At 70.2% G+C, this 57,671-nt stretch carries 48 protein-coding genes; 16 read left to right on the forward strand and 32 right to left on the reverse strand.

Annotated elements, in window-relative coordinates; translation table 11 throughout:
• Positions 1 to 418: 418 nt before the first annotated feature.
• The 3 genes from ACFW9O_RS28290 to thyX all read right to left on the reverse strand — a co-directional run bounded on the left by ACFW9O_RS28290 (position 419) and on the right by thyX (position 4,024).
• Positions 419 to 2,104, reverse strand: coding sequence for a ribonuclease J (locus ACFW9O_RS28290; protein ID WP_384613258.1), 1,686 nt, complete (start codon positions 2,102 to 2,104; stop codon positions 419 to 421).
• 130 nt (positions 2,105 to 2,234) lie between these two features.
• Complete coding sequence (gene dapA / locus ACFW9O_RS28295) at positions 2,235 to 3,134, reverse strand: 4-hydroxy-tetrahydrodipicolinate synthase (RefSeq protein WP_351171218.1); 900 nt, start codon at positions 3,132 to 3,134, stop codon at positions 2,235 to 2,237.
• A 152-nt stretch (positions 3,135 to 3,286) separates the two neighbouring features.
• Positions 3,287 to 4,024, reverse strand: a complete 738-nt coding sequence (gene thyX / locus ACFW9O_RS28300; protein WP_384613261.1) for an FAD-dependent thymidylate synthase — start codon at positions 4,022 to 4,024, stop codon at positions 3,287 to 3,289.
• Between the two features lie 235 nt (positions 4,025 to 4,259).
• Between thyX and ACFW9O_RS28305 the strand changes: the two genes are divergently transcribed.
• Both ACFW9O_RS28305 and ACFW9O_RS28310 read left to right on the forward strand, forming a co-directional pair.
• On the forward strand, positions 4,260 to 4,499 hold the full coding sequence (locus ACFW9O_RS28305) for a hypothetical protein (protein ID WP_351171212.1): 240 nt from the start codon (positions 4,260 to 4,262) through the stop codon (positions 4,497 to 4,499).
• A gap of 93 nt (positions 4,500 to 4,592) precedes the next feature.
• A complete protein-coding gene (locus ACFW9O_RS28310) occupies positions 4,593 to 5,144 on the forward strand; it encodes a hypothetical protein (RefSeq protein ID WP_351171209.1) in 552 nt (183 codons plus the stop codon).
• A 55-nt stretch (positions 5,145 to 5,199) separates the two neighbouring features.
• On the opposite strand, the gene ACFW9O_RS28315 is transcribed toward ACFW9O_RS28310, so the two are convergent.
• The 6 genes from ACFW9O_RS28315 to eccD all read right to left on the reverse strand — a co-directional run bounded on the left by ACFW9O_RS28315 (position 5,200) and on the right by eccD (position 12,284).
• Positions 5,200 to 5,652, reverse strand: a complete 453-nt coding sequence (locus tag ACFW9O_RS28315; protein ID WP_329206801.1) for a hypothetical protein — start codon at positions 5,650 to 5,652, stop codon at positions 5,200 to 5,202.
• Between the two features lie 14 nt (positions 5,653 to 5,666).
• Positions 5,667 to 6,419: a 4-hydroxy-tetrahydrodipicolinate reductase gene (gene dapB / locus ACFW9O_RS28320; RefSeq protein ID WP_351171206.1), complete on the reverse strand. Its 753-nt coding sequence runs from the start codon at positions 6,417 to 6,419 to the stop codon at positions 5,667 to 5,669.
• 38 nt (positions 6,420 to 6,457) lie between these two features.
• A complete protein-coding gene (locus tag ACFW9O_RS28325; protein WP_384613263.1) occupies positions 6,458 to 7,837 on the reverse strand; it encodes a M16 family metallopeptidase in 1,380 nt (459 codons plus the stop codon).
• Entirely contained in the window at positions 7,834 to 10,047 is a 2,214-nt protein-coding gene (locus ACFW9O_RS28330) for a polyribonucleotide nucleotidyltransferase (protein ID WP_351171224.1), read from the reverse strand. Before ACFW9O_RS28330 ends, ACFW9O_RS28325 begins: the two co-directional genes overlap by 4 nt.
• A 266-nt stretch (positions 10,048 to 10,313) precedes the next feature.
• Complete coding sequence (rpsO, locus tag ACFW9O_RS28335) at positions 10,314 to 10,604, reverse strand: 30S ribosomal protein S15 (protein WP_003965855.1); 291 nt, start codon at positions 10,602 to 10,604, stop codon at positions 10,314 to 10,316.
• 177 nt (positions 10,605 to 10,781) lie between these two features.
• Entirely contained in the window at positions 10,782 to 12,284 is a 1,503-nt protein-coding gene (gene eccD, locus ACFW9O_RS28340) for a type VII secretion integral membrane protein EccD (protein WP_384613266.1), read from the reverse strand.
• A gap of 245 nt (positions 12,285 to 12,529) precedes the next feature.
• Here eccD and eccCa point away from each other — a divergent pair, with 245 nt between their 5' ends.
• A complete protein-coding gene (eccCa, locus tag ACFW9O_RS28345; RefSeq protein WP_384613267.1) occupies positions 12,530 to 16,498 on the forward strand; it encodes a type VII secretion protein EccCa in 3,969 nt (1,322 codons plus the stop codon).
• Positions 16,499 to 16,597: 99 nt separating this feature from the next.
• Here the strand turns inward: eccCa and ACFW9O_RS28350 are convergent, their stop codons facing one another.
• Both ACFW9O_RS28350 and ACFW9O_RS28355 read right to left on the reverse strand, forming a co-directional pair.
• Positions 16,598 to 17,026 carry a nucleoside deaminase gene (locus ACFW9O_RS28350; RefSeq protein WP_384613268.1) on the reverse strand — a complete coding sequence of 143 codons (429 nt, stop codon included), beginning with the start codon at positions 17,024 to 17,026 and terminating at the stop codon, positions 16,598 to 16,600.
• Complete coding sequence (locus ACFW9O_RS28355) at positions 17,023 to 17,886, reverse strand: TIGR03619 family F420-dependent LLM class oxidoreductase (RefSeq protein WP_384613270.1); 864 nt, start codon at positions 17,884 to 17,886, stop codon at positions 17,023 to 17,025. The genes ACFW9O_RS28350 and ACFW9O_RS28355 overlap by 4 nt, the downstream gene beginning before the upstream one ends.
• 94 nt (positions 17,887 to 17,980) lie before the next feature.
• Between ACFW9O_RS28355 and ACFW9O_RS28360 the strand changes: the two genes are divergently transcribed.
• Entirely contained in the window at positions 17,981 to 18,451 is a 471-nt protein-coding gene (locus ACFW9O_RS28360) for an Lrp/AsnC family transcriptional regulator (RefSeq protein ID WP_384613271.1), read from the forward strand.
• A 100-nt stretch (positions 18,452 to 18,551) separates the two neighbouring features.
• On the opposite strand, the gene ACFW9O_RS28365 is transcribed toward ACFW9O_RS28360, so the two are convergent.
• The 7 genes from ACFW9O_RS28365 to eccB all read right to left on the reverse strand — a co-directional run bounded on the left by ACFW9O_RS28365 (position 18,552) and on the right by eccB (position 25,770).
• Complete coding sequence (locus tag ACFW9O_RS28365; protein WP_351171188.1) at positions 18,552 to 18,851, reverse strand: WXG100 family type VII secretion target; 300 nt, start codon at positions 18,849 to 18,851, stop codon at positions 18,552 to 18,554.
• A 63-nt stretch (positions 18,852 to 18,914) separates the two neighbouring features.
• Positions 18,915 to 19,268 (reverse strand): WXG100 family type VII secretion target, encoded by a 354-nt coding sequence (locus ACFW9O_RS28370; RefSeq protein ID WP_384613273.1) that lies wholly within the window; start codon positions 19,266 to 19,268, stop codon positions 18,915 to 18,917.
• A 77-nt stretch (positions 19,269 to 19,345) separates the two neighbouring features.
• Positions 19,346 to 20,599 (reverse strand): S8 family serine peptidase, encoded by a 1,254-nt coding sequence (locus ACFW9O_RS28375; RefSeq protein ID WP_384613275.1) that lies wholly within the window; start codon positions 20,597 to 20,599, stop codon positions 19,346 to 19,348.
• Between the two features lie 25 nt (positions 20,600 to 20,624).
• Entirely contained in the window at positions 20,625 to 22,379 is a 1,755-nt protein-coding gene (locus tag ACFW9O_RS28380; protein WP_384613277.1) for a hypothetical protein, read from the reverse strand.
• A complete protein-coding gene (locus tag ACFW9O_RS28385) occupies positions 22,376 to 22,816 on the reverse strand; it encodes a hypothetical protein (RefSeq protein WP_351171176.1) in 441 nt (146 codons plus the stop codon). Before ACFW9O_RS28385 ends, ACFW9O_RS28380 begins: the two co-directional genes overlap by 4 nt.
• Positions 22,817 to 22,981: 165 nt before the next feature.
• Positions 22,982 to 24,229 carry a type VII secretion-associated serine protease mycosin gene (gene mycP / locus ACFW9O_RS28390; protein WP_384613278.1) on the reverse strand — a complete coding sequence of 416 codons (1,248 nt, stop codon included), beginning with the start codon at positions 24,227 to 24,229 and terminating at the stop codon, positions 22,982 to 22,984.
• Positions 24,230 to 24,240: 11 nt separating this feature from the next.
• Positions 24,241 to 25,770, reverse strand: coding sequence for a type VII secretion protein EccB (gene eccB / locus ACFW9O_RS28395; protein WP_384613280.1), 1,530 nt, complete (start codon positions 25,768 to 25,770; stop codon positions 24,241 to 24,243).
• Between the two features lie 183 nt (positions 25,771 to 25,953).
• On the opposite strand from eccB, the gene eccE reads away from it, so the two are divergent.
• The 9 genes from eccE to ACFW9O_RS28440 all read left to right on the forward strand — a co-directional run bounded on the left by eccE (position 25,954) and on the right by ACFW9O_RS28440 (position 37,818).
• Positions 25,954 to 27,294, forward strand: coding sequence for a type VII secretion protein EccE (gene eccE, locus ACFW9O_RS28400; RefSeq protein WP_384613282.1), 1,341 nt, complete (start codon positions 25,954 to 25,956; stop codon positions 27,292 to 27,294).
• The gene (locus ACFW9O_RS28405) at positions 27,291 to 28,001 is read left to right on the forward strand and encodes a hypothetical protein (RefSeq protein WP_351171164.1); all 711 of its coding nucleotides are present in this window, start codon (positions 27,291 to 27,293) and stop codon (positions 27,999 to 28,001) included. Before eccE ends, ACFW9O_RS28405 begins: the two co-directional genes overlap by 4 nt.
• Before the next feature lie 84 nt (positions 28,002 to 28,085).
• A complete protein-coding gene (locus ACFW9O_RS28410; RefSeq protein WP_351171161.1) occupies positions 28,086 to 28,319 on the forward strand; it encodes a DUF397 domain-containing protein in 234 nt (77 codons plus the stop codon).
• Between the two features lie 339 nt (positions 28,320 to 28,658).
• Entirely contained in the window at positions 28,659 to 31,673 is a 3,015-nt protein-coding gene (locus ACFW9O_RS28415; protein ID WP_384613284.1) for an SCO5717 family growth-regulating ATPase, read from the forward strand.
• A 196-nt stretch (positions 31,674 to 31,869) separates the two neighbouring features.
• Positions 31,870 to 33,744, forward strand: coding sequence for an ABC transporter substrate-binding protein (locus tag ACFW9O_RS28420; RefSeq protein WP_384613286.1), 1,875 nt, complete (start codon positions 31,870 to 31,872; stop codon positions 33,742 to 33,744).
• Positions 33,745 to 33,747: 3 nt separating this feature from the next.
• Entirely contained in the window at positions 33,748 to 34,839 is a 1,092-nt protein-coding gene (locus ACFW9O_RS28425) for an ABC transporter permease (RefSeq protein WP_351171152.1), read from the forward strand.
• Positions 34,836 to 35,756 carry an ABC transporter permease gene (locus ACFW9O_RS28430; protein ID WP_351171150.1) on the forward strand — a complete coding sequence of 307 codons (921 nt, stop codon included), beginning with the start codon at positions 34,836 to 34,838 and terminating at the stop codon, positions 35,754 to 35,756. Before ACFW9O_RS28425 ends, ACFW9O_RS28430 begins: the two co-directional genes overlap by 4 nt.
• A complete protein-coding gene (locus ACFW9O_RS28435; RefSeq protein WP_384613288.1) occupies positions 35,753 to 36,814 on the forward strand; it encodes an ABC transporter ATP-binding protein in 1,062 nt (353 codons plus the stop codon). The genes ACFW9O_RS28430 and ACFW9O_RS28435 overlap by 4 nt, the downstream gene beginning before the upstream one ends.
• A complete protein-coding gene (locus tag ACFW9O_RS28440; RefSeq protein WP_384613290.1) occupies positions 36,811 to 37,818 on the forward strand; it encodes an oligopeptide/dipeptide ABC transporter ATP-binding protein in 1,008 nt (335 codons plus the stop codon). The genes ACFW9O_RS28435 and ACFW9O_RS28440 overlap by 4 nt, the downstream gene beginning before the upstream one ends.
• Before the next feature lie 18 nt (positions 37,819 to 37,836).
• Here the strand turns inward: ACFW9O_RS28440 and ACFW9O_RS28445 are convergent, their stop codons facing one another.
• From ACFW9O_RS28445 to rimP, 10 genes are all read right to left on the reverse strand, one after another.
• Complete coding sequence (locus ACFW9O_RS28445) at positions 37,837 to 38,943, reverse strand: XdhC family protein (RefSeq protein WP_384613292.1); 1,107 nt, start codon at positions 38,941 to 38,943, stop codon at positions 37,837 to 37,839.
• Positions 38,944 to 39,025: 82 nt separating this feature from the next.
• Positions 39,026 to 39,979 carry a bifunctional riboflavin kinase/FAD synthetase gene (locus ACFW9O_RS28450; protein WP_384613294.1) on the reverse strand — a complete coding sequence of 318 codons (954 nt, stop codon included), beginning with the start codon at positions 39,977 to 39,979 and terminating at the stop codon, positions 39,026 to 39,028.
• 43 nt (positions 39,980 to 40,022) lie between these two features.
• Positions 40,023 to 43,592: a trypsin-like peptidase domain-containing protein gene (locus ACFW9O_RS28455; protein WP_384613296.1), complete on the reverse strand. Its 3,570-nt coding sequence runs from the start codon at positions 43,590 to 43,592 to the stop codon at positions 40,023 to 40,025.
• A 208-nt stretch (positions 43,593 to 43,800) separates the two neighbouring features.
• The gene (gene truB / locus ACFW9O_RS28460; protein WP_329206841.1) at positions 43,801 to 44,697 is read right to left on the reverse strand and encodes a tRNA pseudouridine(55) synthase TruB; all 897 of its coding nucleotides are present in this window, start codon (positions 44,695 to 44,697) and stop codon (positions 43,801 to 43,803) included.
• A complete protein-coding gene (rbfA, locus tag ACFW9O_RS28465) occupies positions 44,694 to 45,164 on the reverse strand; it encodes a 30S ribosome-binding factor RbfA (protein WP_351171132.1) in 471 nt (156 codons plus the stop codon). The genes truB and rbfA overlap by 4 nt, the downstream gene beginning before the upstream one ends.
• Positions 45,165 to 45,189: 25 nt before the next feature.
• A complete protein-coding gene (locus ACFW9O_RS28470) occupies positions 45,190 to 45,486 on the reverse strand; it encodes a DUF503 domain-containing protein (protein ID WP_384613299.1) in 297 nt (98 codons plus the stop codon).
• Between the two features lie 167 nt (positions 45,487 to 45,653).
• A complete protein-coding gene (gene infB / locus ACFW9O_RS28475; protein WP_384613301.1) occupies positions 45,654 to 48,773 on the reverse strand; it encodes a translation initiation factor IF-2 in 3,120 nt (1,039 codons plus the stop codon).
• Positions 48,774 to 48,922: 149 nt separating this feature from the next.
• Positions 48,923 to 49,201: a YlxR family protein gene (locus tag ACFW9O_RS28480; protein WP_329206847.1), complete on the reverse strand. Its 279-nt coding sequence runs from the start codon at positions 49,199 to 49,201 to the stop codon at positions 48,923 to 48,925.
• A 130-nt stretch (positions 49,202 to 49,331) separates the two neighbouring features.
• Entirely contained in the window at positions 49,332 to 50,372 is a 1,041-nt protein-coding gene (nusA, locus tag ACFW9O_RS28485; protein ID WP_384613304.1) for a transcription termination factor NusA, read from the reverse strand.
• Positions 50,373 to 50,374: 2 nt separating this feature from the next.
• Positions 50,375 to 50,872: a ribosome maturation factor RimP gene (rimP, locus tag ACFW9O_RS28490; protein WP_351181140.1), complete on the reverse strand. Its 498-nt coding sequence runs from the start codon at positions 50,870 to 50,872 to the stop codon at positions 50,375 to 50,377.
• 172 nt (positions 50,873 to 51,044) lie between these two features.
• Here rimP and ACFW9O_RS28495 point away from each other — a divergent pair, with 172 nt between their 5' ends.
• The 3 genes from ACFW9O_RS28495 to ACFW9O_RS28505 are packed head-to-tail and all read left to right on the forward strand — an operon-like array spanning position 51,045 to position 53,039.
• Positions 51,045 to 51,566, forward strand: a complete 522-nt coding sequence (locus ACFW9O_RS28495; protein WP_384613306.1) for a hypothetical protein — start codon at positions 51,045 to 51,047, stop codon at positions 51,564 to 51,566.
• A complete protein-coding gene (locus ACFW9O_RS28500; RefSeq protein ID WP_384613308.1) occupies positions 51,563 to 52,090 on the forward strand; it encodes a ferritin-like domain-containing protein in 528 nt (175 codons plus the stop codon). Before ACFW9O_RS28495 ends, ACFW9O_RS28500 begins: the two co-directional genes overlap by 4 nt.
• A 28-nt stretch (positions 52,091 to 52,118) precedes the next feature.
• Positions 52,119 to 53,039 carry an aminoglycoside phosphotransferase family protein gene (locus tag ACFW9O_RS28505; RefSeq protein WP_384613310.1) on the forward strand — a complete coding sequence of 307 codons (921 nt, stop codon included), beginning with the start codon at positions 52,119 to 52,121 and terminating at the stop codon, positions 53,037 to 53,039.
• 71 nt (positions 53,040 to 53,110) lie between these two features.
• Here ACFW9O_RS28505 and ACFW9O_RS28510 read toward each other — a convergent pair whose 3' ends face one another.
• From ACFW9O_RS28510 to ispG, 4 genes are all read right to left on the reverse strand, one after another.
• On the reverse strand, positions 53,111 to 54,811 hold the full coding sequence (locus ACFW9O_RS28510) for a proline--tRNA ligase (protein WP_384613311.1): 1,701 nt from the start codon (positions 54,809 to 54,811) through the stop codon (positions 53,111 to 53,113).
• Positions 54,812 to 54,883: 72 nt separating this feature from the next.
• Positions 54,884 to 55,459 carry a GNAT family N-acetyltransferase gene (locus tag ACFW9O_RS28515; protein WP_351181128.1) on the reverse strand — a complete coding sequence of 192 codons (576 nt, stop codon included), beginning with the start codon at positions 55,457 to 55,459 and terminating at the stop codon, positions 54,884 to 54,886.
• Positions 55,460 to 55,488: 29 nt separating this feature from the next.
• Positions 55,489 to 56,349 carry a GNAT family N-acetyltransferase gene (locus ACFW9O_RS28520; RefSeq protein WP_351181125.1) on the reverse strand — a complete coding sequence of 287 codons (861 nt, stop codon included), beginning with the start codon at positions 56,347 to 56,349 and terminating at the stop codon, positions 55,489 to 55,491.
• Between the two features lie 162 nt (positions 56,350 to 56,511).
• Positions 56,512 to 57,669, reverse strand: a complete 1,158-nt coding sequence (gene ispG, locus ACFW9O_RS28525; protein ID WP_384613313.1) for a flavodoxin-dependent (E)-4-hydroxy-3-methylbut-2-enyl-diphosphate synthase — start codon at positions 57,667 to 57,669, stop codon at positions 56,512 to 56,514.
• Positions 57,670 to 57,671: the final 2 nt, after the last annotated feature.

The raw sequence follows: 57,671 nt of genomic DNA on the forward strand, positions 1-57,671 counted from the left end.
GTCCCGTTTCACCGGGGCCCTCCGGGCGCTTCCCTTCGTTCTTGCGTTTCCGACTCTATCAGACTCTTTCGTGTCCGATTCCCGGTCGAAGCGGGCCCCCTGCGAAGCAGGAGAATTGTTACTGCGCTTTCCAGTTCTTCGCTTTCGCGTTTCCCTTTCCAGCGATTCCAACTTTACCAGACTCTTTTCCGTTCCGTTTCCGGTCCGAATTTGATTCCAGTGGCCTGTGGACTGGCCTTTGCCTTTCGGCGGATCCGACTTTATCAGAGATTCTGAGTCGGAATTCCCGCCCCGTACGGTGCGCTCCCCGCGCATGGCTGCGCGCGGTGCTTCCCGGTCAGGCGGAGCCGTAAACGTACTGGAGCGGGGCGCCCCGATGCAAATCGAGGCGCCCCGCTCCTGGTTGGTGCCCTTGAGGTCAGACCTCGACGACGACCGGAAGGATCATCGGGCGCCGGCGGTAGGTGTCGGAGACCCACTTGCCCACCGTGCGGCGGACCAGCTGCTGGAGCTGGTGCGGCTCCATCACTCCGTCCTGGGCCGACTTGTTGAGCGCTTCCTCGACCTTGGGCACCACGGCGGTGAACGCACCGTCGTCGATACCCGAGCCGCGGGCCTGGATGTGGGGGCCTCCCACGATCTTGCCCGAGGAGCTGTCGACCACGATGAAGACCGAGATGATCCCCTCGTCACCGAGGATGCGGCGGTCCTTGAGGGACGTCTCCGTGACATCGCCGACCGAGAGGCCGTCGACGTACACATAGCCCGCCTGGACCTTGCCGACGATCTTGGCCTTGCCGTCGATGAGGTCGACGACGACGCCGTCCTCGGCGATGACGATGTGGTCCTTGGGTACGCCCGTCAACGCGCCGAGTTCCGCATTGGCCCTGAGGTGGCGCCATTCGCCGTGGACCGGCATGAGGTTCTTCGGCTTGCAGATGTTGTAGAAGTACAGCAGCTCGCCGGCCGAGGCGTGGCCGGAGACGTGCACCTTGGCGTTGCCCTTGTGGACGACGTTGGCGCCCCAGCGGGTCAGACCGTTGATCACGCGGTAGACCGCGTTCTCGTTGCCCGGGATCAGGGACGACGCGAGGATCACCGTGTCGCCCGGGACGATCCGGATCTGGTGGTCGCGGTTGGCCATCCGGGACAGGGCCGCCATCGGCTCGCCCTGCGAACCCGTGCAGACCAGCACGACCTCGTCGTCGGGCAGGTCGTCCAGCGTCTTGACGTCGACGACCAGGCCCGCGGGGACCTTCAGATAGCCCAGATCACGGGCGATGCCCATGTTGCGGACCATCGAGCGTCCGACGAAGGCGACGCGGCGGCCGTACTCGTGGGCGGCGTCCAGGATCTGCTGGATGCGGTGGACGTGGCTGGCGAAGCTGGCCACGATGATGCGCTTCTGGGCGTTCGCGAACACCGTGCGCAGGACGTTCGAGATGTCCCGCTCCGGCGGCACGAAGCCGGGGACCTCGGCGTTCGTCGAGTCGGAGAGAAGGAGGTCGATGCCCTCCTCGCTCAGCCGGGCGAAGGCGTGCAGGTCGGTGAGACGGCCGTCCAGCGGCAGCTGGTCCATCTTGAAGTCGCCGGTCACGACGGCCATGCCCGCAGGGGTGCGGATGGCCACCGCGAGGGCGTCCGGGATGGAGTGGTTGACCGCGATGAACTCGCAGTCGAAGACGCCGATGCGCTCACGCTGTCCCTCGGCCACCTCAAGGGTGTAGGGACGGATCCGGTGCTCCTGGAGCTTGGCCTCGATGAGCGCGAGGGTCAGCTTGGAACCGATGAGCGGGATGTCCGCCTTCAGCCGGAGCAGATAGGGGACGGCACCGATGTGGTCCTCGTGGCCGTGCGTGAGGACGATGCCCTCGATGTCGTCCAGGCGGTCCCTGATGGTGGTGAAGTCCGGCAGGATCAGGTCGATGCCGGGCTGCTCCTCCTCGGGGAAGAGGACACCGCAGTCGACGATGAGCAGGCGTCCGCCGTACTCGAACACCGTCATGTTGCGGCCGATCTCGCCCAGGCCGCCGAGCGGGGTGACCCGCAGGGCGCCCTTCGGGAGCTTCGGCGGGGTACCGAGTTCAGGATGCGGATGACTCAAAAGACTCTCCTTACCACGCGCGCCACGTACCGCTGAGGGCACGTGGCGCGCATGTCATTCGTGCACTTGCTGTTGTCAGGTGGTGTTTCTGTTGCGAGTTGCCTCGCGTATTCAGTTGTGAAGTCCGTGGTTACAGCTGTACCCCGCCGGCAGCCAGATCGATCTTGAGCTGGGCCGTCTCCTGTGCGGTGAGTTCCACCAGAGGGAGGCGCAGCGGGCCGGCGGGCAGGCCCTGCAGGGTGAGTGCGGCCTTGCTGGTGATCACACCTTGGGTGCGGAACATCCCGGTGAAGACCGGGAGCAGCTTCTGGTGGATCTCGGTGGCCTTCTGTACGTCGCCGCCGAGGTAGGCCTCGATGAGCGCGCGCAGGTCAGGGGTGACGACGTGGCCGACGACGGAGACGATGCCGACGGCACCGACCGAGAGCAGCGGGAGGTTCAGCATGTCGTCACCTGAGTACCAGGCGAGTCCGGACTCGGAAATCGCCCAGCTGGCGCGGCCCAGGTCTCCCTTGGCGTCCTTGTTGGCGACGATACGGGGGTGCTCGGCCAGCCGTACCAGCGTCTCTGTGTCGATCGGCACACCGCTGCGGCCGGGAATGTCGTAGAGCATCACCGGCAGTCCGGTGGAGTCCGCGATGGCGGTGAAGTGACGCAGGAGACCTTCCTGCGGCGGCTTGTTGTAGTACGGCGTGACGGCGAGGAGGCCGTGGGCGCCGGAGCGCTCCGCGGTGCGGGCCAGCTCGATGCTGTGGCGGGTGTCGTTGGTGCCGATGCCGGCGACGACGTGGGCCCGGTCACCCACGGCTTCGAGTACAGCCCTGACGAGCTGGTCTTTCTCCGCGTCGCTGGTGGTCGGGGACTCGCCGGTGGTGCCGTTGACGACCAGGCCGTCATTGCCTGCGTCCACCAGATGGGCGGCGAGCCGCTGGGCACCGTCGAGGTCGAGTGCGCCGTCCGCCGTGAAGGGCGTGACCATAGCGGTGAGGACCCGCCCGAAGGGGGTCTGCGGAGTGGAGATCGGAGCCATGGGTAACACGCTACTCGTTGCTCGGAGCGCCGTGGTCCCTCGGGGGGACGGGGAAGTGGAGCCCGGCACTGCCTGCTCGGGGGTTCAGGCAGTACCGGGTCCGTTTGATCAGCCTAGATGAACTTCACGAAACGCCGCAATACGGACACCGCCTACGGGGCTACCCGTCCGTTTTTGTTGAAGGCGGCATGAGTGAGCGGCATGAGCTGCTGCCAGTGCTGCTCCATCTGTTCGCCGACCATTTCGATCTCGCGCTGCGGGAAGGACGGGACCTTCGCCAGTTCGTGCTGGGTGCGCAGGCCGAGGAAGTGCATCAGCGAGCGGGCGTTGCACGTGGCGTACATCGTGGAGAAGAGCCCGACCGGGAGTACCGCACGGGCGACCTCGCGGGCGACTCCTGCGGCGAGCATCTCCTGGTAGGCGTCGTACGCCTGCCGGTAGGAGTTCTCCATGGCGCGGCTCGTGAGCTCGTGCTGCTCCGGGGTGCCCTCGACGAATTCGTACTTGCCGGGGCGGCCCTGCTGGATGAGCTTGCGGGACTCCCCCGGGACGTAGAAGACCGGCTCGAGCTCCCTGTAGCGGCCCGATTCCTCGTTGTACGACCAGCCCACGCGGTGCCGCATGAACTCGCGGAACACGAAGATCGGGGCGCTGATGAAGAAGGTCATCGAGTTGTGCTCGAACGGGCTTCCGTGCCGGTCCCGCATCAGGTAATTGATGAGCCCTTTGGAGCGCTCGGGGTCCTTGGTGACCTCCTCCAGGGACTGCTCACCGGCCGTGGACACACGGGCCGCGAACAGCACGTCGGAGTCGCTGGCGGCAGATTTCACCAGGTCAACGGTGACATCGCTGCGGAAGTGAGCTTTCGTGGGCTCGGGGGTGTCGGTCACCGGCGGGGGTCCTTCCAATGGCGTCGCTCGGGCGGCGTCCACTCTACGGGCCCGGCCGGGGGCGCATTATCCGGCCACTGCCGGGAAGGCGCCCGTCCGAGCGCATCCGTTCGGGGGACGCGCATCCGTCCGCAGGAATTCTTGGACCCGTTCGGCGATTCGGGGCACCGATCGCCTCTCCCGTACGTCTGACTCATTAGCAGCACCCGCTACAGAGTTCAAGGAGAGTTACCTCATGTTCCGCCGGCGTGAATCCGTCCCGTTCTCGTTCGTTGCCGAGGCCGACAGGTTCCGCAGCAATGTCACTCCGCCGCCCCGGGAGCCTGCCAGCGTGTCCCAGTGGGTCGGCCGTTCCCTCGTCGGGCTGACGGTGGTCGCGGGCCTCGCGGGATCGCTGCTGTTCGGCGTCCCCGCCCTCAGCACCGACCAGACGCCGACGCACGGTCAGAAGTCCGAGGCGTCCCGGCACCGCTGAGCCGTACGGGCCCCCTGGGGTGGTCGGCCGGTGGGGTGCTCGGTAGCCTCACCGGGCACAGCAATCGAGCGTGCTTGTGAGTGAGGATCAGTCGTGCCCCTGCCCTTTCTGACGGCCGACCGCGCATTCGACGCGGGCGCAGAGGACATCGCGCTGCCGTTCGACGACCACGACAGCTGGCGGCGGCCCTACCGTCCCGGCCCGTGGCGGGTCGCAGCCGCGGCCACCGTGCTGCTGCTCGCGTCCTTCGTGCTGCTCGCGGCCATGATCATCTCGTTGGCCGGATCGATCTCCGCCGCCGGCGCGTGTTTCGTGCTCGCCGGGCTGTTGATCACCTGCGCGCTGCGGCTGCTGCGGGTCGGTGCCTGGGTCAGCCGGCACGGTGTGCGGCGGGTGGGCTTCTTCCTGACGACGACGGTGCCGTGGGACCAGGCCGCGTCGGTCCGCACGGTCCAGCAGCCGGTGCGGTGGCTGGGATTCCCGCGGACCGTCCAGGGCCAGGCCCTTGTCGTGGTGCGCAAGGGCGGCGAGGCGCTGCCGCCGCTGGTCACGGACCACAACGCGGACTTCCTGGCCCGTGGCGAGGCGTTCGAGCGTGCCACCGACACGATCGAGGCCTGGGGCGACGAGTACCGCACGGACTGATCCTGACCGCACAGCCGGGGCCGCAGACCCCGCCGACAAGCCGGTACGGCGCCGCTCAGGCGCGTACCGGCTTGTTCGCGTGCAGGGCGATGGCGCGCTGCATCGCCTTGCGGGCCCGTGGGGTGTCCCTGGCGTCCTGGTAGGCGACGGCCAGCCGGAACCAGCAGCGCCAGTCGTCCGGGCTGTCCTCGGTCTCCTCGCGGCGCTGTGTGAACACGGCGTCGGCGGAGTCCCGGTCGATACGCCCGGACGGGGTGCGCAGCAGCTCGTCGACGGGGAGGCCGCCCTCCGCGTCCAGCTCCGCCGCGAGGGCGTTGGCCCTGCGGACGAACTGGGTGTTCTTCCAGAGGAACCAGATCCCGATCACCGGCAGGATCAGCACCGCCACGCCGAAGGTGACCGTGAGCAGCGTGCCGTGCCGGATGAGGAGGACGCCGCGGCTGCCGGCCAGGACGAAGTAGAAGACCAGGACGGCAGCGGTGACGGCGTACGTGAGCTTTGCGCGCATGGGGTTGGGCCCAGTCAGTTCAGGTCGAGGAAGTGTTCCAGGCCGAAGGTGAGGCCGGGAGTGGTCACCACGCGGCGGGTGCCGAGCAGAATGCCCGGCATGAAGCTGCTGTGGTGCAGCGAGTCGTGGCGGAGGGTGAGGGTCTCACCCTCGCCGCCCAGCAGGACCTCCTGGTGGGCGAGGAGGCCGCGGAGCCGGACCGAGTGGACCGGGACTCCGTCGACGTCCGCGCCGCGGGCGCCGTCCAGTGCCGTGGCGGTGGCGTCCGGCTGCGGGGCGCAGCCGGCCGTCCGCCGGGCCTCGGCGATGAGCTGGGCGGTGCGGGTGGCGGTGCCGGAGGGGGCGTCGGCCTTGTTGGGGTGGTGGAGCTCGATGACCTCGACCGACTCGAAGTAGCGGGCGGCCTGCGCCGCGAACTTCATGGTGAGGACCGCGCCGATGGAGAAGTTCGGCGCGATGAGCACACCGGTCTCCGGGGAGCCGGAGAGCCAGGTGTTCAGCTGCGCGAGCCGTTCGTCGGTCCAGCCCGTGGTACCGACGACCGCGTGGATGCCGTGCCGGACACAGAAGTCGAGGTTGTCCATCACCGACGCGGGGGTGGTGAGCTCGACGACGGCCTCCGCACCGCTTTCCGTGAGGGTCTCCAGCTTGTCGCCGCGGCCGAGTGCGGCCACCAGCTCCATGTCACCGGCGGCCTCGACGGCTCGTACGGCCTCGGACCCGATGCGTCCCTGGGCGCCGAGAACGGCCACGCGCAGCTTGCTCATGTGCTCTGCTTCCTTGACTGAGGGGTGGAGAAACCGGGTCAGGCGACCGTTTCGTGGAGGCGGTCCGCCTGCTTGTCCTTGAGCGGCCCGATGACCGACAGCGAGGGACGGTGTCCGAGGACATCGGCCGCCACCGCGCGGACCTCGTCGGGGGTGACCGCCGCGATCTTCGCCAGCATGTCGTCGACCGACATCTGCTCGCCCCAGCACAGCTCGCTCTTGCCGATGCGGTTCATCAGCGCACCGGTGTCCTCCAGGCCGAGGACGGTCGAGCCTGCGAGCTGACCGACGGCACGGCTGATCTCCTCGTCACCGAGGCCGTCCGTCGCCGCACGGTCGAGCTCGTCGCGGCAGATCTTGAGGACGTCGTGCACCTGGCTGGGCCGGCAGCCCGCGTACACGCCGAAGAGGCCGCAGTCGGCGAAGCCCGAGGTGTACGAGTACACGCTGTAGGCGAGGCCGCGCTTCTCCCGCACCTCCTGGAAGAGGCGTGAGCTCATGCCTCCGCCGAGTGCGGTGTTCAGGACGCCGAGCGCCCAGCGGCGCTCGTCGGTCCTGGCCAGTCCGGGCATGCCGAGGACGACGTGGGCCTGCTCGGTCTTGCGGTTCAGCAGTTCGACCCTGCCCGCGGTGCGCAGTGTGCGGGAGCCCTCACGCGGCGTCCTGGGTACGGCGTCGGTGCTGGTCAGGGCGCCCGCGCGCTCGAAGGCCCTGCGGACCTGGCGTACGACCGTGGCGTGGTCGACGTTGCCCGCGGCGGCGACGACGAGGTTCGTGGGGTCGTAGTGCTTCTTGTAGAAGCGGGCGATCTGGCCGCGGTTCAGCGCGTTGATCGTGTCGACCGTGCCGAGGACCGGACGGCCGAGCGGGGTGTCGCCGAGCATGGTGTGCGCGAACAGGTCGTGCACGCAGTCGCCCGGGTCGTCCTCCGTCATCGCGATCTCCTCGAGGATGACGCCGCGCTCGGCGTCGACGTCCTCGGGGGCGATCAGCGAGCCGGTCAGCATGTCGCAGACGACATCGATGGCCAGCGGCAGGTCGGTGTCCAGGACCCGCGCGTAGTAGCAGGTGTACTCCTTCGCCGTGAAGGCGTTCATCTCGCCGCCGACCGCGTCGATCGCGGAGGAGATGTCGAGGGCGCTGCGCTTGGCGGTGCCCTTGAAGAGGAGGTGTTCGAGGTAGTGCGTCGCGCCGTTCAGGGTGGGCGTCTCGTCGCGTGATCCGACGTTGGCCCAGATCCCGAAGGTGGCGGAGCGGACGGAGGGCAGGGTCTCGGTGACGATCCTGAGGCCGCCGGGGAGAACCGTGCGGCGGACCGTGCCGATGCCGTTGCTGCCCTTGAGAAGCGTTTGGGTACGGGCGACGGCCCGCGCCTCCGAGGAGGTGCGGGCCGTCGTCACGGAACTACGGGACGTCACTTGTCGGTGTCGTCCTTCTTCTCGTCCTCTTCACCCTCGACGACGGGGATGAGGGAGAGCTTGCCGCGGGAGTCGATCTCCGCGATCTCGACCTGGACCTTGGCGCCGACGCCGAGCACGTCCTCGACGTTCTCCACGCGCTTGCCACCGGCGAGCTTGCGGATCTGCGAGATGTGCAGCAGGCCGTCCTTGCCGGGCATCAGGGAGACGAACGCACCGAAGGTGGTCGTCTTGACGACCGTACCCAGGTAGCGCTCGCCGACCTCCGGCATGGTCGGGTTGGCGATCGCGTTGATCGTGGCGCGGGCGGCCTCGGCCTGCGAGCCCTGCTGGGCACCGATGTAGATGGTGCCGTCGTCCTCGATCGTGATGTCGGCGCCGGTGTCCTCCTGGATCTGGTTGATCATCTTGCCCTTGGGGCCGATGACCTCACCGATCTTGTCCACCGGGATCTTGACGGTGATGATCCGCGGGGCGTTCGGGGACATCTCGTCCGGGACGTCGATGGCCTCGTTCATGACGTCCAGGATGTGCAGACGCGCGTCACGGGCCTGCTTCAGCGCGGCGGCCAGGACCGAGGCGGGGATGCCGTCGAGCTTGGTGTCGAGCTGGAGCGCGGTCACGAACTGCTTCGTACCGGCGACCTTGAAGTCCATGTCGCCGAAGGCGTCCTCCGCACCGAGGATGTCGGTGAGGGCGACGTAGTGGGTCTTGCCGTCGATCTCCTGCGAGATCAGGCCCATGGCGATACCGGCGACGGCGGCCTTGAGGGGCACACCGGCGTTCAGCAGGGACATGGTGGAGGCGCAGACCGAGCCCATGGACGTCGAGCCGTTGGAGCCCAGCGCCTCGGAGACCTGGCGGATCGCGTAGGGGAAGTCCTCACGCGACGGCAGCACCGGCACGATGGCGCGCTCGGCGAGCGCTCCGTGGCCGATCTCGCGGCGCTTGGGCGAGCCCACGCGGCCGGTCTCGCCGACGGAGTACGGCGGGAAGTTGTAGTTGTGCATGTAGCGCTTGCGGGTCACCGGGGAGAGGGTGTCCAGCTGCTGCTCCATACGGAGCATGTTGAGGGTGGTGACGCCCAGGATCTGGGTCTCGCCACGCTCGAACAACGCCGAGCCGTGCACGCGCGGGATGGCCTCGACCTCGGCGGCGAGCGTACGGATGTCCGTGACGCCACGGCCGTCGATGCGGACCTTGTCCTTGATGACGCGCTCGCGGACCAGCTTCTTGGTCAGCGCGCGGTAGGCACCGGAGATCTCCTTCTCGCGGCCTTCGAAGGCCGGGAGGAGCTTCTCGCCCGCGATCTCCTTGATGCGGTCCAGCTCCGCCTCGCGCTCCTGCTTGCCGGCGATGGTGAGCGCCTTGGCGAGCTCGGTGCTGACGGCACCGGTGAGCGCCTCCAGGACGTCGTCCTGGTAGTCGAGGAAGACCGGGAACTCACCGGTGGGCTTGGCAGCCTTGGCGGCGAGGTCGGACTGGGCCTTGCAGAGCGCCTTGATGAAGGGCTTCGCGGCTTCGAGACCGGCGGCGACGACCTCTTCGGTCGGGGCCTCGGCACCGTCCTGGACGAGCTGGATGGTCTTCTCGGTGGCCTCGGCCTCGACCATCATGATCGCGACGTCGCCGTCCTCGAGCACGCGACCGGCGACGACCATGTCGAAGACGGCGTCCTCGAGCTCGGTGTGCGTCGGGAACGCGACCCACTGGCCCTTGATCAGGGCGACGCGGGTGGCGCCGATCGGGCCGGAGAAGGGCAGGCCCGCCAGGATCGTGGAAGCGGAGGCGGCGTTGATCGCGACCACGTCGTACAGGTGGTCGGGGTTGAGCGCCATGATCGTCTCGACGATCTGGATCTCGTTGCGCAGGCCCTTCTTGAAGGAGGGGCGCAGCGGGCGGTCGATCAGACGGCAGGTGAGGATCGCGTCCTCGGAGGGGCGGCCCTCCCGGCGGAAGAACGAGCCGGGGATCTTGCCGGCGGCGTACTGCCGCTCCTCGACGTCCACCGTGAGGGGGAAGAAGTCGAGGTTGTCCTTGGGCCGCTTGGAAGCGGTGGTGGCCGACAGCACCATGGTGTCGTCGTCCAGGTACGCGACGGCGGAGCCTGCGGCCTGCTTGGCGAGGCGGCCCGTCTCGAAGCGGATGGTGCGGGTGCCGAAGGTTCCGTTGTCGATAACGGCCTCGGCGTAGTGGGTCTCGTTCTCCACTAGTGATTTCTCCATACTCGTCGTCTTTCGTCCTGGCGCCCGTGTGGCGCAGGACGGTGCGGAGAGGCGCACTTTGTGTGCGGGGCCGGTCTTCGATCGAAGCTCCCGGGCGTTGTCCCGGGGGCCACTACCGAGGACCGGCGGCGGCCGTAGGCGCCTCTCCTCGTTCTCGTGCGTCCAGGTTACTGAGCTTGACCCCGGTCCCGCACGTACAGCAAAGGGAGCGGCCCCCTGGAATCGGGGAACCGCTCCCTCCCACAGCGTCCTTACTTGGCGCCGCCGGCCGCGCCACGGCGGATGCCGAGGCGGTCGACGAGCGCACGGAAGCGCTGGATGTCCTTCTTGGCCAGGTACTGAAGGAGGCGGCGACGCTGGCCGACCAGGATCAGCAGACCACGACGGGAGTGGTGGTCGTGCTTGTGCGTCTTGAGGTGCTCCGTCAGGTCCGAGATCCGGCGGGAGAGCATGGCGACCTGGACCTCGGGGGATCCGGTGTCACCCTCCTTCTGGGCGAACTCGGACATGATCTGCTTCTTCGTAGCGGCGTCGAGCGGCACGCGTACTCCTCTTGATGTTCGATGCGCCCACGAGTGCCCCTGGTCTTGATCTCAGGGGAGCTTCCATGACTCGGAGGCGAAGGTCCGATGAGCGCAGCCCCCAGAATGATCCGGGGACGCGTACACAAACGGCCACTGGTCAGAGTACCAGCCGTTCGGAGCGCCCCCGGACGGGTGTCAGCTGGTGAGTGCGCGGATCGAGTGATAGACCTCGAAGACGGCGAGGCACAGCGGCAGCAGTGTCAGGAGTACGCACGCCTCGGCGATCTCCAGGAAGCGGCCCCAGAACGGGGTGACTCCCTTGCGCGGCACGATCAGCCCTATGGCCGTGATCAGCGCGGCAACACCGGCGACCGCGGCGGTGAGCCAGATCGTACGGATGTCGAGTCCGCCGCTGTCCCCCTTGAACGCCTCGCGGATCAGCGCGGCCGGCGGGTTGAGTGACAGGCCGAGGCCGAGGAGCACGAGTGCGGCGAGGCCCGCGCCCAGGGCGCAGCCGACCTGGGCGGTGTAGCGGAACAGGTGGGCGCGCATCAGCATCGCGATGCCGGTGGCGAGCGCCAGCAACTGGCCCCAGATGCTGTCCGAGAAGCCGAGCACCGCTGCGGCTCCCACGGCCACCAGCGCGCATCCGCCGACCAGACCGACGAGCAGTTCGTGGCCGCGCCGCGCCTGGGCGGCGATGCGGCCGGCGTCGACCGGACCCTGCGGCGCCGCGTCGGACGCCCCGTAGTCGCCCGTGGTGGTACGGGGCGGCTCGAAGCCGATCGGGAGGCGGGCGAAGCGGGTGGAGAGTCCGGGCAGGAAGGCGAGGAGCCCCACGGAGAGGGGCGCGCACACGGCTGCGGTCTCGGCCGGCTCCATGCCGGTCATGATCGCGACGAAGGTCACCAGCAGGCCGATGGCCGAGGCGAACACGAATGCGACGAACGTGCCGTCGCCCTCGGGTGCGGCGATCATGAGGATCACCGACGCCACCAGCACGGCCGCGCAGGCGAGCAGGAACTGGAGCCTGCCGATGCCCTGGCCGTCGCTGAGCGGCAGGAGCCCGGTCCCGGCGACCGCCGCGTTGGTGAGCACGCCGATCCCCAGCGAGATGGACGAGCCGCGGTCCGCGTAGACACGCGCGCGCACGCAGGCCAGCGCGAGGAGGAGCAGGGCGGTGACGGCGGCCAGGATGCCCGGCAGGCCGTGCATGTCGTGCCGGACGTCGGAGGTCCACAGCACGAAGCCGAGGAGGACCAGCAGGACCGATCCGCCGAAGAGTCCGGCCGAGCGCATGAGGCTGTCGCCCCAGAGGGTGCGGTCGCGGGCGACGGCGGTGGCGACGGCGTCGGACACGTCGTCGAAGACCGCGGGGGGCAGCGATTCCGAGAAGGGCCGCAGGGACAGCAGTTCGCCGTCGAGGATGCGCTGGCCGGCCAGCGTGCGTCCGCTGTCGAGGACGGTGCCGTCACGGCGCACCAGGTGGTAGCCGACCGGGGCGCCCGGGGTGGGGCTCTGCCCCGAGAGGCGGAGGATCTCCGGGTAGAGGTCGGCGACGGGGACGTCCTCGGGCAGCGCCACGTCGACGCGGCCGTCGGGCGCGACGACCGTGATCCGGCAGAAGCCGGTTCCGTTGCCGGCCGGAACTCCGGGACCCGTCCGGCCGGATCCGGTAGCCGCCGTTTGGGCCGTCATAGTCACGTGCTGCTCCCCCTCATGGTTCTCCTGGATCTCCCGACGTACGCACCCCTGGATCATGGGCTCCGCCTGCGTCCCGAATGACCCATTTTTTTGCGGTAGTTAGCGGATGCGTACACCGTCGCGACACCCTACCGCCCTGGGGTCACCGGGTACGCCAGTAGGATCCTCCCGCGGACGGAACCCGTCGCCACGGGGGCGCCGATAGGAACAGTTCCGTCCGGCAAGGGAATTGGTGAGCTGTGAGCCAGATCGTCGTCAAGCGCCCACCGCGGGCCCTCCCCTCCGAAGTTCCGGGCGAGCAGGTGCACTTGCAACCTCCGCCCGAGTTGCCTCGCGGGCAGCAGGAGGGGGTGATGATGCAGCTGCTGCCCATGCTCGGCATGGGTGGTTCCGTCGTCTTCTTCTTCATGACGCCGAACCCCATCATGCGGATCATGGGCATGATCATGATCGCGTCGACGATCGCGATGGCGATCGCCATGATCATCCGCTTCCGGCGCGGCACCCAGGGTCAGCTCGCGGACATGCGGCGCGACTACCTGAAGTACCTGACGCAGACCAGACGCGTCGTACTGAAGACCGCCCGGGAACAGCGTGACGCGCAGTTCTATCTCCACCCGTCCCCGGAGCAGCTGTGGGCGCTCGTCGCCGAGGGCAGCCGGGTGTGGGAACGCCGTATCGGGGACGCGGACTTCGCGCATGTACGCATCGGCCTGGGCAGCCAGGAACTCGCCACGCCGCTCGTCGCACCCGACACCGCGCCGGTCGACGAACTGGAGCCGCTGACCGCCGGGGCGATGCAGCAGTTCCTGATGACCCACAGCACGCTGGACGGGCTGCCGATGGCGGTCTCGCTCCGTGCCTTCTACCACCTGACGATCAGCGGCGAGGCGGAGTCCGCGCGTGCCGCCGCCCGCGCGATGGTGGGCTCGCTCGCCTCGCTGCACTCCCCCGAGGACCTGATCATCGCCGTCGCGACCGGCCGCGGCGCCGCTCCGCGCTGGGAATGGGCGAAGTGGCTCCCGCACGTCCAGGTGCCGGGCTCCGTCGACGGCGCCGGCAGCCGTCGCCTGCTCACCACCGATGTCGCGGAGCTGGAGGAGATGCTCGCGGGTCGTTTCGACGGCCGGCCCCGCTTCCAGCCGGGTGGTCAGCCGCTCCTCGACCAGCCGCACATCGTCGTCGTGCTCGACGGCGAGTCCGTACCGGCCACGTCCGCGCTCGCGTCGGCCGAGGGCCTTCAGGGTGTGACGGTCGTCGAGATCGTCACGGGCCAGGTCAACGGAGCGCGCGGCGGCCTCTCCATCGTGGTGGATCCCCACTCGCTGCAGCTGGAGTCGGGGCACGGCCTGGTGTACGACGGCCTTCCCGACCTGCTGAGCCACGAGGCCGCGGAGGCACTGGCACGGCAGCTGGCCCCGCTCCATGTCGCCTCGGGCGGGGACGACGACGAACCGCTCCTCGCCAACCTGGAGTTCACCGATCTGCTGAACCTCGGTGACGCCGCGTCGGTCGACGTGAGCCGGACCTGGCGGGCCCGCTCGCAGGCGGAGCGGCTCCGGGTCCCGATCGGCGTGGGCGAGGACGGCGCCCCGGTGATGCTGGACCTCAAGGAGGCGGCGCAGGAGGGCATGGGGCCGCACGGCCTCTGTGTCGGCGCCACCGGTTCCGGCAAGTCCGAGCTGCTCCGTACGCTCGTACTGGGTCTTGCCGTCACCCATACCTCGGAGACGCTGAACTTCGTCCTCGCCGACTTCAAGGGTGGCGCCACCTTCGCCGGTATGGCGCAGATGCCGCACGTCGCAGCGGTGATCACCAACCTCGCGGACGACCTGACGCTGGTGGACCGCATGGGCGACTCCATCAGCGGTGAGCTCAACCGCCGCCAGGAGATGCTGCGCGACGCGGGCAACTACGCGAACATCCACGACTACGAGAAGGCACGGGCCGCGGGTGCACCACTGCAGCCCATCCCCTCCCTCGTCCTGGTCATCGACGAGTTCAGCGAACTGCTGACCGCGAAGCCGGACTTCATCGAGATGTTCGTGCAGATCGGGCGCATCGGCCGTTCGCTGGGCGTCCATCTGCTGCTGGCGTCGCAGCGCCTCGAGGAGGGGCGGCTGCGCGGCCTGGAGACCTACCTGTCGTACCGGATCGGTCTGCGTACGTTCTCCGCGGGCGAGTCACGTGCGGCGCTGGGCGTGCCCGACGCCTACCACCTGCCCAATGTCCCCGGTTCGGGCTATCTGAAGTACGGCACGGACGAGATGGTGCGCTTCAAGGCGGCGTACGTCTCCGGGGTGTACCGGTCGGGCGCCCAGCCTGCCGCTTCCTCCGGCCCTCTGCCGGTGGACCGCAGGCCGGTGCTGTTCACCGCGGCTCCGGTGCCGGTGCGCTACGTACAGCCGACGGCGCAGGCCTCCGTCCCCGAGGCGCGCAAGGCCGAGGACGACGCGCTCGCCGACACGGTGCTTGACGTGATCGTGCGCCGGCTGGAGGGCCGGGGGGCTTCCGCACACCAGGTGTGGCTGCCTCCGCTGGACAACCCTCCGTCGCTGGACGAGCTCCTGCCGGGGCTCTCCCCCGTCGAGGGCCGCGGGCTGACCCAGCCCGGGTTCGAAGGCTCGGGGCGCCTCGTCGTCCCGCTGGGCGTGGTCGACAAGCCGTACGAGCAGCGGCGCGACACGCTCTACCGTGACTTCTCCGGTGCGGCGGGCCACATGCAGATCACGGGCGGTCCGCAGTCGGGCAAGTCCACGCTGCTGCGCACGCTCATCGCGGGCTTCGCCCTCACCCACACTCCGCAGGAGGTCCAGTTCTACGGGCTCGACTTCGGTGGCGGCGGCCTGGCCTCGGTCTCCGGTCTGCCGCACGTCGGAGGGATCGCGTCCCGGCTCGACCCCGAACGGGTGCGTCGTACGGTCTCCGAGGTGTACGGGATCATGGCGCGCCGTGAGGAGTACTTCCGCAGCGCGGGCATCGACTCGATCGCCACGTTCCGCAGGCTGCGGGCGCGCGGTGACATCTCGGCGACGGACCAGCCGTGGGGCGACGTCTTCCTGCTCATCGACGGCTGGGGCAACTTCCGTACGGACTACGAGGGCCTGGAGTCGGCTGCCGTCGACATCGCGCAGCGCGGGCTCGGCTACGGCATCCACCTGATCGTCACGGCGTCGCGTTCCATGGAGGTCCGGGCCAACCTGAAGGACCACCTGATGAACCGGCTCGAACTGCGGCTCGGTGACGTCATGGACTCCGAGCTGGACCGCAAGGCCGCCGTCAACGTGCCCGCCGGTGTACCCGGGCGCGGCCTCACGCCGGAGAAGCTCCACTTCATGGCCGCGGTACCGCGGATCGACGGCATCAACTCCGACAGCGACCTCTCCGAGGCCACGGCGGCCATGAACCAGGAGGTCTCCCGCCACTGGACCGCCGCGCCGGCCCCCGCGGTGCGTCTGCTGCCCCGCGAACTCCCGGTCCGCGAACTGCCCGCGGGCTACGCGCAGCCGGACCGCGGCATCGCCTTCGGTATCGACGAGAACAACCTGGAGCCGGTCTTCCTCGACTTCGAGCGCGACCCGTTCTTCCTGGTGTTCGGCGAGAGCGAGTCCGGTAAGTCGAATCTGCTGCGCCTGCTCATCAAGCAGCTGACCGAGAGGTACGACGGGAACACCGCCAAGTTCTTCGTCATCGACAACCGGCGAGCGCTCCTGGACGTCACTCCGGCGACGCACCTGGCGGAGTACGTACCCATGTCCAACAACATGGAGCACCACACGGACGCGCTGTACGACCTGATGAAGCGTCGTACGCCCTCGCCCGAGGTCACCGCCCAGGAGCTGCGCGACCGCAGCTGGTGGAGCGGCCCGACGGTGTACGTGGTCGTCGACGACTACGACCTGGTCTCGACGTCGAGCGGCAACCCGCTGGCCGCGCTCACGGAGATGCTGCCGTTCGCCCGTGACGTCGGCGTGCGGTTCATCATCGCCCGCAGTACGGCGGGGGCGGGCCGCGCACTGTACGAGCCCTTCATGCAGCGCATCCTGGAACTGGGGGCGCAGGGCCTGATGCTGTCGGGCGACCCCATCGAGGGGGACATCCTCGGCAACGTACGACCGCGCCCGATGCCTCCGGGGCGCGGGGTCTTCGTCACCCGTCGACGCGGGAACCCGCTGGTGCAGTCCGGGCTGATGGACGGGGACCGGTAGGGCGTATCGCCCTTCGCGGCGGGGCGGGCGGGGCAGCGGGCCGGATGCCGTTGCCCCGCCCGCCTCGGTGTGTGGGGCTGCGCCGGGGACGGAAGGTGCTCAGCGGTAGTACCCCTCGACCACGGCCCGTACCTCGTCGAGCAGCGCGGGGCCGTGCTGTGGCACGGGAGGCTGACCACTGCCCGGCCTGATGTCCAGGAGCTGGTCGTTGGACAGGGCGTACACCACGCGCCGTAGCCCGGCCCGCTGGATGGCTGCCTCGCACATCCCGCACGGCTGGCAGCTGGTGTACATCGTGGTACCCGCCGCTGTGGCCGGGTCCAGCTCCCGCGCGGCCCACCTCGCGAGCTTCAGCTCCGGGTGCGCCGTGATGTCCTTGTCGGTGAGCGTCGTGTTGTGCTCCTCCGCCAGCACCGTGCCGTCCGGGCCCGCAAGCAGCGACCCGAACGGCGGGTCACCGCCCGCGCGTGCCTTGGCCGCGAGTGCGATGGCCTGTCTCAGGAGGGCGTGGTCGTCGGGTGTGGTCATGGCTGCTCCGTCATCGGGCCGGGTGGGTGGAAGTGCGCGGCCACCGTGGCGAGTGCCTGCCGGGCCGCCTGCGGGTGGCAGGTCTCGCGGGGGTCGCCGTTGTACGGGTCGAGGACAACGGTCTCGGCTCCCAGCAGCCGCAGCTGTTCGAGGTCGTCCATGATCTGGTCCATCGTGCCCTCCCCGGCGAGTCGTTGCGGTCCGCTGACCGGCGCCGCGGTGGGTCTGAGAGCGATCCGGGGCGCCAGGGCGGGCACGGGGAGGTTCTGCTCCTCGGCTGACGCCTTCAGCCTGACCGCGGCTTCGCTCAGCCACGGCATGGTGCAGCGCAGCGGATGCCACGCGTCCCCGAATTGCACGGCGCGGCGCAGTCCCGCGTCGCTGTTGCCGCCCACCCACACCGGGATCCTCCGCTTCCCGTAGTCGGCGGTGTCCGCCCAGGCCGCCCGCATGTCCCGCAGGTGGCTGTCGGTCAGTCGCCCACGGCGTTCGAAGGGGATCCCGAGGGCGGCGAACTCCTGCCGTGCCCAGCCCACCCCCATGCCGAGGACCAGACGGCCACCGCTCAGTGCGTCCAGGTTGGCCGCCATCCGGGCGGTGAGCAGCGGATGCCGGTACGGAGCGATGAGGACGGTCGTACCGAGACGCACCCGGGTGGTGAGGCCGGCCAGCCAGGACAAGGTGGTGAAGGGCTCGTAGAAAGGCGCCGGATACTGCGCGGCGACGTCGGGCGTGATGGCGATGTGGTCCGAGACCATCAGCAGGTCGAAGCCCAGGCCCTCCACGGTCTGAGCCCAGTTCCGCAGGGCTCCCGGGTCGGTGCCGGGCCCGAAATTGAGGACGTTGACCCCGATCTTCATACAGATCAGCCTAGCCAGGCCACCGGGGTCGACAGAAGGGATTCGTGCCTGTTCAGGGGCGGTTGGCCCGTGGATACGCCGGTAATCTGGACGGATGACCGAGAATCTTGACTCCACGGACTGGGCGATCCTGGATGAGCTTCAGCGGGACGGCCGGATCGCGTTCACGGAGCTGGCACGGCGGGTGAACCTGAGCGCGTCGGCGACGACGGAGCGGGTGCGGCGCCTGGAGGCGACCGAGGTGATCACGGGCTACCGGGCGCAGGTGCACCTGGAGCGGGCCGGATATGCGGTGCTGGCGGTGGTGCGGCTGAAGTACCCGGGGAACCGCCACGAACCGCTGCGCAGGCTGCTCGGGGAGCGCCTGGAGATCCTGGAGTGCCTGCGCACCACCGGGGACGACTGCTACGTCCTGAAGGTGGCAGCCACGTCGATGGCCCACCTCGAGGAGATCGTCGACGCGCTGGCCGAGTTCGGGAGCACGACCACCAACCTCGTCCTCAGCCGGACGCTGCAGGCCCGCGGCCCGCATGAGCCCCGGGCGGACATCCGGACCGCCCTCTGAGCGATCGCCCATCCGTCCGGCCGCTCACCTCACGACACAGGTCAGGGTGGGCACCTCCCGTGCGTGCCCACCCTGACCTGTTTGTCCTCAGCGAGGATTCCTACTCGAAGTTGGCCCTCGCGCGCTTGTCGCCGGCCTGGTAGGCGGTACCGGCGTCGCGCACCTTGCGGGAGATCTCGGCCAGGGCCGTCTGAATCCCGGTGGCGTCGCGGTCCCAGCCGGCCTGAGCGGTGTCGTACGCCGACTTGGCCTCGCCCACCCAGAGCTCGGAAACGCTGGCAACCATCCGCTTGATGGAGGCGAGGTCCTCCTGAAGCTGCCTGCCCTGCCTGTCGATGTCCGCTGCGGCCAGTTCCAGGCTCGCGTAAGTGACAACCATCGTGCCGTCGTTGGTCGACATACGGTCCTCCAGTTCGATCTAGTTAGGTGTGATGGCCCGTACGAGGTACGGGTGAGGCAAGGATCAGAACGTGTTCATTGCCGAGGTCCGGGCCTCGGTACCCCCGGAGTGACCGGCGACGACGTCCACGCCCTGGAGGGCCTGCTTGATCTCGTCCTCGGTGTTGCCCGAGATGGTCCGGGCCGCCTTGATCGCTTCCTGGAAGTTGACCAACCGGGTGGCGATGTTGCCCATCTTGAGGTTGATGTCAGCCTGCTTGGCGTTGAACGCGGTGGCGCCGATACCCTTCCACGCGCCTTCCAGGCTGTCGATCGTCGCCTGCAGCGTCTTCAACTGGCCCCTGACGGACTCGAACCGCTTGGTGAGCTCGCCCTCGAGCTTGAGGAGACTGTCATCTGAAAGCTTCTGATCTGCCATAGTTCTGGCTTCCTTCCTGGTTCTCTTGATCGACCCGGCAATTGCGCCGGGCGGTGCGTATGAGGAACTACGGTCAGTCAGGCGGTACGGCGCTTGCGTACGAGCGCGAAAGCGCCGCCGCCGAGCACGAGTACGACTGCCACGCCGCCGAGAATCAGGCCCAGTTGGCTGTCGTCGTTCTCGCTGCTGGAGCCTGCCAGGGCAGCGTCGTCGGCCTTCTCTTTCTCGTCAGGCTGTGACGAAGCCGGTGCAGACGGGGCGGCTGAGCCCGCGGAACCGGACGTCTTCTCCTTGGTGAGAGGGCTGATGTCCGGGGCGCCGGGGGTGCCCTTGTCCTTCAGGATGTTCATGGAGGGGCGGATCAGGCCGTGGCCGAGGTACTTGCTGAGCGTGCCCTTTTCCCAGTCCCGTCCGGCGGTGTCAAAAAGTACGTTGAGGACCTGGTTCCCAGTCCATTCCGGGTGGGCGGACCACACCAGGGCCGCGGAGGCGGAAGCGATGGCGGTCGCTGCGCTGGTTCCGTCGCCTCCGTCGCAATAATTCTGGAAGGTCTCGTCACACCAGTAAGGGATGTCATTACCGGGAGCAGCGATATCGACAGTGCTCCCGTTCTGGGAGTACTCGGCTACTCTGCCTTCACGGTCAGCCGACGAGACACCTACGACCTCAGGGTATGCAGCGGGATAGCTCTCCGGGTTACCCTTCTTGGCTTCATTGCCGACAGCAGCAAAGAAGAGCTTCCCCTTGCTTTGGGCGTATTTTACTGCTTCTTTTTCTCGACCCAATGCAAAGTCGTTGCCGAACGACATGCTGATAATCTTCGCATCACTATCAGCGGCAGCTCGAATCGCATCCGTCGTATCGAATGCATTCGGTGGCTTTTCGGTCTCCCAATCAGCGTCAGCGACTCTCATCGGGATAATCTTCGCCCCTGGAGCAAGACCCTTCAGGCCCCCACCCCGACCTGTGCCAGCGATCAACTCCGCCATGGTTGTGCCATGTCCGTTGTAATCGTCGGTCTCATCCCCGTCCACACCCGTAGCGTCAAGCCCTTTCAGGACCTGACCCTCAAGAGACGGCGTCGACGAGTTGACCCCTGTGTCGATGACAGCAACTTTGACGCCTTCGCCCGTGGCTGTCTTCCACATCTCGTCGGCCTGCATCGCGCCGAGGTACCACTGCTTCGATTGCACGTCTGCGGCAATTGCGAGGGGAGCGGCCCCCGCGAACCCGACACTCCACGCAGCGGCTACAGCCATCGTGCCGAGCAGGCGCCCCCTCAATCCGAGAGGTGTACGGCGCTTCCGGGTCTGGCTCATTCCTGCTGTCATCCTGACTTCCGAACCTTCCCTGTACCTACTCGATCACCGGCGGTGCGACTCCACGCCGGCCGGCCTCCCACGTCTCTCTGTCTTCCGTCAGGTAGTCCGGGCGCGGAGTGCCACCGTCCTGGTCCTCGTCCTCGGAGTCCCTCCGACCCACCGGGCCACGCACAAGGCCCGCGCCGCCGGCCGTGAAGCCCTTCGAACCTGCACCAGATCCCACAGCGCCGCCGCGGGGTGTTCCCACAACTCCGTTGGTGCTGGGAGTGCCTCGCCCACCAGGGCGGGAGGCGCTGCTCGTTCCACCCGCTCCGACAACGCCCCGCTGGCCGGTGCTGCCGACCGGGCCGCTCGGTCGTGTCGCTCCCCCGGCTCCGATGACCGTGCCGCGCGGGACACCACGAGTGCCCCCAGAGGTTGCGCCGCCCGGAACCGCGCGCTGCGGGGTGCCGCCGACGATGCCGCTTGTTGCTCGGCCGGCACGCGGGCCGGTCGTTCCGGACGTACCTGCATGGCCTGCAGCAATGGGCCTGCCACCAGTGACACCGGACCGACCGGCAGTGGGGGACTGCGGCCCTCCACGTCCGGAGGCCGGACCCGCGCTCGTGGGAGCAGGACGCCCCACCGGGGGTCCGGTACGACCGTTCGCCGTAGAGCCACCGGCCGTGGGACCACTTGCTCTTGGCCCGCCGAACGCGGTCTGGCCGACTGTTTTGGGCGCGCCTGTTGCTGCCTGGGGCACCCGGGAGCTGTTGGTCACCGGGTTCACGAAGCTGGGCGCCATGGGCGGAGTCGGTGGCCCCCCCGCCGGGCCGACAGGACCCGTGGGAGCGGGAGTTGGAGAGGGGCCGGTAGTAGTCACGGGGGCCGGCAGTGTGGCCACACTGTCGATCTCCGTAGAGACGCTCTTGTCCGGGACAGGGGCCACCGCCACGGGTGCCTCAAAGCCATGGCTGCCTACGGCAGCTCCCTGGCTGCCGGTCGCCGCATGCTCTGCCACACCCTGAGAGCGTCCGTTGCCTGCAGACTCAGAGCCAGCCGATGCTCCTGACCCTGCATTCTCACGAATCCTGCCTGACGGCCTAGGCATCGCCACATCAAGCTGCTTGTCGAACCGCGGCGGCTCCTGTGCCGCCAGCGTCTCCTCCGAGACCGCGTAGTACGAAGCCAGCCGGTTCGCCTGGTTGATGGCCTCCTGGCGGTCCTTCTCGACCTTCAGTGCCGCCGCGTACTCCGGGTTGCCGTCGATCCGCTTCGGGGTCTCGATCTCGTCGGGAGACTTGCGGCTCAGGCGGGTGTCGCGGGGCGGGAGGGAGTTGCGTACCGAGGCGAGGCCCGTGCCCGCGACCGTGATCTGCGTGCCGGCCGTCTGCGCGAACTCGCCCAGCTTCGTGGCATGGGCCACCAGGCCGGTGCCCCAGTCGCGGAAGGCGGTTCCCGACTCGCCCTCCCAGTCGACGGCCTTGATGAAGTCGCCCAACTCCTTGGCCGCGTCGTTGATCGCGGTCCTTGCCTTCAGGAGTGCCTGACCGGCTTCCTCGAGGTGCTCCGGGTTGGAGTTCTCGATCAGGTCGATCATCGAGTTGAGCTCATGGCCCTCGAAAGAGGTTCGGCCCGAGGAGCCGGAGCCCCCGAAGCCGAACGCCTCCATCACGCCCTGCATCTGGCGGGTGACGTCCGTGACGATCAACTGTCCCTGGACGCGCTCCTGGTCCTGCTGCGTCTGTTCCGCTGGAGTCAGTTCCGGCTGTGCCTCGGAACCCGCTGCCGGCTTCTTCGGTTCGCTCATTCGGCTGCCCATCCCGCGTCGCTCTGCTTGTCAGCGTTCTGCTCAGGCTTGGCCGTCTTCTCGGCCTGTGCCCTCTCGCGCTCCGTGTCCAGGCGAGTCTGGATCTCGTAGAACCGCCGCCGCGTGTCGTCGTCCACGTTGTCGAAGCCGACGGCCGCCGCGTGCACGCCGAGGCTCAGGTACTCGATCTGGTCGCCCAGTGACTTCGAGAGCGTGACGAGCGACTCATGGACGCGGTTGTACTGGCTGTAGAGCCCATCCGCTTCCGCGAAGCATGCGTTCTGGCCACTCAAGGAGGTACGCGACACCGTCTGGGCCGCAACCTTCGACTTGCCGGCCGCCGAGCCTTCCAGGTCCGTCAGCAACGCGTTCACACGCTTCTGGAACTGCTCGAGGGCTCCTACCCCACGACGGAGATCCCCGTTGCCTTCGCTCACGTTGCTGCCCTTCCCCGTTTCCCCGTTTGCTCAGTCCGTTTCGCGTTGCTATCGCACCCGCGTGAACAGCACTGGCCCCACAACATCACTCTAGCCAATGGCACTGACAGGTCCAACTGTCTTGTGCCTCAGGTAACTTCCCTCACACAACCTGCCGCCCGGGCGTCACACGGCGCCCTGTCGGCCCTGCCTTCGCCGTCTGTCGCGCACGGCGACCGCCGCACCCGCGATGGCGGCGACCAGGACTCCCCCGCCCACGACGACGTAGGTCGCCAGCCGGGCGTTGCGTTCGTCGGCTGTCTCGCCCAGGTGGAGTGCGGCAGGGACGGGTGCCTCGCCCTTGCTCACGCCCTCGTGTGCCACCGGCTTCTCGATGGGCTTGTCGTCCTCGGTCAGGGCGCGCACCGGGTCGACGACGCCCCAGCCGACCAGACGGTCGTGGCCCGCGATCGAGCGTTCCGCCGTCTGCTCGATCTGGGCGACGATCTGTTCCTGTGTCCAGTCCTTGTGCTTGGCCCTGATCAGGGCGGCGACTCCCGCGACGTACGGGGCCGAGAAGCTGGTGCCGTTGTCGGCGCAGTGTCCCCCGCCGGGAACCGTCGAGATCATGTCGACGCCGGGGGCCGCGACGCCCACGAACTCGCCGGACTGGGAGAAGGCGGCCCGCTCGTTGTTGCGGTCCGACGCGGCCACGGCCAGGACACCGTCGTACGAGGCGGGGTAGGTCTCCTTGACATTGCCGCCCAGCCCGTCGTTGCCGGCGGAGGCGACGATCACGATCTCCTTGGCGAGGGCCGCGTTCACGGCCTGCTCGAGGAGGGCGGTGGGCTTCACCGCGTTGGCGGTGTCCTGGGAGATGTTGATGACGTCCGCGTCCGCCTGGTCGGCGGCGTAACGGATGGCGGCAGCCAGGGTTTCGGCGGTCCCGTGGCCCTCGGCGTCGTTCTGCTGGATCGGGATGATCGTCGCGTCCGGGGCCAGCCCGGTGAATCCCGTGCCCTTCGCCTCGCGTGCGGCGATGATGCCGGCAACCTTGGTGCCGTGGCCGACCACGTCGGTGGTGCCGTTCTCCTTGCCGCGCTCGAGCTTGTTGCCGCTCTCGTCCTTGAGGTTCTTGTCCAGGAGGTTGCGGCCGCTCCCGATGTCCACGGCCTTCGTGAGCTGGGCGTTCTTGACGTCGACGCCGGTGTCGATGACCGCCACCCGTACGCCCTTGCCGGTGGACTGCTCCCACAGTTCGTCCATCAGCACCCGTTGCAGGGCCCAGGGTCGGCCCGCGTACTTCTTCGCGGGGAAGGTGCACTGGGTGGAGTCGTCCGCGGCCGCGGGCAGTGCCGGCAGTGTGACGAGGAGTACGGAAGTGGCGGCCGCGGCTGTCAGCAGACGCCGGCGGCGGGAGGGGTGCGTGGTCACGTGGTCGCTCCTCACGAACCCTGCGGCTGGCGGGCGGCACCGGTCGACAACCGGGGGCCCGTCGGCAGGAAGGTGGACCAGGCGGCGGGAACGGGTGCGGGATCGACGTCCTTGTACCCGAGCCGGTTCTGCGCCTGCTGTGCCTCCTGCTGCCTCTGCTTCTCCTCCTTCGTACCGGACTCGCCGATGCCGGAGTCGTCCTGCACGCTGTCGCCGTTGGACTGCATGGCATAGCGCAGACCGGTGTCGGTCACCAGGAAGAGCGGGCCGGAGTCGGGGCTGGAGCCCTTGAACTGCCGGAAGAGCAGGCCGGATCCGGGGGTGACGTAGGCGCTGCTGGACCCGGAGGGGAGCGTGGCGGGAAAGCCCGTGCCCGCCCAGGTGCTGAGCGTGCTGGCACCGTCCTTGTCCGAGACGCCGCGCAGGACGTTGCACACGGTGTTACGGCTTCCGCTCTCCGTGCTTGCGGAGTTGACGGGTGTCGGCTCGCTCGTGGGCCAGTCCAGCTCCTGCCCGAACGCCGCTCCGGGCTCGAACGCGCCGGCGCTGACGTGCTTCGCCTTGCCGTCCTGTCCGAGGTTGACCAGGGCGCGGCTGCTGAGCAGGAGCTTGGCGACGAAGTCGGACACCGGGGCGACCCTGCCCCGCAGGACCACGTACTGCTGGGTCCTCGTGCCGGATGTCGCCGCGAGGACCATGCCCACCTTGTTGTCCCCGGGCTGCAGCTTGCCCGGAACACCCGCGTCGGAGCCGGGAGTTCCCTCGATGGCCGGGAAGGTGACCTCGTCCCCCTTGTGCAGCGTCTCCAGCCAGTCGGCGGACACCCGCTGGGGTTCGCGGCCCTGGCCGACCAGGGTGCGGAGCAGCAGCTCGTCCTTCTCCACCGCGTATGCCGTGCCCGTGGCGTCGGCGATGTAGCGGGTCCTGTCCGGTCCGGGGCCTTCGACGTACATCAGCTCGCCGCCCTGCAGCTTGCCCGCGCCGTCGGTCTTCTTCTGCTCGCGCTCCGCGAAGAGGAACGCCGCCTTCTGGATGGCCCTGCCACCCTCACCGGGCCTCTCGCAGACCGCCCAGCGCTTCATGGAGCCGGCTTCGGACTTGTCGGGCAACCGGTCCGGTGCGTACGGGATGCCGAGGGTCGCCCCGTGCGGGATCTTGCCGCTGTCGAGGACCGACTCGTCGACGTTGATGACGGTGCCCTTGTCCGGGGCGAGGAGGAGCTTGGCGCTGGACATGTTCAGCACCGGGTGGAGCTGCGTCTTGCCGTCGGTCTTCAACACCACATAGCGCGTCGTGGACTTGCTGGCGATGATGACGTTCTCGTAAGGGGTGTCCCACTTCTGGGGGGCCACGGGCTTGAACATCCCCCAGGCTCCGAACACCGCCAGGACGACCGCGCCGACGATCACTCCGGGTACCACCGCGCGAAGTGGGCGAGGTGCGCCCTCCTCCGAGCCTGACGGGTGGGGCTGCAGGAACTGTGCGACCAACCTCCGCTTCGCGAAGGTGTAGGCATTGAGTTCGTCCCGCCGTGATGCCATGTGCGCGCTGCCCCTTCTCCCCAGTGGGCGACCAGGTTCCCACACCGGTCGTGGACCGCTGCCGCCGACCGGGACCCCTACTATGCCTGTTGGTACTTGGCCATCACTGCTCAGGTAGGGTGATCGCCCGATCAACGCCCGTGAAAAAAACGGTGAATACGGACACGAGGGGGCAACGCGGCGATGGGTGCAGCGACGGGGGAGCGCACGAGGCGGTCTGCCCAACGAACGCCCGGCCCTTCCCGGCGGCAACGGAGCAACGGGTCGGACGGCACAGCCCCCCATCAGTCGGCGGACGCACCCGCGGCGACCACTCTCCACTCGATCTCCAGGACCAGCCGGGTCGGGCCCGCGCTGCGGCAGATGGTGCTCGTCGAGGCCGCCCTGGCAGTCGGCGTCGTGGGTGCCGCGCTCGGTGGCGCGTGGCTGATCCCCGCCGGCGTGATCGCCTGTCTGCTGGTCCTTCTCGCGGTGGTACGCCGCCGGGGCCGGGCCGTGCAGGACTGGCTGTCGACCGTGTCGTCCCTCCGCCGTCGCAGGCGGACCGCCACGGCGCCCCCCGCCGAGACGGAGCCGCAACTGGCTCCGGTCGCGGAGAACGTGCCGGGCTTCGCTCCGTACATCTATGTGGACGGCGCACGCCGCACGGTGGGCATGGTCGGGGACGGCACCTTCCTGACCGCGGTCGTACGGGTCGAGGCGAGCGGTGAATCGCTCCGCCAGGCGCTGGGTGCGCGCTCGATTCCGTTGTCCCTCCTGGGCGACGCGCTCTCGGTGGACGACATCGTGCTGGAGTCCGCGCAGCTCGTGCAGCAGGTACGCCCCGCTCCGGCGCCGCACCTGCCGGAGCGGTCGGTGGCCCGGCTCTCGTACGGCCCCCTCCAGGACCGGACCGGGGCGCCCGCACTGCGGATGACCTGGGTGGCCGTGAAGCTGGATCCGGAGCTGTGCCGGGAGGCCGTGGAGGCACGCGGTGGCGGAATCGGAGGGGCGCAGCGCTGCCTGGTGCGGGCCGCGGACCACGTGGCGAGCCGTATCACCGGCGCCGGGTTCAAGGCCTCGGTACTGGACCAGGAGGAGCTGAACTCCGCCGTGGCGACGTCCGCTTGTGCCAGCCCCATCCTGTCGGCGCGTGCGGGCAGGCCGGACGCCCCCTCGCAGCGGCGGACGGCGGAGACACCACGGGTCTGGCGCTGCGACGACCGCTGGCACACCACCTACGCCGTGGACCGGTGGCCCGAACTGGGCCGGGGAGCCACTCCGCTGCCGCGGCTGGTCTCGCTGCTGACCTCGGTTCCGGCGTATGCGACGACGTTCAGCCTGACGGTGCGTCGCGGTACGCACCAGGGCCATGTGTCCGTACGCGGCCACGTACGGATCACCGGCGGCTCCGACACCGAACTGGTCGGCGTCCGAAGGACATTGGAGCAGGCCGCACGGCATGCGGGGGTCGGCCTCGTCCGGCTGGACCGTGAACAGCTGCCGGGTGTCCTGGCCACGCTCCCGCTGGGAGGCGCGCAGTGACGAAGCACATCGCTCCGAGGAGAGGGCTGCTGGGGCCCCGTCATGCCGGCCACACCCTGGCGGCGGACCACCTGGGCGCACTGTCGCTGCCGGTGGGCGACGACGGGGTGATCATCGGCGACGACGCCGAGGGGCGCCCGCAGATGATCGGGTTCCATCGTCCGGCACCGTACGACGTCCTGCTGATCGGCGGTCTGTGGACCGCTCAGGTGCTGGCACTCCGGGCGGCCGGTACCGGTGCGCGGGTGGCGGTCGAGACGGGGCGTACCCAGGCGTGGACCACGCTGGCGCAGGCCGCGGGTGCCGGTCTCGAGTGCATCTCCCTGCATGACGTGGGCCAGGTCCCGCCGACCGGAGCGACCGTGGGCAGCCCGGTGCTTGTCGTGCGCGACTGCGGCATGCGCCCGCCCCGTGGCCGTGTGGTGTCCTCGCCGTGGCAGTCGGTGCTGACGCTGCTGCCCTATCTGAGCCCTGTGGCACCCCGGTTGCTGCGTGCGTCGACGCTCGTGGGCATCCAGCGGGTCTCGCCGGCCGAGGCGGAGCAGATCGGCAGGATTCTGGGGCTCGCACGCACCGAGAGCGAGGCCCTGCCCACCCTGGCGGACGGTGTCACGCTCTGGGTGGCGGGCCGCGAACGCCACTGGGTGATGACCAGCGCGACGGACGTGGAGAGCGGACTGCTGGGCACCGCTCGCAGGATGGACTGATTCCTGTCTCGTTTGCACCCCCCGGTCGCCGCTTTTCAGGATCATGGCGAGGGAACGACACCGTTCGACCGAAGGGACGTGCACATGGGCACCCAGCAGGAAAAGGACGAGCTCTACGCTCTCGATATCTCGGATGTGGAGTGGCTGAGCGCACCCGGCACCGAGAACGTCGAGGAACGGGTCGAGATCGCGTACCTCCCGGAGGGTGCGGTCGCGATGCGCTCCTCGCTGGATCCGGAGACCGTGCTGCGGTACACGGAAGCCGAGTGGCGCGCTTTCGTACTGGGCGCACGCGACGGTGAGTTCGACCTCACGTAGGCGATGGTGCGGGTGGGGGGCGGCTGTCCGGACCGGACCGCCACCCTCTCGCCAGGTCGCTCCATGTCCTGTTGTGTGAAGAATCGACGGCTTCTTCCTTCGCTTTCCGCCGTACTTGTTTCACTTGATGGCGGGGCGTGACCTACCGGACAGTTCTTCCCGTGCGGTACGGCCTGCCGTAGTGCGCCCGATGGCGATTAGGGTGGGTGGGGGCGTGACAGAGGAACCTGGGTACAGGCACTGCGCGTCGCAAGGGGGAGAGCCGGGCGGATCGGACAACGGGAACGGTCGCCCCCACCCACCACGGCACAAGGGTGCTCGACCACACCAGGAGGCAAAGTGAACGGCGATCGGGACGAGATCCGCGGGGGATGGAACACACCCGTCGACGAGTCGTCCGACGCGGAGCCCGCCGAGATGACGGGTGAGTTCACCATCGACTACACCCCGCCCGCCTGGTACACCCAGAACGCGGCGGGTGACTCGTCCGGCGGGGCGGGGTCTCACCTGGCGCCGCCTCCCCCGCCTCAGGGGGCTCCGGTGTCGGTGCCCGGACTGCCGGCCGGCGGCGGGTTCGAGCCCAACTGGTCGCCGGGCCCGCCCGCGCCCGCAGAACCCACGCCGTCCACGGCGCCCGCACCGTCCTCTCCGCCTTCCGAGCCCGGTCCGGTGGCTTCCGCCTCCGCTTCGGGGGGCCCCGAGGGTACGGACGCCGCGAGCGGTGCCCCGGATCCGTTCGGGGGCGGCGATCTGGAGAGCGGTTCGACGATGCGGTTCTCCGCCGCCTCACTGAAGCGGGAGATCGCGGAGCGCGAGGCGGCGGCCGAAGCCTCGGCTTCCGCCACCTCGCACGCCGCCGAATCCGGCGCCCCGGCGGAGCCCGTGGCTCCCGCCGCCTCGGCGGAGCCGGCGGACGAGTCCGGGGGCGACTCCGGGCACAGCACCGCGGAAGCGTCCGACCCGGTGAGCGGCACAGGCGCGGGGGACTCCGAGGAGTCCGGTGAGCCGGGCGCCGACGTGTCCGCCCCGGCTTCCGGCGCCTCGTCGGGCCCGGACATGGACCCTGCCCCCGTCGCGGACTCCGCGCCCGCCGCCGACGACGTACCGACGACGGATCCCGCACAGGCCGAGGGGCCTGCGGACGCTGTTACGGACGCGGTGCCCGAGGACGTTCGGTCCTCGGCCGCCGAACCCCAGGACGCCCCGCCGGCGAACATGCCGGCCCCCTGGTCCCCCGCGCCCCCGCAGGGCGCCCTCCCGCCACTGCCGCCCGCCTTCCAGCCCGCCGCACCGCAGCCCGGCATGCCCCAGCCGGGGTCGCAGTGGCCCGCGCAGGCGTCCGCGCCCACGCCCACACCCACACCCACCAACGAGGCGCCCGGCGGGTACGGATTCCCGCAGGCGCCGGCGCCCCAGCAGCCTGCTCAACCGGTTCAGTCCCTGCAGCCGGTCCAGCCCAACGCCCCCGCACCGCAGGGTGGTTACGGGTTCCCGCAACCGCCTCAGCAGCAGTACCCGGGACAGGGTGCGCCCCAACTGCCCCCGGGCCAGGGTGAGGCCCACGCAGCCCAGGGCGGCTATGGGTTCCCGCCCGCAGCCCAGGGCGGCTACGGGTTCCCGCCCCAGGCGCCCCAGGCCCCTCACGCGCCCCAGCCGCAGCCGTTCCCGGCGCAGGGCGCCCCCCTCCCGCCACAGATCCCGCAGCACCCGCAGATCCCCCAGCAGCCGGTCCAGGGCACGCCGAATCTTCCGGCCCAGGTGACCCCGCAGCCGCCCGAGCCCTACCAGCAACAGCCGCAGGCGTACCAGCCCCAGCAGCCCGGCCCTCAGGCCCCGCCCGTCGACCCGCGCGCCGGAGCGGCCTGGCCCACACCGGTCACCCACGACCAGCGCGAGCGCTCCGTGCCCGGCGCCCCGCTCGGCTACACGGCCGCCGTGGAGCTCTCCTCCGACCGGCTGGTCCGGGGCAAGCAGAAGGCCAAGAGCAGTCGTAACCCCTCCAGCGCCGCCCGCTTCAAGCTGGGCGGAAAGAAGGAGGAGCTCGAGCGTCAGCGCAAGCTGGACCTGATCCGCACACCGGTGCTCTCCTGCTACCGGATCGCGGTCATCAGCCTCAAGGGCGGTGTCGGCAAGACCACGACGACCACCGCGCTCGGCTCGACCCTGGCCACCGAGCGGCAGGACAAGATCCTCGCCATCGACGCCAACCCGGATGCCGGTACGCTCGGCCGACGGGTACGCCGCGAGACCGGGGCCACCATCCGTGACCTGGTCCAGGCGATCCCGTACCTCAACTCGTACATGGACATCCGCCGCTTCACCTCGCAGGCGCCCTCCGGTCTGGAGATCATCGCCAACGACGTGGACCCGGCGGTCTCCACCGCCTTCAACGACGAGGACTACCGCCGGGCGATCGAGGTGCTCGGCAAGCAGTACCCGATCATCCTCACCGACTCGGGCACCGGCCTCCTCTACAGCGCGATGCGCGGCGTGCTGGACCTCGCCGATCAGCTGATCATCATTTCGACGCCGTCCGTCGACGGTGCGTCCAGCGCGTCCACCACGCTGGACTGGCTCTCGGCGCACGGATACGCGGACCTGGTGCAGCGATCCCTCACCGTCATCTCCGGAGTCCGCGAGACCGGGAAGATGATCAAGGTCGATGACATCGTGCAGCACTTCGAGACGCGCTGCCGCGGTGTCGTGGTCGTGCCCTTCGACGAGCACCTGTCGGCGGGCGCCGAGGTCGACCTCGACATGATGCGTCCGAAGACCCGCGAGGCGTACTTCCACCTCTCCGCGCTCGTCGCGGAGGACTTCCAGCGGGCCCAGCAGCAGCAGGGGCTGTGGACGTCGGACGGCAGCAACCCGCCGCCGCAGTACGCCCCGCCGATGCCCGGTCACCAGACGCCCGGTCAGCAGGCGCCGGGACAGCAGCAGTACGCACCCCAGCAGCCCCAGCAGCCGTACCCCGGACAGCCGTATCCCGGCCAGTCCGCGCAGCCGTACCCCGGGCAGTCCGCACAGCCGTACCCCGCGCAGCCCCAGCCCGGCCAGTCCCAGCAGCCATACCCCCAGCAGCCGTACGGCGGCCAGCAGCCTCCGCACCAGCAGGGCGCGGCACCCCAGCAGCCGTACCCGCCGCACCCCGGCCCGGGCGGGCAGCAGAACGCCTGGCAGCAGCCGCTGCCCTCCCAGGCTCAGCCGGGGGTCAACCCCTCCGGTCCGCCTCCGGCGCCCGCGCACGCCGATGGCCAGGCAAGTCAGCCCGGCCAGCCCGAACTGCAAGGTCCCGTTCCGCCGGCCGGCTGGCAGCAGTACCCGCCGCAGCCGCCGCCAGCGCCTCAACAGTGAGGCAGTAGAGGTCTAAACCAATGAGGGCTCGCACCGTTCCCACGGTGCGGGCCCTTCTTGCATTCCCGCAGCCCACACGCGGTTTGACCCACCGTTGACGGACTCGACCGCCGCTGATAAACCTTCGCTTCACCAGCTGGCGAACCAGAGATCTGCCCGCCTTCACCGTGCGAGTCATGACGCGAGGTCCACGTCCATGGTCACAAGATTCCCACCACGCTCCCCCCGCCCAGGCGGCCGCCTGCGTATCCTTCTCGCCTCCGGGGCCGCCGCCTTCGCGCTGGCCGCCGGATCGGTCGTCCCCGGTAACCCGATCGGCCCCGCCCCGCAGGAGGCCCAGGCCGCCGACGGCAAGTCGACCCTCACGGTCGCGGTCGCACAGAGCGTCGACTCCCTGAGCCCGTTCCTTGCCCAGCGGCTGCTCTCCACGAGCATCCACCGGCTTATGTACGACTACCTCACCAACTACGACGCCAAGGACAGCCACACGATCCCCGCGCTCGCCACCAAGTGGGAGGCCTCGGCGGACAAGCTGACGTGGACGTACACCATCCGGGACGACTCGAAGTGGTCGGACGGCAAGAAGGCGACCGCCGAGGACGCGGCTTGGACCTTCAACAAGATGATGACCGACGAGGGTGCCGCCACCTCGAACGGCAGCTTCGTCGGTAACTTCAAGACGGTGACCGCACCGAGTCCGGACAAGCTGGTCATAGAGCTGAAGCAGCCTCAGGCCACGATGACGGCGCTGGATGTGCCCATCGTTCCCAAGCACGTCTGGGAGAAGGTCGGCGACTTCTCGAAGTTCAACAACGACACGAAGTTCCCGATCGTCGGCAACGGGCCGTTCATCCTGACGGACTACAAGGTCGACAGCTATGTGAAGCTGAAGGCCAACAAGGACTTCTGGCGCGGCGCGCCCAAGTTCGACGAGCTCGTCTTCCGGTACTACAAGGACCAGGACGCAGCAGTCGCCGCCCTCCGAAAGGGTGAAGTTTCCTTCGTCGCCGGCAGCCCGAGTCTGACGCCCGCGCAGGCCGCGTCGCTGAAGACCGCCGAGAACATCAAGGTGAACGACGCCCCCGGCCGTCGCTTCTACGCACTGGCCACCAACCCCGGCGCGCAGACCAAGGACGGCAAGAAGTTCGGCGACGGGCATCCGGCGCTGCTGGACCAGAAGGTCCGTCAGGCGCTCTTCATGGCCGTCGACCGCACGACCATCATCGACAAGGTCTTCCAGGGCCACGCCATAGAGGGTGAGGGCTACATCCCGCCCCGCTACGGCTCGTACTTCTGGAAGCCGACGGCCGAGCAGAAGCTCGCCTACGACCCGGCGAAGGCCGGTGCCCTCCTCGACCAGGCGGGTTACAAGAAGAACAGCGCGGGCAAGCGGGCCGGCAAGGACGGCAAGCCGCTCGACTTCCGCATCCTGTGCCACGCCACGGACCCGAACGACAAGGCGATCGGCAAGTACCTCCAGGAGTGGTGGGGCGACCTCGGGGTCGGCCTGAAGGTCGACTGCCGCGACAACGTCTCCGACCCCTGGTACGCGGGCGAGTACGACCTCGCCTTCGACGGCTGGTCCGTCAACCCGGACCCCGACTTCGTGATGTCGATCCACACCTGCGCCGCGCTCCCGTCCAAGGCGAAGGAGTCGGCGGCGACCGACAACTTCATCTGCGACAAGCAGTACGACGCGCTCTACGCGAAGCAGCTCGCGGAGTACGACCCCGCCAAACGGGCTGACCTCGTCAAGCAGATGGAGTCGCGGCTGTACGACACGGGGTACATGAACGTCATGGCGTACCCGAATGCTGTCGAGGCCTACCGCACCGACCAGATCAAGTCCATCACGACGATGCCCTCCGATGCGGGGAACATCTTCGGCCAGGACGGTTACTGGAGCTGGTGGTCGGCGGTCCCGGCCGCCGGTGCGTCGGGCGATTCGTCCGGCGACAGCGGCAGCTCCACCGGAGTCCTCATCGGTGTCGGAATCGCTGTAGTCGTCCTCGCCGGTGGCGGGCTGCTGTTCGCCATGCGTCGTCGTTCCACCGCGGAAGACCGTGAATAGTCCATGAGCACAGAAAGCACTCCCGCGCTCCTGAAGGGCGCGGCGGGCGTGGACGCTGTGCAGACCGACGGCCCGGCTCCGGCCGGGCCGTCGGCCCGCAGTCCGCGTGCCCGCAGCACGACCGCCTATCTCCGTTATGCGGCGGGCAAGCTGGCCGGTGCGGCCGTTTCGCTGTTCGCCGTGCTCGTCACCAGCTTCTTTCTCTTCCGGATGATCCCCGGCGACCCGGTCAAGCAGATGACGGGTGGCCGGCAGGTCTCCACCGAGCAGATCGCCGCGATGCGCCGGGAGTTCGGGCTGGACCTGCCGCTCTGGCAGCAGTTCACCGAATACTGCGGCAAGGCCCTGACCGGGGACTTCGGCACGTCCTACCAGTTCCGCGCGCCCGTCATGGACAAGATCTCCGAGGCGCTGCCCGCGACGCTGCTGCTCACCGGCACCGCCTTCGTGATCTACACGGCGATCGGCATCTGGCTGGGTGCCAGGTCCGCCTGGCGCAACGGCTCGGCCGGGGACCGCTTCCACACGGCCTTCGCCCTGACGCTGTACTCGGTGCCGTCGTTCTGGCTCGGCCTGCTCCTGATCGTCACCCTGTCGGTGGGCATCGGCCCGATCCCGGGCCTCTTCCCGACGGGCGGCATGGAATCGGGCAATTCGAGCGGCTTCGGCTACGTCCTCGACGTGGCCCACCACCTGGTGCTGCCGGTCGTCACCCTCGTCGCCGTCGAGTACGCGCGCACCCTGCTGGTGATGCGCTCCTCGCTGCTCGACGAGATGGGCAGCGACTACCTGACGACGGCACGGGCGAAGGGGCTGCGCGACGATCTCGTACGCCGCCGTCATGCCGTGCCGAACGCGATGCTGCCGACCGTGACCCTGCTCTTCGTCAACCTGGGCAACACCGTGGCGGGAGCGATCCTGGTGGAGACGGTGTTCTCCTGGCCCGGCCTCGGCGGACTCTTCTACCAGGCGCTGAGCGTGCCCGACCTGCCACTGGTGCAGGCGCTGTTCTTCGTCTTCGCCGCCGCGGTGATCCTGATGAACACGCTCGCCGATGTGATCTATCCGCTCCTCGATCCCCGGGTGGGCCGATGACGACCACGACCGACGCGGTGAAGACCATCAGCCCGCGCGCCCTCACCTGGACCCGCAGGCGTGTCGCCACCGCCCGCTTCTGGCGCGAGTACCGCAGCCACCGGGCCGGCCTCGCCGGCCTCGCCGTGCTCGCGCTGATCGCCCTGATCGCGGTGTTCGCCCCGCTGCTGGTCGGAGCGGACTCGCAGAGCGTCACCCATGCGCCGGGCGGTCCTCTGGAGTCGCCGAGCGCCGAATTCCCGCTCGGCACCGACCAGTTCGGCCGCAGTCTGCTGGCCCTGCTCGTATGGGGGACGCGGGTCTCGCTGACCGTCGGCCTGCTCGCGGCGTTCCTCTCGGTGGCCATCGGGACCCTGGTGGGCATCACGGCCGGTCACTTCAAGGGCTGGTACGGGAACGTCGTCATGCGGATCACCGACTGGTTCCTGGTGATGCCGACCCTGGTGCTGGCCATCGCGCTGGCCACGGTGCTGTCACGGTCGGTCTGGACGACGATCCTCGCCATCGGCGTGACGACCTGGCCGACGACCGCGCGGCTGGTCCGTGCGCAGACGCTGTCCGTGGAGTCCCGTCCCTACATCGAGCGCTCCAAGGCGCTCGGCGGGGGCCACGGCCACATCATGTCCCGTCATGTCCTGCCCAACGTGATGCCGCTGGTGCTCGCACAGACCACGCTGGTGATCTCCACGGCCATCCTCACCGAGGCGACCCTCGCCTTCCTCGGGCTCGGCGATCCGACGATCGTCTCCTGGGGCGGGCTGCTCCAGGACGCCCGTGAGGCCGGAGCGGTCAGCTCCGGCAACTGGTGGTACCTCGCTCCGCCCGGACTCGCCATCGCGGTCGTCGCCCTCGCGTTCACGCTGTGCGGCCGCACGATCGAGACCGTGCTCAACCCCAAGCTGGGGGTGACCCGTTGACCGCTGTGAAGACAGAGACCGTTACGGAGCCGGAGACCCGGCAGCCGTTGCTCGACGTCAGGAACCTGCACATCACCTACGGCACGGGGGACTCGGCCGTCCCCGCCGTACGCGGCGTCGACCTGCGGGTCGAGGCGGGCCAGAAGCTCGGCATCGCCGGGGAGTCCGGCTGCGGGAAGTCGACGCTGGCGCTCGCCCTGCTGCGTCTGCTGCCCGCGTCCGCGACCCTGAGCGGTGAGATCCTGCTGGACGGCGAGGACATCCTCACCATGAAGTGGGGCCGGCTGCGCGCCGTGCGCTGGGCGGGGGCGTCGATCGTCTTCCAGGGCGCGATGCACTCGCTGAACGCCGTGCACCGGATCGGGGACCAGATCGCCGAGCCGATCCTGCTGCACAGGAAGGCCACCCCGGCCGCCGCGCACAAGCGGGCCGGCGAGCTGCTGGAGCAGGTGGGGCTGCCCGCCGCACGGGCGGACGCCTACCCCCACGAGCTGTCCGGCGGGCAGCGCCAGCGCGTCATGATCGCCATGGCGCTGGCCTGCGACCCGCGGCTGATCATCGCCGACGAGCCGACCACCGCGCTCGACGTGATGATCCAGGCACAGATCCTGCGGCTGATCGAGCAGCTCGTCGCCGACCAGGACCTCGGCCTCATCATGATCAGCCATGACCTGGCGGTGCTCTCCGACACCTGCGACCGCCTGTCGGTGATGTACGCGGGCCGGATCGTCGAGGAGGGTCCCGCCAAGCAGGTGTACGAGAACGCCAGGCACCCCTACGGCAACGCGCTGTCGGCCGCCTTCCCGCGGATCGGCGACCTCTCCTCCCGGCACGCGCCGCGCGGTCTGCCGGGCGACCCGCCGGACCCTTCGGCGCTGCCGTCCGGGTGCACGTTCCACCCGCGCTGTCCGGTGGCGCTGGACTCCTGCGCCACCGAGGACCAGGAGCTGCGGGACGCCGGGCAGGACCGGCGTGCGGCCTGTGTGCTGGTGGAGCCGGGTGCGGTCGCGGCACCCGGTCCGCAGGACGGCGCCGACAAGGCAAGGAGCACGTCATGACCACCACTCCCCCGGCTCCGCTGCTCAGTGCGGAGGCTCTGAAGGTCACCTTCCCGGGCCGGCGCGGGGCGGCAACGGCACGCGCCGTCGACGGGGTCGACCTCGACATCCGGCCCGGCGAGATCGTCGCCCTGGTCGGCGAGTCGGGCTGCGGCAAGACGACGCTGGCCCGCTCGCTGCTCGGCCTGGTACCGCCCACCTCCGGCCGGGTCACGTTCGGAGGCAAGCCGCTGGACTACGCGGGCCGCGCCCTCAAGGCGTACCGCAAGCGTGTGCAGCTGGTGCTGCAGGATCCCAGCGGCTCCCTCAATCCGCGCCACACGGTGTACGACGCCGTGGCGGAGGGCCTGCGCATCCACGGGTACGCCGGTGACGAGCAGGCGGCCGTGGCAGGGGCGCTGGCGCGGGCAGGGCTGCGGCCCCCCGAGAGGTTCTTCCTGCGGTACCCGCACGAGCTGTCCGGCGGCCAGCGCCAGCGCGTCGTGATCGCGGGCGCGCTGGTGCTGGAGCCGGAACTCATCGTCGCGGACGAGCCCGTGGCCTCGCTGGACGCGTCCGTGCGCGGCGAGATTCTGGCGCTGCTGCTGCGGCTGCGCGACGAGCTGGGCCTGTCGGCACTGGTCGTCACGCACGATCTGGGTCTGGCGTGGAACATCGCCGACCGGGTGGCGGTGATGTATCTGGGCCGGATCGTCGAGACGGGCGACGTGGAGCAGATCCTCACGGCACCCCGGCACCCGTACACCCAGGCGCTGCTGTCGGTGCTGCCGGAGGCGGACGGCGATCCGGTGATTCTGACCGGGGAGCCGCCGGACCCGTCGAAGGTGCCCTCGGGCTGCCGGTTCCATGCCCGCTGCCAGGTCCTCGCCTCGGGTGAGGCGGAGCGGGCGGGGGTCGCGGACGCGTGCCGTACGAAGGACCTGCCGGTGCTGGAGGGTGGCGGCCGGACGCAGGTGGCGTGCCACTGGGCGGCGGCGACCGCGGCGAGCCCCGCCGGCGTGTGACGGCATCAGCGGATGGGGTCAGGGCCGGTGGTGGTGGATCGTCCCGGTCAGCTCGCCCAGCGGGCGCCCCGTTCCGCCCCAGCGGTGCTGGATGATCTCGGCGGCGATGGAGACGGCCGTCTCCTCCGGCGTACGGGCTCCGAGGTCCAGGCCGACGGGGGAGGCGAGGCGGGCCAGTCCCGCCTCGTCCACCCCGGCCTCGCGCAGCCGGGCGACCCGGTCCTGGTGAGTGCGCCTGCTGCCCATCACGCCGATGTACGCGGCAGGCGTGCGCAGCGCCGCGGCCAGCAGGGGCACGTCGAACTTCGGGTCGTGCGTCAGCACGCAGACGACCGTGCGCGCGTCCACCTCGGTCGACTCCAGATAGGTGTGCGGCCAGGCGCAGACGACCTCGTCGGCCGTGGGGAAGCGTTCCCGGGTGGCGAAGGCCGGGCGGGCGTCGCACACCGTCACCCGGTAGCCGAGGAAGGAACCGATCCTCGCCGTGGCGGCCGCGTGGTCGATGGCCCCGAAGACGAGCATGCGGGGTGCGGGCGCGTACGTCTGGACGAAGACGGTCACGTCCTCCATGCGGCGCTCGCCGTGCGCGCCGTAGCGGTGGGTTCCCGTGGCTCCCTGGGCGAGCAGGCCGCGCGCGTCGTCGGTGACGGCCGCGTCGAGCCCTTCGCTGCCGAGCGAGCCCGAGACACGGTCGGCCAGGACCACCCGGCGGGCACCGGTGGGCGCCGCTCCGGACACCACGGTGGCGACCGCGACCCGTTCCCCGGCGGCGACGGTGTCGACGAGCTCGCGCAGCCGGTCCCTGTCGTCCGCCGTGAGATAGGGCTGTACCAGGACGTCGATCGTGCCGCCGCAGGTCAGTCCGACGCCGAAGGCCTCGTCGTCGCTGATGCCGTACGTCCGCAGGAGGGGGCCGCCGGTGGCGAGTGTCTCGGTGGCCACCTCGTACACATCGCTCTCGACACACCCGCCGGAGACGCTGCCCACCACTCTTCCGTCGGCGGTCACCGCCATCGCCGCGCCGGCGGCGCGCGGCGCACTGCCCCGTACCGCCACGACCGTGGCCAGGGCGAAGGGCACACCGGAGTCGTGCCAGTCACGCAGTTCCGACAGCAGTTCACGCACGGTGCGGACGTCCTCCCGGCTCGACGGGTCCTACCCCGACGATGCCTCGGTGGGACGGCGCGCGCACCGCAGGAGGCGGTTGTCAGGCCCGCTCGTAGGCGGCGATCAGCTCGCTGGAGCGCTTCACGTCGGCGGCCATCGCCACGAGCAGGTCGTCGATGGAGTCGAACTTCAGCATGCCGCGTACGTACGCGAGGAAGTCCACCGCCACGTGCAGCCCGTACAGGTCGAGGCCCACCCTGTCGATCGCGTACGCCTCGACGGTCCGCTCCGTGCCGTTGAACTGCGGGTTCGTGCCGACGGAGATCGCGGCGGGCATGGCCTCGCCGTTCACCGTCAGCCAGCCCGCGTAGACGCCGTCGGCGGGGATCGCGGTGTGCGGCAGGGTCTCCACGTTCGCCGTCGGGAAGCCGAGCTCGCGGCCGCGCTGCGCGCCGCGCACGACGATGCCCTCGACACGGTGCGGGCGGCCGAGGATCTCGGCGGCCCCCGCCACGTCGCCCTCGGCGATCAGCCGGCGGGTCAGGGTGGAGGAGAACGGCTCGCCGCCGCCCGCCTCACCGCTCACGAAGAGGTCGATGACCTCGACGCTGTAGTCGTACGTGGCACCGAGCTCGGTGAGCAGCGCGACGTTGCCGGCTGCCCGGTGTCCGAAGCGGAAGTTCGGGCCTTCGATGACGAGTTGCGCGTGCAGCTTGTCGACGAGCACCTTCACGATGAACTCGGCGGGCGCCAGCTTCGAGAATTCGGTGGTGAACGGCAGGATCAGCACCGCGTCCACCCCCAGGTCCGCCATCAGTTCGGCACGCCGGTCGTGCGGGGCGAGCAGCGGCGGGTGGCTGCCGGGGCGTACGACCTCGCTGGGGTGCGGGTCGAAGGTGACGACGACGGACGGAACGCCGAGCGCGCGCGCCTGCTCCACGGCCCGGCCGATGATCAGCTGGTGTCCGCGGTGCACCCCGTCGTAGGAACCGATGGTGACGACGCTGCGTCCCCAGCCCTCGGGGATGTCCTCCAAGCCACGCCAGCGCTGCACTGTGACTGCTCCTCGCCCGAACCTGTGTACGTGTGTATGTCCATTACGCAGGTCTAAGACTGCCATGCTCACGTCCCACGGCCTGCATCGGCATCGGCATCCCGGGCTGTGATCTCTCCAGGCCCTCCACCGTCCGCCGGGCGCTGGGCCCCACGACGGCGGCCCACTCCTGGGGGGCGTCGGCCAGCCACCGGGTGACGAGCCCGGCGAATCCGGGCACCTCGCGGGCGAGCTCGACCAGTCCGCGGTCGAAGCGGGCGGCCCCCTCGGGCGTCCGCACCAGAAGCATCCCGGTGCGGTGCACCAGCGCCCTCGTACGGGCCTCGGGGCGTCTGCCGGAACCCGCTGCCGCGGCCCGCAGCAGGGCCTCGAGCACCGCGGCGTCCCTCCCGGTGTCCTGCTCGAAGTCCAGCAGCACTTCCAGCAGCTCGGACCGCAGGGGCCGGGACCCGGGGCTGCCCGGTGCGGCGAGCACCCGGGCCAACGCGGCGCGTACCGGGGCGGGTGCGGGGCGGTCCCGCAGCAGGCCGGTCACCAGGGGCAGCAGCAGCGCGCGGGCGGCCGGGCTGTGCTCAAGCCTGCGCTCCACGTACGCGGCGGCCTGTGCCCCGCGCCCCGGGTGGTTGTCGATGTACTGCCGTACGAGGCCGGGGGCGTGCAGGGCGAGGGCGGGTGTGTCCAGGCCTGCCAGCGCTCCCAGGACCTCGTCGGCCGCGTCCCCGGGCACCGCGAGGCGCGCACGCAGCGCGGCGAGCACCGGCTCCGGATGCTCGGGGAACACCTCGGCCAGCAGGGCCACGGGCAGCCGGGGGTCCCCGGCGGCGAAGACCCGCAGGGCCTGCGGCAGATAGCGGATCCGGGTCTGCGGATCCCTGACGAGCAGGGTGAGCGCGGGAGCGTGCAGGGCCGTGTCGCCCGCGCGGGAGAGCAGGGCGAGCGCGGCACCGCGCAGCAGGGTCCGGTCGGCGTCCGAGGTGGCCAGGGCCGCCGTCAGCGTGGCGTGGACGGCTGCGGCCGCCCGGCGCGCGGGCCGCTCCTCGTCGCGCGCCCAGCGGTCGACGGCCCTGCAGAGCGCGGACGGCTCGTCCTCGGCGAGGGCCGTGAGCAGTTCGGCGGCGCGCGGGTGGGCCGTGTCCACCAGTGATTCGGTCAGGTCGTCGACGGCGAGGTCGCGGCGGGCGTACAGCAGGGCCTGCGCGGCCGCGGCCACGGTGAGCCGGACCGGCCCGCCCGCCTCGGCGGGCAGCGGGCTCTCGTCGGTGAACCAGCGGCAGAGCAGCGCCTGAACCGTCCGCGGGTTCGCGGTGAGCCGCCGGGCCACGGCGTCCAGATACCGCTCGTCCCCGTCGGCGCGCGGGGCACCGTCGGCCGGCAGGAGGCGGCGGAGCAGGTCGATCCGGTCCCCGTCCGGCAGCCGGAGCCTTCGCCAGAACGACGGCCCGAATTCGGCGTAGGGACCGAATCCCGGGGACCGCCGGACGATCCGTCCGGTCAGTACGCGCAGTACCCCGAGGTACGGCCGGGCGTCGGGCACCCTGAGCAGGCTCTCCCCGAGCAGGTGCGCCGCCCACCACACGGCGTCGGCATGCCGGGCGGACGCGCCGCCGCCGGGCTCGGCACCGGCTGTCAGGCGGTCCGTCGCCTCGATCAGATCGGCCATCCGGTGCGCCAGCGCCGCGCTCCCCTGGCGGCGCCCCAGCAGGAGCATCGCCTGGATCACCGGGCCGATGCGATGGCGCGGTACGGGGAGGTTGCGGGGTTCGGCCGCCCCGGACGGCTCAGGGGGCGCGGAGCACTGTGCGTCCGCCCGGGAGGGTGCGGGCACCTCTCCGGTGTGCCAGCGGTGGACCAGGGAGCGCAGTGCGGCGTCCAGGTCCAGGTGGGCACCCTGCACCCAGTCGCCCAGCTCCTCGTGGGCGAAGCGGTAGCCCGCGCCCGCCGGTACGAGGAGACCCTCGGTGAGGACGGCCGAGGCCCACCCCGTGCGCCACGGGAAGATCTCCTCGAACGCCGCCCGGTCCAGCTCCCCCTGCCCCGGCCCGAGGCAGCGCCGGGCCGCTTCGTGGACCTGTCCCGCCACCTTCGCGGCCAGCCTGCGGACCGCGGTGCCCCGGAGCCGTGGTTCGGCCTCCGCCCCGATGCGGACGGCGATCCTGACGCAGGCGAGGTCCAGCCAGGCCGCGAAGACCTCTTCGGTGCCCGGCCTGCCCGGTACGTCGGGCGGCAGCGCGCCCCGTACCTCGGCGAGCAGCCGCAGGGTCAGCGGGTGCCGGTCGTGCCCCGGTGCGATCGCGTCCGGCGGGATGTCGTACCGCTCCCTGGCCCGCTCCGCCTGATCCGCGGTCAGGTCGCCCAGCCGCACGGCGGGCGGCAGCCGGCGGGCGGGCCGCTGCGGGCCGTGCAGGACGTCCGGCGGGTACAGCGCGCCCGCGGTCTCCCAGTGCTCGGGGCGGCACGCGACGACCATCCGCGCCCCGTGGCCGCGCAGCCAGTCCACCGTGCCGCGCGTCCACTCGGCGAGCCGGTGGGCCAGCAGCGGCGGCATCTCCTCGGGACCGTCCACGACGACGAGCAGCGGATTTCCGGACGCCCCGGCGAGGCGGGCCACCCGCTCGGGAGTGGCCGTCGTCATGTCGCCCCGTGCCCCGGCCGCTGAGACGATCCGTCCGGAACGCCGCAGCGCCCGGGTGATCGCGTCCGCGACCGAGGTGTCCTCGGCCAGCAGATCGGCGCCGCGCAGCCAGATGGTCAGGGCGGGAACCTGGCCGCGGGAACGGCGGGCGGCCAGGGCCGCCAGCTCCGTGGTCCGCCCCGTGCCGGGTGCCCCGACGACTCCGAGTACCGGTCCCGTACCGGACTCGAAGGCGGTGAACTCGTCGGTGATGTGCGGGCGTTCGACGGCCTCCGTCCCGCCCGGACGTCCCGCGGAGCCCAGCGAGGTCGCGGTCAGCTGCAGGGCTCCCGCCAGGTTGAGGTCGCACCCGTATCCGGGTACTCCACTCGCGTTGCGCCGCAGCAGTTCCTCCAGCGGTCCGCCGTGGCCGTGGTCCGGGCCGGGGAGGAGCACCGCGAGGCCCGCCGCCTCGTGCTCCGCCCGCAGCGCGGTGGAGAGCACTCCCAGGACGGCGCCGGTGTCCGGGTCGGTGACGGGCCCGCCCACGGCGGCACCGCCCGACCGCAGCGCGTCGCGCCCGTCCGTGCCGAGGGCCAGCTCCATCGCGGCGACCGGCCGGTGGCTGCGTCCGCCCTCGGCGTACGTCGCCGGGGTCGTGCCGAGTACGCGTGCCTCCCGCCAGCCGTGGGCGGCGATCCGCACGTAGGTGCCCGTCCCCACGCGGTCGCGCGCGGCGATGGGGAGCGGTTCGACACCGAGGACTTCGGGTCCGCCGGTGTGCAGCAGCGCGAGGCCGAGGGCGGGCAGAGCGGTGATGTCGCCGGTTCCCGCGGGGCAGGTCCGGCCGTCCGCCCCGTGCAGCACCAGGGGTTCGCCGGAGGCGACGGCCTGATGGCCGGTGACGACCGTGCCGCGGTCGTCCGCGACGAATCCGGTCCCCCGCGGCCGGCCGGCCGGATCGCAGATTCTTACCAGTTTCGACCGGTCCCCGCTGCCCATGGTCCGACGGTAGATCTCGGGTGATCGGGACGCGAAGCGCAGGGGGTGAAAGCGCCCCCCTCACTCCCCTCAGTCACTCCGAGCGCCCGTCCATTGGGGTGAATGCACGGGTTCGGCTGGACAGGGATGGTCCCTGGAGGGGGATCGTGGAGCGGGCACCGGGGGGTCTGCCCGCTCCACGATGGGACCGACCGGTCCTCACGCCCCGTCAGGCGAAGACGGCGAGGCTCTTGGCCTTGCCCTTCTGCTCCTCGACGAGCACCAGGAACGTCCCGTCGGGCCCGAAGACCCCGACCGGGCCCGGCGGATACGCGGGCATGTCGACCCGCACGCCGTTGAGCAGCAGCCTGGCCCGCTTCTCGTCCACGTCCCAGCGGGGGAACGCGGAAGCGGCCGCCTCGGCGACCGGCATGACGACCAGTTCCTCCTGGTGCTGGTCGAGCGTCCTGGCCGCGTCGATCCCATACGGGCCGACGCGGGTGCGCCGCAGCGCCGTCAGGTGCCCGCCGACGCCGAGTCCGGCACCGAGGTCACGCGCCAGGGCCCGGATGTACGTGCCCGAGGAGCAGACGACCGAGACGACCAGGTCGACGACGGGTGTCCCGTCCTCGGCCACCGCCTCGCGCACGTCGTAGACGCGGAAGGACGAGATGGTCACCGGGCGGGCCGGGATCTCGAACTCCTCGCCACCGCGCACCCGTGCGTACGAGCGCTTGCCGTCGATCTTGATGGCGCTGACCTTGGACGGCACCTGCATGATCGCGCCGCTCAGTGCGGCGACACCGGCGTCGATGCCCTCACGGGTCACGCCCGAGGCGTCGGTGGACGAGGTGATCTCGCCCTCCGCGTCATCGGTGACGGTGTCCTGGCCGAGCCGGATCGTACCGAGGTACTCCTTCTCGGTCAGTGCGAGATGGCCGAGGAGCTTGGTGGCCTTCTCGACGCCGAGTACGAGGACGCCGGTCGCCATCGGGTCCAGGGTGCCGGCATGGCCGACCCGCCGGGTCCGGGCGATGCCGCGCATCTTGGCCACGACGTCGTGCGAAGTGAAGCCGGACGGCTTGTCGACGATGACAAGGCCGTCCGGCGTTTTGTTCTGCGTCATGCGGAAGGTGAGCCCTCGCCGTTCTCGCCGGACTCGTCGTCCTCGTCCTCCGGCTTGCGGTACGGGTCCGCCTCGCCGGCGTACGTGGCGCCGGAGGATGCCTCACGGACCTTGGCGTCCGAGGCCCGTGCCCGGTCGAGCAGGTCCTCGATCGCCTTGGCGTTGTCCGGAAGGGCGTCGGCGACGAAGGCAAGGGTCGGGGTGAACTTCGTCCCCGCCGCCGCGCCGACCGCCGAGCGCAGGATTCCCTTGGCGCTCTCCAGCCCGGCCGCCGCGGACGCCCGCTCCTCGTCGTCGCCGTAGACCGTGTAGAAGACCGTGGCCTCCCGCAGGTCGCCGGTGACCCGGGTGTCCGTGATGGTCACGTGCGTGCCCAGACGCGGGTCCTTGATACCGCGCTGCAGTTTCTCGGCGACCACCACCTGGATGAGGTCCGCCAGTTTCTTTGCCCGCGCGTTGTCGGCCACTGGTCCGTCTCCTTCTTGAACGTGCTCAATCGTCTTCGTCGTTGTGCAGCCGCCGTCGTACGGACAGCAGCTCCACTTCCGGCCGGCCCGCGACCATGCGCTCGCACCGGTCCAGTACGTCTGTGAGGTGTCCGGTGTCCCCGGAGACCACGGCAAGGCCGATCTCGGCCCTGCGATGTAGGTCCTGACCGCCCGTCTCCGCGACACTCACCCCGAACTTACGGTGGATCTCGGCGATGATCGGACGGACGATGGAGCGTTTCTCCTTCAGCGACCGTACGTCGCCGAGGAGGAGGTCGAAGGACAGTGTCCCCACATACATGTGTGTCCGGATGTCCCGCCGGTTCGGGTTCGCGCCCCGCCATCGCTTGGCAGGGACACAAGAACCGTACACGGAACGGCCGGGGCCGATCGACGGAAATACGACCCGTCGACCGGCCCCGACCGTGCGGGAGGCCCGGGGGTCTCCCCCCGGGAATCCCTTGCGGATCAGCCTCGCGGCTTCTCGCGCATCTCGTACGTCGCGATGACGTCGTCGATCTTGATGTCGTTGAAGTTTCCGAGGTTGATACCGCCCTCGAAGCCTTCGCGGATCTCGGTGACGTCGTCCTTGAAGCGGCGCAGACCGGAGATGTTGAGGCTCTCCGCGATGACCTTGCCATCGCGCAGCAGGCGCGCCTTGGTGTTGCGCTTGACCTCGCCGGACCGGACCAGCACACCGGCGATGTTGCCCAGCTTGGACGAGCGGAAGATCTCGCGGATCTCCGCCGTACCGAGCTCGACCTCTTCGTACTCCGGCTTGAGCATGCCCTTGAGGGCCGCTTCGATCTCTTCGATCGCCTGGTAGATGACCGAGTAGTACCGGACGTCCACACCTTCGCGGTCGGCCATCTGCGCGGCACGCCCTGCGGCGCGCACGTTGAAGCCGATCACGATGGCGTCGGAGCCGGTCGCCAGGTCGATGTCCGACTCGGTGACCGCACCCACACCGCGGTGCAGGACCCGGATGTCGACCTCTTCACCGACGTCGAGCTGGAGCAGCGAGGACTCGAGAGCCTCCACCGAACCGGACGCGTCGCCCTTGATGATGAGGTTGAGCTCCTGGACCAGACCGGCCTTGAGCGCCTCGTCCAGGTTCTCCAGGGAGAACCGGACACCCTTGCGGGCGAAGTTGGCGTTGCGCTCACGAGCGGCACGCTTCTCGGCGATCTGACGGGCCGTACGGTCCTCGTCGACGACCAGGAAGTTGTCGCCGGCACCCGGGACGTTGGTGAGACCCAGCACGAGGACGGGGGTCGAGGGACCCGCTTCCTCGACGTTCTCGCCCTTGTCGTCGAGCATCGCGCGGACTCGGCCGTACGCGTCGCCGACCACCATCGTGTCGCCGACCCGCAGCGTGCCTCGCTGGACCAGGACGGTCGCAACGGCACCGCGGCCGCGGTCGAGGTGGGACTCGATCGCAATACCCTGCGCGTCCTGCTCCGGGTTGGCCCGCAGGTCGAGCGAGGCGTCGGCGGTGAGGACGACGGCCTCCAGAAGAGCCTCGATGTTGAGGCCCTGCTTGGCGGAGATGTCGACGAACATCGTGTCGCCGCCGTACTCCTCGGCCACCAGACCGAACTCGGTGAGCTGACCGCGCACCTTGGTCGGGTCCGCACCCTCGACGTCGATCTTGTTGACCGCGACCACGATCGGCACGTCGGCCGCCTTGGCGTGGTTCAGCGCCTCGATCGTCTGGGGCATCACACCGTCGTTCGCCGCCACCACGAGGATCGCGATGTCGGTGGACTTCGCACCACGTGCACGCATGGCGGTGAACGCCTCGTGACCCGGGGTGTCGATGAAGGTGATCCGGCGGTCCTCGCCGTTGACCTCGGCGCCGACCTGGTAGGCACCGATGTGCTGCGTGATGCCGCCGGCCTCGCCCGCAACGACGTTCGTCTTGCGGATCGCGTCCAGCAGTCGGGTCTTACCGTGGTCGACGTGACCCATGACGGTCACGACCGGCGGACGGGAGACCAGGGCCTCTTCGCCGCCCTCGTCCTCGCCGAACTCGATGTCGAAGGACTCGAGCAGCTCGCGGTCCTCCTCCTCGGGGCTGACGATCTCCAGGACGAAGTTCATCTCGTCCGCGAGCATCTTCAGCGTCTCGTCGGAGACGGACTGCGTGGCAGTGACCATCTCGCCGAGGTTCATCATCACGCCGACGAGCGACGCCGGGTTGGCGTTGATCTTCTCGGCGAAGTCGGTGAGGGAAGCACCGCGCGACAGCCGGACAGCCTGTCCGTTGCCACGGGGCAGCATGACGCCGCCCACCGACGGGGCCTGCATGGCCTCGTACTCCTGGCGCCTCTGCCTCTTCGACTTACGGCCACGACGCGCGGGACCGCCGGGACGGCCGAACGCACCCTGTGTGCCACCACGGGCACCCGGGCCGCCGGGACGTCCACCGAAGCCGGGACGACCGCCGAAGCCGCCGCCGCCACCGGGACGGCCTGCGCCGCCACCGCCACCGGGACCACCGGGACGACCGGCGAAGCCGCCGCCGCCACCACCGGGACCGGCCGGACGGCCGGCGAAGCCGCCGCCACCGGGACGACCTGCGCCGCCGCCGCCACCGGGACGACCGCCACCGGCACCGGGACCACGGCCGCCGCCGGGGCCACCACCGGGACGCGGGGCCGCGGCGGGACGCTGCGGCATCATGCCGGGGTTCGGACGGTTACCGGCGGGGGCACCGCCGGGACGCGGGGACTGCGGACGGGGCATGCCGCCCGGAGACGGACGGGCACCACCCTGACCCTGCGGGCGCGGTGCGCCACCGGGGCCACCCGCGCCGCCCTGCGGACGGGGAGCGCCGGGGCGCTCCTGACCGCCGCCGGGACGCGGGGCGCCGCCGGGACGGGGCGCGCCGGGGCGCGCCATGCCGGTGGAGCCACCGGAGGTGAACGGGTTGTTGCCCGGACGGGGACCCGCCGGACGCGTGCCGCCGGGGCGGGGTGCGCCCTGGCCTGCGGGACGTGCCGGACGGTCGCCGCCGCGCTCGCCGCCACGCTCGCCACCGCGGCCACCGTCACGCTGACCGCCGGCCGGAGCCGGACGGGCGGGGCGGGGGCCGGGGGTGGCACCCGCGGGACGCGGGGCCTGCGGCTGCTGGGGTGCGGCCGACTGGGCCGGTGCCGGAGCCGAGAACTCGGCGGCGGGCACCGGGGTGACCGGGGCAGCCTTCGGCGCGGGCTTCGGACCCGGACGCGGGCCCGCAGACGGCGCGGAAGGTGCTGCGGGGGTGCTGCTCGCCGGGGTCTCGGCAGCGGCCGGCTTGGGAGCCGGTGCGCCGGGCTTCGGGGCAGCAGGACGTGCCGCAGCGGCCGGGGAGGGCGCTGCGGGCTTCACGGGGGCGGCCTTGCGGGGCGCGCCAGGCTTTGCAGCGGACTTGCCGGCGTTGCCACCGGGACCCTGCAGTGCGTCAGTCAATTTGCGTACAACCGGCGCCTCGATCGTCGAGGACGCCGAACGGACGAATTCACCGAGTTCTTGGAGCTTGGCCATGACGACCTTGCTCTCAACCCCGAACTCCTTGGCGAGTTCGTATACCCGGACCTTAGCCACTTCGCTCCTTTTAGGTCCGGGTTACCGCCGGACCGTCGCTACTTCATGGGCGTACTCATCGCGTACTCATCGAGTGCTCATCGCAATCTCGACCTACTTCCAACTCGCGAGGTACCTGACCGCACGGGGACCCGTGCCGTTCACTTTTCTTACGGTGTCACCCGCTCGACGAACCGCTGCAGTGCCGCGGAATCGAACGGCCCCTTGGCCTTGAAGGCCCGGGGGAATGCCCGGCGGCGGACCGCCAGGTCGAGACAGACAGAGACCGGGTGCACGTACGCACCCCGGCCGGGCAGCGTACCGCGTGGATCAGGGACTACTTCACCCTCGTCCACCACGATGCGCAGCAGCTCGCTCTTGGCCGCTCGCTCCCGGCATCCCACACAGGTTCGTTCGGGGCAAGCGCGGGCGTGCGTCCGGCCAGACACGTTTAAGTCTACCTCCCCGCACCGACCTCACCCCTTTGGGGCAAAAATCGAACGGATGTTGTCGTGATCTCAGCGACAGGACGCCTCGATCTATTCCCTGGGACCGCCCCGGAACCCCGGGCGGAACGGATCAGCCGCGCTCGGACCGCTCCCGGGCGCGCTCGGCGCGCTCACGGTCGGCGACGTCCCGCTCGGCGTCGGTCTCGGTGTCCGGGCGGATGTCGATGCGCCAGCCGGTGAGGCGGGCCGCCAGGCGGGCGTTCTGCCCTTCCTTGCCGATCGCCAGCGACAGCTGGTAGTCGGGCACGGTGACCCGGGCGGAGCGCGCGGCGAGGTCCACGACCTCGACCTGACTCACCCGAGCGGGTGACAGTGCGTTGGCGACCATCTCGGCCGGGTCGTCCGACCAGTCCACGATGTCGATCTTCTCGCCGTGCAGCTCGGCCATGACATTGCGCACACGGCTGCCCATCGGGCCGATGCAGGCGCCCTTGGGGTTGAGCCCGGCCCGGGTGGACCGTACGGCGATCTTGCTGCGGTGACCGGCCTCACGGGCGATGGCCTCGATGACCACCGAACCGTCCGCGATCTCCGGAACCTCCAGCGCGAAGAGCTTCTTCACCAGGTTGGGGTGGGTCCTCGACAGGGTCACGGACGGACCGCGCACACCCTTGGCCACCCGTACGACGTACGTACGCAGCCGGAGACCGTGCTTGTACTCCTCACCCGGCACCTGCTCCTGCACCGGCAGGATCGCTTCCATCTTGCCGATGTCGACGAGGACGTTCTTCGGGTCCTTGCCCTGCTGGACCAGGCCGGTGACGACATCGCCCTCGTGGCCCGCGTACTCGCCGAACGTCTTGTCGTCCTCGGCGTCGCGCAGGCGCTGCAGGATGACCTGCTTGGCGGTGGTCGCCGCGATGCGGCCGAAGCCGGACGGGGTGTCGTCGAACTCCTTGGGCTCCTGGCCCTCTTCGAGGTCGGCCGGGTCCTCCTTGGCCCACACCGTCACGTGACCGCGCTCGTTCAGCTCGACCCGGGCCCGGCGCCGGCTGCCGTCGGTGCGGTGGTACGCGATGAGGAGGGCTGCCTCGATCGCCCCGACGAGCACGTCGAAGGGGATCTCCTTGTCCTGCGCCAAGCCCTTCAAAAGCTTCACATCGATGTCCACGGCTACGCCTCCTCTTCCTTCTTGTCCTTGCGGTTGAATTCGATCTCCACGCGCGCCTTGGCGATCTCGTCGAAGGCGATTCGGCGCGACGTGGGCTTGCGGCCCTTGACGCCCGGCACTTCGAGATCGAGTCCCTCGTCGTCGACTGCGAGGATGCGGGCCACCAGCTCGTCGCCGTCGTTCAGGCCCAGCTTCGCCAGCCTGCCGATGGCGCGTACGTAGTGGCGGTGCTCGGTCAACGGGCGGTCGGCGCCCGGAGAGCTCACTTCGAGGACGTACTCGCCCTCGCCCATCGCGTCGCTCTCGTCGAGCGTCACGGAGATCGCGCGGCTCAGCTCGGCGCACGTGTCGAGCTCGACGCCGTCCTCGGAATCCACGATGACCCGCAGCACCCGGCGGCGGCCTGCCCGGGACACCTCGATCTCCTCGAGGTCCAGCTCCTCGGCGCTGACGAGCGGTTCGATCAGTGCGCGCAGCCTCTCGCTCTGGGTGGTGCTCATCCGGGTGACTCCTCGGCCGCGTGTGCTGTTGTGGGGATCGTCGCGTGTCTGGTCAAAGGGTATCCGGTCCGCAGGGGTGTTGCCGTCCGCCTCCCGCCTGTCCGCGGGTACGCTCGCCTGCAGTGATCACTTCAGGTCAGAATCGGTCACAAACCAGGCCCGAAGGAGACAAGTGCGGCGCACGGGGACGACGCGCAGGAGTGCGCTCACCGCTACCGGAGCGCTCGCACTGGGTGCGGTGCTGACCGGCTGCGGGTCCGACGAGGACTCCGGCGGACAACGGGGGGACGCGAGTGCCGACGCCCGGGCAGCGGCGGCCCGGACGCAGACGGCGCTGCGGGCGGCTGCCGCCCGCACCAGTTCCGCGCTGCTCGCCCGGTACGACGAGGTCGTGACCGCCCACCCGGTGACCGCGGCCGGGCTCGCCCCCCTGCGGTCCGCGGTCCAGGAGCACACATCGGCCCTGGGAGGCCCGCCGAAGGGCACCGCCCAGCCGTCGCCGACGGTTCGAGCCACCGGCGCGAAGGCCGCCCTGCAGGCGCTGGCGGCCGAGGAGCGGCGCGTGGCCGACGCCCACACCAGAACCCTTCTGAAGGCGGGGCCGGAGCTGGCCAGGCTGCTGGCCTCGGTCGCCGCGGCCGGCGCGGCCCACGCGTATCTTCTGACCGAACTGGCCAAGGAGTCCTCGTCATGACCGAAGAGGCCGGGCGGACCGGGGAGTCCGGGCAGACGGAGGACGATGCCGGGCGGATGACCCTGCCGGCAGCACAGGCCGCGCTCGCCGCCGAGCACGCCGCCGTGTACGGGTACGGGGTGCTGGGCGGCCGGCTGGAGGGCCGCCGCCGTACCGACGCCACGGCGGCCCACGACGCCCACCGCGCCCGGCGCGACGCCCTGGTGCGCAGGGTCCGCGACCTGGGCGGTGCTCCGGTGGCGGCCGACGCCGCGTACGCTCTGCCGTTCGCGGTACGGGATCCGGCGGCGGCGGTGCGGCTCGCCGCCCTGTTGGAGGACCGGATCGCGGGCGTCTACTCCGATCTCGTACGCGCCGCCCACGGGCCCCTGCGGCAGGAAGCCGCAGCTGCCCTGAGGGAGGCCGCCGTGCGGTCGGTGCGCTGGCGCGGCACCGGCGTAGCCTTTCCGGGGCTCGTCGAGAAGGCCGCCGCACGCCCGTCGGACGAGACCGCCGAGGCCGGCGCCGCGGCTGTCACGCACTGAGAAAGCTTCGAAAGGGAACTGGGCACGTATGGGTTTCGAACCGCCGCAGCGGCTGGTGCGAGCGCTCGGCGAGACGTACGGGGACGCGGCCGCCGCCGAATGGCTCGCGCGGCTTCCCGCACTCACCGAGGAGGCGCTGTCCTCAGCGGGTCACCAGGTCTCGCTCGAACGGGTCGTGGCCCCGGGCGGCCGCAGCAGCCTCGCCCTCCTCGTGCACCGGCCGGACGGCACGCCCGCCGTGCTGAAGATCGCGCCGCCCGGTGCCGCGCCCTCGCTCGAACGGGCCGCGCTCGCCCATTGGAACGGCTGGGGTGCGGTGCAGCTCCTGTCGCCCGAGGGCGGCACGGCGGCGGGTGACAGCCTCCTGCTGGAGCGGTTGCACCACGAGGTGTCCCTGCGTTCCCTTCCTGAGGCGAAGGCGCTGCTGGAGGCCTCGGGCACGGTACGGCGGCTGTGGATCGACCCGCCGGCCGGGCACCCCTTCGAGACCGTCGCGGAGCGTACCGCCCGGCAGACGGAACCGATGCGGGCGGTCGCGGCGGCGGAACCGGAGCTCGGCGGCCTCGTCTCGGCCGCGCTGGCGGCCCGCGAGGAACTGGTCGCGCACTCCCCCGAACTCCTGCTGCTGCACGGCAACTTCCGGCAGAGCAAGGTGCTGTCCGGTGAGCGTGCCCCGTGGCTGGCGGTGGGCCCCGAGCCGCTGGTGGGCGAGCGCGCCTACGACCTCGCACGGCTCGTGCGCGACCGCGTCGAGGACCTGATCGCCTCGCCCGGCGGCGCGGTGACGGCACGCCGGCGGATCAAGAAGCTCGCGGAGTCGCTGGAGCTGGACCAGGCACGGCTGCACGGCTGGACGCTGTTCCGGGCCGTGGAGTCGGGCACCCGTGCGCTGACGGCGGGGCGTCGGCAGGACGGCGAGCTGACCCTGGAGTTCGCGGGCTGGCTGTAACGACCCCGTACGTACGCGAGAGGCCCCCACCCGGTGGGGGCCTCTCGTGTGTCCGCGGGGTGCGGTGCGGATCAGCCCCGGTCGCTCAGGCGGGCGATCGCCTCGTCGACGGTGAGCTCCTCGCGCTCGCCCGTGCGGCGGTCCTTCAGCTCCAGGACGCCCTCGGCCGAACGACGGCCGGCGACCAGGATCTTCGGGACACCGATGAGCTCCGAGTCGGTGAACTTGACGCCGGGCGAGATCCCCGGGCGGTCGTCGACCAGGACGCGCAGGCCCGCGGCGTTCAGTTTCTCGGAGACCTCGAGGGCCAGTTCGGTCTGGAGCGCCTTGCCCGCGGCGACGACGTGCACGTCGGCCGGGGCGATCTCGCGGGGCCAGCACAGGCCCTTGTCGTCGGCGGTCTGCTCGGCGAGTGCGGCCACCGCGCGGGAGACACCGATGCCGTACGAGCCCATCGTGACGCGGACGGGCTTGCCCTGCTGGCCGAGGACGTCGAGGTTGAAGATGTCGGCGTACTTGCGGCCGAGCTGGAAGATGTGGCCGATCTCGATGGCGCGGTCCACCTGGAGGCCGGTGCCGCACTCGGGGCAGGGGTCGCCCGCCTCGACGACGACGACGTCGAGGTAGTCGTCGACCTCGAAGTCACGGCCCGCGACGACGTTCTTCGCGTGCTTGCCCTCCTTGTTGGCGCCCGTGATCCAGGCCGTGCCGGAGGTGACGCGGGGGTCGGCGATGTAGCGGACCTTCTCCAGGCCCTGCGGGCCGACGTAGCCGCGCACCAGGTCGGGGCGGCCGACGAAGTCCTCGGCGGTGACGAGCTCGACGACGGCGGGGGCGAGGTGCTCGCCGAGCTTGCCGAGGTCGACCTCGCGGTCGCCGGGCACGCCCACGGCGACGATCTCGCCGTCGACCTTGACCAGGAGGTTCTTCAGGGTGGCGGAGGCCGGGACGCCGAGGTGGGCGGCGAGGGTCTCGATGGTCGGGGTGTCGGGGGTGTCCAGCTCCTCGACGGGGGCGACCGCGGAACCGTCGACGGGCGTGGCCTTGAAGGTCACGGCCTCCGTGTTGGCGGCGTAGTCGCAGTTCGGGCAGTCGACGAAGGTGTCCTCGCCGGCCGGGGCGGGCGCCAGGAACTCCTCGGACGCCGAGCCGCCCATGGCTCCGGAGACGGCCGAGACGATGCGGTGGTCGAGGCCGAGGCGCTCGAAGATCCGGATGTACGCGGCGCGGTGGAGCCGGTACGCCTCGGCGAGACCCTCGTCGGTGGTGTCGAAGGAGTACGAGTCCTTCATCTGGAACTCACGGCCGCGCAGCACACCGGCGCGGGGACGGGCCTCGTCGCGGTACTTGGTCTGGATCTGGTAGAGGATCACGGGCAGGTCCTTGTAGGACGAGCACATGTCCTTGACGATCTGGGTGAAGACCTCTTCGTGGGTGGGGCCCAGGAGGTAGTCGGCACCCTTGCGGTCCTTGAGCCGGAACAGCAGGTCGCCGTACTCGTCGTACCGGCCGCTCGCCTCGTACGCCTCCTTGGGGAGGAGCGCGGGCAGCAGGACCTCCTGGCCGCCGATGGCGTCCATCTCCTCGCGGACGACGCGGGTGATGTTCTCCAGGACCTTCTTGCCGAGCGGGAGCCAGGACCAGATTCCGGCGGCGGTGCGACGTACGTATCCGGCCCGGACGAGGAGCTTGTGGTTGAGCGTCTCGGCGTCGGCCGGGTCATCGCGCAGTGTCTTGATCATCAATCGGGACATGCGCTGGACCTGGGCCATGATGAACTCCTGCTCGGAAGGGTGATGAGGCCGAGGTTAGCGGGGCGGTACGCGCGGGCGGAAATCGATTCGCTATCGGCGGCGCAGCGGAAGCGGCGCACCCATCACCGCGTAGGGCTTGGGCGCGCTGGGGAAGAGCACCTGCCTGGCCAGGTCCTGGTAGCCGAGGGCGCGGTAGAGGCCGCGTGCGGGGCTCTCCGTGTCGATCGCCGAGAGGATGGACCGGGGCAGGTCGACGGCGTCCGTGATGGTGGTGATCAGGCTGCGGCCGAGGCCGCGCTGCTGGAACTCCGGATGGACGTGGAGTTCGGTGATCACGAACGAGTCGTCGAGCCATTGCGAGGAGCCCGTGGCGCGCAGGTAGGGCTCCACGACGGTGGACCACCAGTGGGCCCGGTTGTTCGGCAGGCCGTAGACGAATCCGACGAGCCGCCCGGCAGGGGTCGTGGCGCCGAGGGCGCGGGCCTGCGGGTGGTCCAGGTGCCTGAGCACGATGTGGCGGCGTACGTCGATCTCGTCCTGGGAGAGCCCGAAGGCGACGGCCTGCACGGCCAGGGCCTCATCGACACGTGCGGCGAGGTCGAGCGGACCGACCACGATGCCGGGGGCCCCGGAGTCCCGGGGGGATGCGGGGTGCGCTGCTGCCATGCGGGAACCCTACTGGCCGTGCCGCCCGGTCAGAACAGCACGCTCATGAACGCACCGGTCTCACGGAAGCCGACGCGGCTGTACGCCCTGCGTGCCGCGGTGTTGTAGTCGTTCACGTACAGGCTGACGACCGGTGCCACATCGGCCAGCGCGTACCGCAGGACGGCCGCCATGCCCGTCTCGGAGAGACCGCGGCCCCGGAATTCGGGGGCGACCCAGACGCCCTGGATCTGGCAGGCCCGTGAGGTGGCCGCGCCGATCTCCGCCTTGAAGACGACCTTGCCGTCGTCGATGCGGGCGTAGGAGCGGCCGGTGGTGATCAGCTCGGCGACCCGTGCCTGGTAGAGCAGCCCGCCGTCACCGGCCAGCGGCGAGATGCCGACCTCCTCGGTGAACATCGCCACGCACGCCGGCATGAGGACGTCGATGTCCTCCTTGTGGATGCGGCGCACGAGCGGGTCGGGCGCCACCTCGGCGGACGGGCTCTCGGTGACCATGAGGGGCTGGTTGGGCCGGACTTCCCTGGCGGGACCCCAGCTCGGTTCCAGCAGGCGCCACAGCTGGGCGGTGGGCCCGGCGGGGCCGACGATCGAGGAGCAGCGGCGACCGGCCCTGCGGGCGCGGTCGGCGAAGGCCCTGATGGCCTCGGGCGTCGCGCAGATGGGGACCAGGTTGGCCCCGGAGTAGCAGAGCGAGCGCAGTCTGCCGTCGGCGTACCAGCCCCACATCTCGCCGCCGAGACGCCAGGGGTCGAGTCCCGCGACCTGGACGCGCGACGTCACGAACGCGTTGTCGACAGGTTCGCTCTCGAGGATGGCGAGCGCGGCAGGGAGCTCGCCGGGGTCGAGGACCCGGGTAGTGGTCTGCGTCAACACTGGGGGCCTCACCATACTGTCTGCTGATTTCCGCACTGTACCCAACAAGGCTGCGGGGCGCCCCCCGCACGGGAGGGGACGGCCGGATGCGACGGGGACGGGCCGGGGGCGGCGACGGGGCGCGGACGCGGCTGTGCCCCGCAGGGCGGGCCCTGCGGGGCACAGTGAGTGGTGGGGTCAGCCCGCGATGGAGACCTGGGGCTCGCCGGAGGCGATGCCGTCCTTCTCCATCTGCTCCGCGATCTTCAGGGCTTCCTCGATGAGGGTCTCCACGATCTTCGACTCGGGGACGGTCTTGATGACCTCGCCCTTCACGAAGATCTGGCCCTTGCCGTTGCCGGACGCCACACCCAGGTCCGCCTCACGCGCCTCGCCGGGGCCGTTCACCACACAGCCCATCACCGCGACACGCAGCGGAACCTCCATGCCCTCCAGCCCCGCACTGACTTGGTCCGCCAGCTTGTACACATCCACCTGCGCACGCCCGCACGACGGACACGACACGATCTCCAGCCGCCGCTGCTTGAGGTTCAGCGCCTCGAGAATCTGCAGCCCGACCTTGACCTCCTCGACCGGAGGAGCCGACAGAGAAACCCGGATCGTGTCCCCGATCCCCTCCGAGAGCAGCGCGCCGAAGGCCACCGCGGACTTGATCGTGCCCTGGAACGCGGGACCGGCCTCGGTCACACCCAGGTGCAGCGGGTAGTCGGACTGCGCGGCCAGCTGACGGTAGGCGTTCACCATCACGACCGGGTCGTTGTGCTTCACCGAGATCTTGATGTCACCGAACCCGTGCTCCTCGAACAGTGACGCCTCCCACAGCGCCGACTCCACGAGAGCCTCCGGTGTCGCCTTGCCGTACTTCTTCAACAGCCGCGCGTCCAGCGACCCGGCGTTGACACCGATCCGGATCGGCGTGCCGGTGTCACCGGCCGCCTTCGCGATCTCCTTGACCTTGTCGTCGAACTGCTTGATGTTCCCCGGATTCACCCGCACCGCCGCACAACCCGCGTCGATCGCCGCGAACACGTACTTCGGCTGGAAATGAATGTCCGCGATCACCGGGATCTGCGACTTCCGGGCAATCGTCGACAGCGCGTCCGCGTCATCCTGCGTCGGACACGCCACCCGCACGATCTGACAACCCGACGCCGTCAGCTCCGCGATCTGCTGCAACGTCGCACCGATGTCCGACGTACGCGTCGTCGTCATCGACTGCACCGACACCGGTGCGTCCCCACCGACCGCCACCGACCCGACCTGGATCTGACGGCTGACCCGTCGGTCGGCGAGCTTGGTCGGAACGGCCGGCATTCCGAGAGAAATCGCAGTCATGC

This window comes from Streptomyces sp. NPDC059499, assembly GCF_042749285.1.
GTDB lineage: Bacteria > Actinomycetota > Actinomycetes > Streptomycetales > Streptomycetaceae > Streptomyces.

Excerpts from the sequence above, each read along its gene's own strand:
- dapA (WP_351171218.1), bottom strand. The coding sequence starts at position 3,134 with ATGGCTCCGATCTCCACTCCGCAGACCCCCTTCGGGCGGGTCCTCACC.
- ACFW9O_RS28305 (WP_351171212.1), top strand. The coding sequence starts at position 4,260 with ATGTTCCGCCGGCGTGAATCCGTCCCGTTCTCGTTCGTTGCCGAGGCC.
- ACFW9O_RS28315 (WP_329206801.1), bottom strand. The coding sequence starts at position 5,652 with ATGCGCGCAAAGCTCACGTACGCCGTCACCGCTGCCGTCCTGGTCTTC.
- dapB (WP_351171206.1), bottom strand. The coding sequence starts at position 6,419 with ATGAGCAAGCTGCGCGTGGCCGTTCTCGGCGCCCAGGGACGCATCGGG.
- eccD (WP_384613266.1), bottom strand. The coding sequence starts at position 12,284 with ATGACGGCCCAAACGGCGGCTACCGGATCCGGCCGGACGGGTCCCGGA.
- ACFW9O_RS28350 (WP_384613268.1), bottom strand. The coding sequence starts at position 17,026 with ATGACCACACCCGACGACCACGCCCTCCTGAGACAGGCCATCGCACTC.
- ACFW9O_RS28355 (WP_384613270.1), bottom strand. The coding sequence starts at position 17,886 with ATGAAGATCGGGGTCAACGTCCTCAATTTCGGGCCCGGCACCGACCCG.
- ACFW9O_RS28360 (WP_384613271.1), top strand. The coding sequence starts at position 17,981 with ATGACCGAGAATCTTGACTCCACGGACTGGGCGATCCTGGATGAGCTT.
- ACFW9O_RS28365 (WP_351171188.1), bottom strand. The coding sequence starts at position 18,851 with ATGTCGACCAACGACGGCACGATGGTTGTCACTTACGCGAGCCTGGAA.
- ACFW9O_RS28370 (WP_384613273.1), bottom strand. The coding sequence starts at position 19,268 with ATGGCAGATCAGAAGCTTTCAGATGACAGTCTCCTCAAGCTCGAGGGC.
- ACFW9O_RS28375 (WP_384613275.1), bottom strand. The coding sequence starts at position 20,599 with ATGACAGCAGGAATGAGCCAGACCCGGAAGCGCCGTACACCTCTCGGA.
- ACFW9O_RS28380 (WP_384613277.1), bottom strand. The coding sequence starts at position 22,379 with ATGAGCGAACCGAAGAAGCCGGCAGCGGGTTCCGAGGCACAGCCGGAA.
- eccB (WP_384613280.1), bottom strand. The coding sequence starts at position 25,770 with ATGGCATCACGGCGGGACGAACTCAATGCCTACACCTTCGCGAAGCGG.
- eccE (WP_384613282.1), top strand. The coding sequence starts at position 25,954 with ATGGGTGCAGCGACGGGGGAGCGCACGAGGCGGTCTGCCCAACGAACG.
- ACFW9O_RS28410 (WP_351171161.1), top strand. The coding sequence starts at position 28,086 with ATGGGCACCCAGCAGGAAAAGGACGAGCTCTACGCTCTCGATATCTCG.
- ACFW9O_RS28420 (WP_384613286.1), top strand. The coding sequence starts at position 31,870 with ATGGTCACAAGATTCCCACCACGCTCCCCCCGCCCAGGCGGCCGCCTG.
- ACFW9O_RS28425 (WP_351171152.1), top strand. The coding sequence starts at position 33,748 with ATGAGCACAGAAAGCACTCCCGCGCTCCTGAAGGGCGCGGCGGGCGTG.
- ACFW9O_RS28430 (WP_351171150.1), top strand. The coding sequence starts at position 34,836 with ATGACGACCACGACCGACGCGGTGAAGACCATCAGCCCGCGCGCCCTC.
- ACFW9O_RS28440 (WP_384613290.1), top strand. The coding sequence starts at position 36,811 with ATGACCACCACTCCCCCGGCTCCGCTGCTCAGTGCGGAGGCTCTGAAG.
- ACFW9O_RS28455 (WP_384613296.1), bottom strand. The coding sequence starts at position 43,592 with ATGGGCAGCGGGGACCGGTCGAAACTGGTAAGAATCTGCGATCCGGCC.
- truB (WP_329206841.1), bottom strand. The coding sequence starts at position 44,697 with ATGACGCAGAACAAAACGCCGGACGGCCTTGTCATCGTCGACAAGCCG.
- ACFW9O_RS28470 (WP_384613299.1), bottom strand. The coding sequence starts at position 45,486 with ATGTATGTGGGGACACTGTCCTTCGACCTCCTCCTCGGCGACGTACGG.
- rimP (WP_351181140.1), bottom strand. The coding sequence starts at position 50,872 with ATGAGCACCACCCAGAGCGAGAGGCTGCGCGCACTGATCGAACCGCTC.
- ACFW9O_RS28500 (WP_384613308.1), top strand. The coding sequence starts at position 51,563 with ATGACCGAAGAGGCCGGGCGGACCGGGGAGTCCGGGCAGACGGAGGAC.
- ACFW9O_RS28505 (WP_384613310.1), top strand. The coding sequence starts at position 52,119 with ATGGGTTTCGAACCGCCGCAGCGGCTGGTGCGAGCGCTCGGCGAGACG.
- ACFW9O_RS28510 (WP_384613311.1), bottom strand. The coding sequence starts at position 54,811 with ATGGCCCAGGTCCAGCGCATGTCCCGATTGATGATCAAGACACTGCGC.
- ACFW9O_RS28515 (WP_351181128.1), bottom strand. The coding sequence starts at position 55,459 with ATGGCAGCAGCGCACCCCGCATCCCCCCGGGACTCCGGGGCCCCCGGC.
- ACFW9O_RS28520 (WP_351181125.1), bottom strand. The coding sequence starts at position 56,349 with ATGGTGAGGCCCCCAGTGTTGACGCAGACCACTACCCGGGTCCTCGAC.
- ispG (WP_384613313.1), bottom strand. The coding sequence starts at position 57,669 with ATGACTGCGATTTCTCTCGGAATGCCGGCCGTTCCGACCAAGCTCGCC.